Source organism: Acinetobacter sp. BWR-L5 (assembly GCF_039655985.1).
Classification (GTDB): Bacteria; Pseudomonadota; Gammaproteobacteria; order Pseudomonadales; family Moraxellaceae; genus Acinetobacter; species Acinetobacter johnsonii.
This window is the reverse complement of the sequence record NZ_JAGFEV010000004.1, coordinates 115,343-172,430: the sequence shown is the minus strand read 5'-3', so window position 1 is coordinate 172,430 and position 57,088 is coordinate 115,343. Positions and strand designations below refer to the sequence as shown.

The window sequence follows — 57,088 nt, the reverse complement described above, 5'->3', positions numbered from 1 at the left end:
CAACTCCTGATCATAACGTTCCAACTTCGACCAAAGAGCGTTCAGAGGGAATTGCAGGTATTGAAGATGATACTTCACGTATCCAAGTTCAGACCTTAGACGACAACTGTAAAACCTTTAATGTGGTGCAGTTTGACATTAATGATGTGCGTCAAGGCATTGCACACGTGGTCGGACCTGAGCAAGGTTTGACTTTACCGGGGATGACGGTGGTGTGTGGAGACTCTCATACGGCAACACATGGTGCATTCGGCTGTTTGGCGCACGGGATTGGGACATCTGAAGTGGAGCATGTATTGGCAACCCAATGCTTGGTTCAAAAGAAGATGAAAAACATGTTGGTGCGTGTTGATGGTCAATTGGGTCAGGGCGTAACACCGAAAGATGTGGTTTTAGCCATCATTGGTAAAATTGGTACTGCGGGTGGTACAGGTCATGCCATCGAGTTTGGTGGTCAAGTCTTCCGTGATATGTCGATCGAAGGTCGTATGACGGTGTGTAATATGGCGATTGAAGGCGGCGCACGTGTGGGTATGGTCGCTGTCGATGACAAAACCATTGCCTATGTCAAAGACCGTCCATATGCACCACAAGGTGCACAGTGGGATGCTGCAGTTGAGTATTGGAATACCTTACATTCGGATGCAGATGCGCATTTTGACACTGTAGTTGTATTGCAAGGTGAAGAGATTGAGCCACAAGTGTCTTGGGGTACATCGCCTGAAATGGTGATTCCAGTGACTCAAGCTGTACCAACTTTAGAACAAGCCAAAGATGAAGTGCAACGCAATGATTGGACGCGTGCTTATAACTACATGGGTTTAACCGCAGGTCAGGCGTTGGCAGATATTCAGTTAGACCGTGTCTTTATTGGTTCATGTACCAACTCGCGCATTGAAGATATTCGTGCCGCAGCAGAAGTGGCTAAAGGCAAAAAAGTGGCAAGTACCATTAAACAAGCCATGGTGGTTCCAGGGTCTGGTTTAGTCAAAGCTCAAGCAGAAGCTGAAGGCTTAGACAAAGTTTTGATTGAAGCGGGCTTTGAATGGCGTGAGCCAGGTTGTTCAATGTGTTTAGCAATGAATGCAGACAAATTACAACCTGGTGAGCACTGTGCATCGACCTCTAACCGTAACTTCGAAGGTCGTCAGGGCAATGGCGGTCGTACGCACTTGGTGAGTCCAGCAATGGCAGCCGCAGCAGCGATTGCAGGTCACTTTGTCGATGTGCGTTCATTTTAATTCGGGCTTGGGAGCATAGACATGAAAAAATATACCGTTGAACAGGGTATCGTTGCACCTTTAGACCGTGCCAATGTCGATACAGACTTGATCATTCCAAAACAGTTTTTGAAATCTATTAAGCGCACGGGTTTTGGTGAAAACTTATTTGATGAGTTGCGTTATTTAGATGAAGGTTTTTTAGGACAAGACAATTCTAAACGTCCTAAAAACCCTGATTTTGCATTGAATCAGCCACGTTACCAAGGGGCCAGTATCTTAATTTCTCGGGCGAACTTTGGTTGTGGCTCAAGCCGCGAACATGCGCCGTGGGCATTGGAAGAATATGGTTTCCGTACTGTGATTGCACCCAGCTATGCCGACATTTTCTTTAATAATAGTTTCAAAAATGGCATGTTACCTGTGATTTTGTCTGAAGAAATTGTTGATCAACTTTTCAAAGAATGTGCAGCAACAGAAGGTTATCAGCTGACGATTGATTTGGGCGCGCAAGAAGTGCGTACACCATCGGGCGAAGCCTTCACATTTGAAGTCGATCCATTTCGTAAGCACTGTTTGTTAAATGGTTTGGATGATATTGGTTTAACTTTACAGGTTGCAGATGACATCAAAGCCTATGAAGAAAAGACCAAAGCATCACGTCCGTGGGTGTTTGCTGAAATTCATGCTTAATTGAAAATTCGATGCATCTAGTGCTTGGGGCCATCTCTTGTTAATATCGAGCAAAAGAATTTTAAACGTTTTGCTACTGGTAAAGGTTGGGCTTGAACAATGGTGACGAGTTACAGTCGTATCGCTCTACTGGCGTTGGTGGGAACATTAACTGCCTGCCAAAGCATGAATACGGCAAGCATAAAGCGTATTCAGGATACCCCAGCGAGTAAAAATAATGCACAGCTTTACTGTACTGGTACGGTGAACTGCGAATTTGAGCGATGGAATCAGATCAAAATTGTGGATGCAGACAATCATCGTGTCAGCCGTGAGGCCATTCGAGAGAAGGTCGTGCGTCTAAAACGAGATGATTTGAATGAAGCGAATGCCTTGTTTCTGTCAGTGCCAGCGGGGCAACATGAACTGGTGATTCGCTTCTATCCTGTTTCGGTCGATCGCGCTGAAACGCTGCATGTGATTCATCGTTTTAAGCCTGCGGAACGCTACACCTTTAGAATGTTCCGTGCGCGCAGTCGACATCAGGGAAGCTTGTTGAATATGTCTGCACCTGACCCTTTGTGTGTCGATTTAAAGCAGAACCAAAGAACAATTCGTCGTTTTTGCAAACCTTACAATGTCTTAAATGGCTTGGGCGAGTTTGTAGAACAAAAACTTTAATCGTGTGAGTCAGAACTCACCAACAATGGAATATTTCATGTCTAAACATATTTTGATTTTGGCTGGTGACGGCATTGGTCCTGAAATTGTAAAAGCCGCAGAACAGGTACTTACACGAGTCAATGATCAATTCAATTTAGGTTTAACGTGGGAACAGGGCCTACTCGGTGGGGCTGCCATTGATGCACACGGTTCACCTTATCCAGATGTAACCGCAGCACAAGCCAAAAATGCAGACGCGATTTTACTCGGTGCAGTGGGTGGTCCGAAATGGGACAACATTGAGCGTTCGATCCGTCCAGAGCGTGGTTTGTTAAAAATTCGTAGTGAATTAAATTTATTCGCGAACTTACGTCCAGCTATTTTGTATCCGCAATTGGCAGATGCATCAAGCTTGAAGCCTGAAATTGTTGCAGGTCTTGATATTCTTATCGTTCGTGAATTAACTGGCGGGATTTACTTTGGTCAGCCACGTGGTATTCGTGAACTTGAGAATGGTGAAAAACAAGGCTTTAACACTGACGTTTATGCTGAGTCTGAAATTAAGCGTATTGCGAAAGTGGCTTTTGAAATGGCCAGTTTACGTGGCGGAAAAGTCTGTTCGGTTGATAAAGCCAACGTCCTTGAAGTGACGGAGCTTTGGAAGCAAACCGTAACGGCGATGAAAGAAGCTGACTATCCAAACATTAACTTGTCGCATATGTATGTCGATAATGCTGCAATGCAATTGGTGCGCGCGCCTAAACAGTTTGACGTGATTGTGACAGGTAACTTATTTGGTGACATCTTGTCTGATGAAGCCGCGATGTTGACAGGTTCAATTGGGATGTTGCCATCAGCATCCTTAGATGAAAATGCGAAAGGGATGTATGAGCCATGTCATGGTTCGGCGCCCGATATCGCAGGACAAAATATTGCCAACCCATTAGCCACTATTCTTTCAGTGGCTATGATGTTGCGTTATACCTTCCGTGAAGAAGCTGCTGCTCAAGCGATTGAAGATGCAGTAGGCAATGTCCTAGATCAAGGCTTGCGTACCGCTGATATCATGTCTGAAGGCATGAGCAAAGTGGGTACTGCGGAAATGGGGCAGGCAGTTGTGGCTGCACTGAACTAAGCCAAAAATAATTTGAAAACGCAGCCATCCGCTGCGTTTTTTTATGCCCAAAATTTAATAACCTTTACAAGCTTTACCCCGATATTGAATTGATCGGGCAATATTATCTTTTAATAAAAAGTGGACTTGGCACTCTAACTGAACATCATAAAATGGGGTATGTGTGGGAATAGGAATCGCACCGACACTGCTGTCGCTACGCATAGTGGGCATAGGGGTTGGAATTTGAATCCGCCGGACAATGGTGTAACTCAGTTGGTTTGGTGTTTGAATCGGCGCACCTAAGGTTTCATAACCGAGTTGACGTAAGTTGAGTTCGCGCCGAATGCTCGATACATCTTGGCCGATATATTGTTCTAAATAGTCAGGGAGCGCAATTTTAGCAGGTGAAACGACGGTCTGGTGTTGCGTTGGAGAACTGCCACAAGCTTGAAGCAGTAGAAAGCAGATGGAACTAAAGAAACTGACAATAAAGGGCTTCATGATCATCCCCTAAGCAGAGAAAGACCCTTTTAGTATTGTATATCTGAACGTTCGTTTGAGTATGCTTCGAGTAATTTGAGATAAACGGTATATAGATGGCTCAACATAACATAGCTGTTAACATGCTTTGCCGACGTAGTGAATAGATTCCACAAGATCATCATGCAGTCTGAACTCAATTTTGCATTTCATTTCAATATTCAGGCTACCGCTGGAAGGTGTTGGAATGGGCGCACCCATACTGACACTGGTTCCAAGATTGGGGGTTACCATCGGAATAGGCATATTACGTAACAGAGTTTAGGTCAGTTTCTCTGGGGTATATACAGGAGCACCGAGCACTTTATAACCCATGCTATTGAGGTTGAGTTGATTTTGAACTTGATGTGACGATTGTCCGATATAGTGTTGTAAGGTTTGCTTGAGCCGAGTTTCGCTTGTTGTGGCACAAGCAACACATAGCATTGGGAACAGTAAAATAGCGAGCTTCGTTGAAGTCGTCTTCATTATTGTTTTGGCGTATTAGGTTGTTATCTCATTTAATTATAGTTTGATTTTTGCTTGGAATATAGTTGATTCATAACGTTTTAGTCTGAGCGCAGACATTAAAAAAGCCACTTAAAAAGTGGCTTTTTCGCTTCGCTAAAACTTAGCGCGCACGATAAGTGATACGACCCTTAGACAAATCATAAGGTGTCATTTCTACTTTAACACTGTCGCCAGTCAAAATACGAATATAGTGTTTACGCATTTTACCAGAGATGTGAGCAATCACTTCATGACCGTTTTCTAAACGTACACGAAACATAGTATTAGGAAGCGTCTCGGTGACAACGCCTTCGAACTCGATGAGTTCCTCTTTATTGGCCATAGCCTACCTGAATGAATAAATTGGAAAGGCGCAAATTATAGTCAATTTTTTTGCATAAAACAAGGCGGAATGGGCGGTTGCCTGATCATCTGTCAGTAAAATAAGCGAACAAGCGGAACAAATATTTTCAACAAAAAAACTGTATAAGTTGTTGTCAGTTCGGTCAATCGCAGTTAATCTAATTTTAATGTTTTATGTATAAATGAAGAACATACAAGGAAGGTTCTAGCGTGGGTCAGCTAACGGATGCATCGGTTGTATTGCGATTAGGCTACCAAGCGATTCGTCGTTCAGGGTTGCCAACAGAAGAAATTTTAACAAAGGCTGGTGTTGCATTAAATCAGATGGAAACCAATGAGCGTACGCCTTTGAGCGCTCAATACGCTTTTTGGGTGGCGGCAGAAGAGGTGAGCCGAGATCCAGACATCGGTCTACATTTGGGTGAAAATCTGCCTTTATACCGTGGTCAAGTGATTGAGCATTTGTTTATTTCATCGGAAAACTTTGGTGAGGGTTTGAAACGCGCTTTGGCTTATCAGCGCTTGATCAGTGATGCCTTTCATGCCAAGTTGGTGGTTGAAGATGACCGGTGTTATTTGACCAATGGGGAACAACCTTGGGCTGAAAATTTGGTCAATCGACATTTTTCTGAATGTGCGATGTCCGGTATTTTACGTTTCTTTAAATTTATTACTGAAGGGCGCTTTGAACCGATCTATATTGATTTTAACTTCAGTAAAGGTGCGTTTGATGATGAGTATTTCCGCGTATATGAGTGCCCTGTTAGTCTAGGACAAAAAGAAACCCGCTTATATTTTGACCCAAGTATTTTGGCTTATCCGTTGTGGCAGGCGGAACCTGAATTATTGCAACTGCATGAGCAGTTAGCGATTGAAAAACTTCAAGAATTAGCCCGTTATGATTTGGTGGGTGAAGTCCGTCGTGCGATAGGTTCAACCCTAGAAAGTGGTGAAACCACACTTGAAACAGTGGCTTCACAGCTCAGTATTACCCCAAGGCGGTTACGCACACAACTTAGTGAGGCGAATACCAGCTTCCAGCAAATTTTGTCTGATTATCGCTGTCGTTTGGCGAAAAAACTTTTGGCCAATACGGCTGAAAGTGTAGAGCGTATCGTGTATTTGACTGGCTTTTCTGAGCCAAGTACCTTCTATCGTGCATTTAAACGCTGGACCAATGAAACCCCAGTGGAATATCGCAAGCGTAAGCAGCGTTAAGAAATCCCTCCTAACCTCCCTTTATAAAAGGGAGGAATTTCTCCCCTCCTTTGAAAAAGCCGGCTAGGGGGAGGATTCAAAAATAAATTATTCAGGCATATTTAGCCAGTGCGGCCCAAGCGGCTGCTTTGGTAGCTCAAACTGCGCTGGATAGTCGGCATGAATGAAATATAGCCCATCAGGAGGGGCAGTAATGCCTGCGGCTTTGCGGTCTTCTGCTGCGAAAATCGCTTCAATATGCTCGACTTCATACATACCTTGACCAATTTCCAGTAAGCAGCCCATGATATTGCGGACCATATGGTGCAAGAAGCCATCGGCCTGAATGTCGAGGACCAAATATGGGCCATGTTGAATTAAGCGACAATGGCTGACATGGCGCACAGGTTGATTGGATTGGCATGCGGCTGCACGGAAGCTTTCAAAGTTATGCGTGCCTTCGAACTTTTGCGAGGCTTGTATCATCTTCGCTACATCTAGCGCATAATAGGCATGTGTGACTTGTTTATGCATAAGAGCAGGGCGTTGCGGGTGGTTATAAACGACATAACGATAACGACGTGCCTGCGCTTTGAAGCGTGCATGAAAGTCTTGATCCATCGCTTTGATCCACTGGATCGAGATATCTTTTGGCAGTTGGCTGTTGCTGCCCATTAACCAACCGCGCTCTGAACGAAGTGCCGAGCTATCAAAATGCGCCACCATATTGGTGGCATGGACGCCCGCATCGGTACGACCTGCACCATGTAAGCTAATTGGCTCATTGGCAATTTTAGAGAGTACTTTTTCAATCGTCTCTTGTACGCTGATCACACCTGTTTGTTGGGTTTGCCAACCACGATAGTGTGTTCCACAAAACTCAATGCCGATCGCAAAACGTTGCATATGTACCTCAAATTAACCCAAATCATGCCAATGGCTGAAGCGTGCTTCAGCGCTGGGGTATTGTAAATACATTTTGAGGGCTTTGGCATACAGATCTGCATGTCCGAGGCAATCACTAACAATTATTTTGGCCTGAGTTGTCCACGCGGCAACTGCATAGCGCTGATCAGTACGGCCGAAAGGGACTTGGGTGCTTAAGATAACAACACAGCCTTGTGCGTAAAATTCATCGAAAAGTGCTATTAGCTCGGCATTCACAGCTAAATTACCCGTTCCAAAACCTTGCAAAATGAGGAAATGTGGCGGTGCGGAGAGTAGATTTCTCAAGTTCTGGATTTGCTGCACCAAGGCAACAGGTTGCATCATCAGATTGAGGCAATTGAACTGGTGGGATTGTTCTACATCACCTGTTTGTACTATGTGCGTTTTTAAGCTGTGTGGAATCGGCTGTTCAGCCATGACACCTGTAAAAGCATCCAGTTCTGTAGTATGTCGTTTTAGCGCAGTCTGCGCATGCAATACCTGTTGATGAAAAGCCAGATACACTCCGACAGGATGTTTCATCACCGCATCTAAGGCAAAATTCAAATTACTGATCGCATCGCTAAATTCACGCGTATCTGTGCCTTGTACATTAAGCAATGGATATTGGCTACCTGTGAAAACCACACGTGCGGAATCTGCAATAAAGTGTGCCGCGACAGCACTGGCATAGCTTAAGGTATCTGTGCCATGAATCACGACAAAATGCTGGAATTGTTGCAGTTGCAATTGTTGAATCTGCTGAATCAGCAATAACCAGTCTGCAGCCGTACAGGCGCTACTGTCTTTAATGACAGGTGCAATAAAACATTCTATGTCGAGATGAATGGGCAACACATGTGTGAGCTTGGGAATAAAGTCTTCGGCAGGCATTGGTTGTAAGGGTTCGCCAATACAGCCAAAGGTTCCACCCATATAGATAAGCGCAATTTTTTTCATTATAAAAAAAGCAGTCGGTGATGACTGCTTTAGTTTAAAACGAAATGGCTTAGGATGCTATGCGACTCAGTAACTGTTCTACTTGCTGACGTTGTTCCGTAGAGTAATTTGGTTCTTGTTCAACCAAAATTTCACGTGCAGCTTCGAAAGCGCCAAGTTGAATGTATTGCTCAGCCAATTCAAGGTTTAAGTGTATTTCATTGACTTCGTTCAGTTGAGGGAAAGACTGCACCAGAGGATCGCTTTGATCTGTCGTATTGGCAGGTGCAGTAGACTCTAGACTAAAACTGAGGCTTGGGGTAACAACTGCTGGTGTTTCTTCTACTATCGCTTCACTTGGACTAACCGTATCAAAAGAAAAAGCAGGGATATCTTTTGCAGCTTCGGCTGTGGATTCGCTTGAAAAATCAAATGTAAATTCAGGACGCTCATCTACGGCAGGCGGCGAAATTTCTGCTTCTGGCGTTGTTGTCGGCGTTGTGTCGAGATTGAATGAAAAATCTAAAGGTTGGATGTCGGCTGCAGCAGTTTCTGCTGGTTGAGCCGGCGTGCTTTCTAAAGAGAGTGAACCGAAATCGAGCGGTTTAAGTTCTTCAGCAGGTTTGGCTGGTTCTGCCGTTGGCGTATTTAAACTAGAAATATCAAAATCTAAGCTTTGAACTTCGATGCTCGGTTCAGGTTGAGCTGTTGTTGTGGTGGTAAATGCTGAGGTATCAAAATCAAGCGGTTTAATGTCTTGAACCGGTTCAACAACAGAAGCCTGCACAGGAGCGGGCGCAGGATTATTTGATGACATCAGGGCATCAAAGTCCGCAGTATTGGTTGCTTCTACAGGTTTTGGTGCAGATGGCGTAATTTCAGTTGGTTTAAACTCAATCGTGTCACGGCTATTTTGATGTAATTGATCGTAATCCGATTTTTTGGCTTCTGCTTGCGCCAAAATATCATCCAGTTCTAAAGAACGTAAATGATTCAGCAATTGGCTAATGGCAAACTCATCTTTTTGGAGCAAGTGAATATCGAGCAGCAGTAAATATAATTCGTGTTGTGAATTGTCTTTATTTAGGGCTTGGTTGATTTGTGCTTCAGCTGAGAAGAAATTGCGGTCGCGAATTTGACCTTCAATTTTATTACGTAGATCTGTGGCGAGTGGTGTCGTGGCTTTTTTAGCAACAACATCTTCAACGACTTGAGTTTGTTGCGGGGATTTTTTAGACGAACTGGTTTTTTTGGCTTTGTTTTTTGCAGCAACCGCTTTTTGAGTTTTTGGTTCTGCTTCTTTACTCGCCTCACGCTTTTTTAAGACTATGGCAACAACCAATAGTAAGATAAATGGAATCACATAAATAAGCATGTTTTACCCCTTTTGAACTTGTCTTTGTGCAAGTTCATCCAAAATCAAATAATCAAAATAACACTTTAGTGTGTTGGCTTTTTCTCAGTTTGTTGTGCTTTCAATTGTTGTTGCAATTGTGCAAGACGAGCGTTTAGTAATTGAATTCTCTGATCTTTCTGATTAAGTGCCACTTCTAATTGTGTTACGTTTCTCTGTAATTTAACGGTTTTTTCACGGGATGTCATAACTTTTAATGACAACTCGTTTGATGTTTGATTCTTTTCTGTCGACTTCTTGGCAGAACCGTGGCTTGAATCTTGCTCTTTCTCTGCAACCAAACTCATCTCGGCTTGATTGAGGCGGTATTTCGCCTTGCCAGATTGCTGTGAGCTCTGTTTTGGAAGTGATGAAACGGAAACTTTTTGCTCTGATTTGGCTGTTTGTAGGCCTGTTAAGTTGAGGTTGGCACCACGACGTAAGCGGTTTACGTCACCTTGAATAAAGGCATGTTCATTCTTGGCTTTAATTTGTTGCATGACTTCACCGACAGGACGGTTTTCTTCAGCAGCAATACGCGATGCAATGCCCCAGAGAGATTCATTTGACCGAACTACATGGGCACTTTGAGGTGCGGCTTGGCGTGCAGTAGTTGCAGGGGCAGCAGGTGTTGTTTTTGCTGTCGATGGACTAGGTTGAGGGCTGGCCTGTGCTGAAATTGGCGCATCTGATTTTTGAACTGAATCGGCATACTTTTGCACTAACGGATCTGCCGATTTTTTCGCTTGCGTAATCGGTTCAACACGTGGAGTTGATGTTTGAGCAGCTGCTGCAATTTGTGTAGACGCTACTGAAATAACTTGCGTTGGCGCTGTAATAGCGGTCGCACTCATGCTTGGTGGGGTATGGTTATTGAGTTTGAGTGGTGTCGTGTTTGTCGTCGGCGCAGCTGTTGTTTTTAAGCTATTGAATTGTGTGCTGATAGGTAAGTTCAGCGCAATATCTTTTTCGTTGACAATCACCACCGGTTTTAAGGCTTTTTCATTATTATTCGTGCGGGCTTGAAGTGCTGCCGAGCGTTTATTGGCTGTTTTAATATGTTGTAGCCGTGCCGCATTGCCTTCTTTGATTTTGACGACAATGTTCAGTTCCGCTTCAGTTAAAGGGCGTGAAGAAGTAATCGTAATCACACCTGTACTGGCGCTGGTACGACGGGTAAAAAAGTTCAGATTACTGGGCGGCTGATGCATGACACCAAGAGACATTAAATCTTCTGCGCTGGCTAGACTGGCTTGAATGGGAGCATTCGGATCGGCATCGTGAAAGTTCAATTCAGCATACAACAGTTCCCCAGGTGCAGATTGAATTTGAATAGGATCAACAGTGATCGCATTCACATTTTGCGAAGCAATAATGGCTAAAATGGCTATCTTTAATTTGTTATTTACGGTCATCTTAATCTTTAGCTCGGTCACAGATCGCAAAGCGAAAATTATAGATTAGCGAGTTGTGTGTTATTTGTAAAACGTTAACATCAGGGTTACAAAAAAAAGCCGATCAAGTGTGATCGGCTTAATACTTTAGCGGGTAAATGCTTAAGTATTTTTGTAGTCAATCAGGATACGGAGCATACGACGTAAGGGTTCCGCAGCGCCCCAAAGCAATTGATCACCGACAGTGAAAGCACCTAAGTACTCTTTGCCCATATTCAATTTGCGTAGACGACCAACAGGAACTGTTAATGTACCCGTTACAGCTACAGGTGTTAAGTCCGTCATAGACGCTTCACGGGTATTTGGAACCACTTTTGCCCATTGGTTCGCGCTACGTAACATATCTTCGATTTCATCGAGAGGCACGTCTTTCTTCAGCTTCAAAGTTAAAGCTTGAGAGTGACAACGCATCGCACCAATACGCACACAATGACCGTCAATCGGAACGATTTGCTGGTTGCCCAAGATCTTGTTGGTTTCAACTTGACCTTTCCATTCTTCTTTCGACTGACCGCTGTCTAATTGTTTGTCGATATAAGGAATGAGTGAGCCTGCTAAAGGCACGCCAAAGTTTGCTGAAGGGAAACCTTCGCCACGTTGTAATTCCGCAATTTTAGAGTCGATATCTAGAATTGGAGAGCGTGGGTCATCTAACAAATCTTTAGTGTTGTTGTACAAATAGCCCATACCTGAGATGAGTTCACGCATATTTTGCGCACCAGCACCCGATGCTGCTTGATAAGTCATCGAGGTTGCCCATTCCACTAAATTGTTTTGGAATAAACCACCTAAGCCCATCAGCATCAGTGAAACTGTACAGTTACCGCCAACAAATGTTTTAGTGCCATTCACTAAACCATCTTTAATCACGTTCATGTTGACAGGGTCAAGCACGATAATGGCTTCATCTTCCATACGAAGTGTAGATGCCGCATCAATCCAATAGCCTGTCCAGTTTTCTGCTTTGAGCTTCGGGAAAACTTCTGAAGTATAGTCGCCACCTTGGCAGGTAATAATGACATCCATTTGCTTCAGACTGTTAATGTCTGATGCATCCATAAGTGCTGGGGCAGTTTTACCGCCAAACGCAGGCGCTTCACCGCCTGCATTACTGGTAGAAAAATAAAATGGCTCAAAATGAGCAAAATCATTCTCTTCAACCATACGTTGCATAAGGACGGAACCAACCATCCCGCGCCAACCGACCAGACCTACTTTCATGTCACTTTGCCTCGGTGCGTTAAAAATTAAAAGGGGGTTCGAGTGTATCAAAAGAGCGCTTAACTGCAAGCACTACACAATGAAAACAGCAATTATATTGTGCAATATATCTTGTTTATGTTACATGCAAAATTGATATTAATTTATGAATCTACAAAAAATTAAGAATATAAGAGTGGGTATCTATGATCTGGGTTGAGTTGCTGGCATGTGTTGTGATTTGGTTAAGCTTCTGGTCACTGATTCCACGAGATGAATGGTGGTTTCGAGGCGCAGATTTTCCACGCTTACAGATTTTGGCATTGGGATTGATTGCATTTATCTTGATGTTGATTTGGGATGCACCTTGGAATTGGGTGCGCGAAGTCATTTTGTTGGGGTTAATTGCGGCAGTGGCGTACCAACTCAAAATGGTGTTGCCTTATACTTTTGTGTGGAAAAAGCAGGTCAAAACGGTTGCCACAACAGAGTTACAGCCAGAACGCCAGATTTCTTTAATTGTGTCGAATGTACTGACGCCCAATACTCAATATCACTTATTACTGCAACAAATTCGTCAGTATCAACCAGACTTGATTTTGACTTTAGAGTCGGATGCACATTGGCAACAAGCCTTGAGTGTATTGGACGATGACTATCCCTATCGGGTTGCAGTGCCTTTGGATAATCTGTATGGCATGCACTTGTATAGTCGTTTAGCGCTTAAAGATATTGAAGTTAAGTTTATTTTGAGCGATGAAATTCCTTCGATTCATGCCACGGTCATCTTAAGGTCAGGACAACCAGTGCAACTGTACTGCTTACACCCGAAACCACCAAGTCCGACAGAAGCCAAAGACTCTACTTTACGTGATGCTGAATTATTAATAGTTGGTGATCAGATTAAAGATTTGGATGAAAGCTGCATTGTGATGGGGGATTTGAATGACGTGGCATGGTCGCGCACGACACGACTTTTTCAACGGATCAGTGGGCTGCTAGACCCTCGCGTCGGACGGCATTTTGTCAATACTTTTCATGCAGACTATCCTTTACTACGCTGGTCACTGGATCATGTTTTTCACAGTACGGATTTTGCCTTAGTGCAGATGCAGCGTTTAGCACATATTGGTTCAGATCATTTCCCTGTATATGTGGTGCTTCAAACAGGTCGGGTGTTTGAGCAAGTACAAGAAGAGCTGGAACAAACCGAAGCCGATGAGCAAGAGGCGCAGGAGGCGATTGAAGATGGAATTGAGAAAGCGGAACGAGAAGGTAAGCAGGTGACAGATAAAATTGCCAAAGATTACCAGTAAACATACGGGGTGCTCGGATTTCATCAGTGTAGGATATGGCTTACAGGGATTTGGGAATCTGACGAATGGTTAGTCATTTGGTATCCCCGTATTCTAGTCTCATCAGCAGATGGAGCGGGAATGGATCATCCCAGTATGGAAGTTGAAGCTGATGGAAATCATCATGGATATGATGTAGGTATGGAATGCCACCGAATAAAACAAGAATAACGTTGAAAGCACAACCTCATGTACCCGAGTTTTGCAGGACGCAGAACTCGGGTTCTACTTTTTTAATCAGCCCTTTTTTTGTTAAGAATAAATCTTGTCATAGCCTGCAGGGCGAGTTTTAAAGCGACGGTGGAACCACATATATTGAGTCGGAGCAATACGGAGTTGATTTTCAATAATTTGATTCACTCGTGTCGCATCATCGACTTCATCTTCACTGGGTAAGTTTTCCACCGCAGGTTCAATCAACACTTTGTATTGTGGGTTTTTAATATCACCATCACGATAAAAATACAGAGGAATGGCAGCGGCTTTGGTCATTTTCAATAAACGACGGTGTGCTGTAACTGTCGCTGCGGGAACGCCAAAAAATGGCGCCATAACACCTTGTTTTAAACCAAAGTCTTGATCTGGACTATACCAAATGGCATGGCCATTTTTTAAGTTACGGACTAAACCACGCATGTCATCATGATCAATTTGATGTGCATAAATGGTGGCGCGGCAGCGGTAGATGAGCATATCCAGCAGTGGATTGTTTTGTGGGCGATACACCACATCTGGTTCAAAATACTGCGCGCATAGATAACCACCCGCATCGAGCAAAGTAGAGTGGGTTCCTAAAAGCAGTGCACCTTTACCTTCTGCTTGTGCTTTTTGAATATGTTCTAAACCTTCAATACTGACACGGCCAGTAAACCACTTTGGGCTATACCACGCATTCAGCGTTTCAAAAACCCCCAACATTTGATCGACAAAAACTAAACGGGCATTTTCAAGGACTTCTTGGGCCGACCATTCAGGGAAACACACTTCCAGATTACGAATGGTGGTTTTACGCCGCGACTTCAAATATTTAAAGCTGAGGTTACCTAAGAGGGTGGCCAGTCGGTGTTGAATTGCCCATGGAAGAATCGCCAATATCATGAGAAAGACGATAGCAATCCAAACGCCCCAATATTTGGGATGTAGAAAAGACCACTGAAATTCACCGGGTTGATAGTCTGGCTTCGAACTCATAAATTGCGATAAAGGCTGAAAAAAGAATGTTTCGAGTTTAGCATGAAGCAAGAATGAAGATGCAATCTTCGCAATGAACCTGTTGTACAGGACCTTCTCATATCAAGTTGTGATGGTTTTTATGAGGTGGGTGAAACTGTATTCATGCCCAGTGGAGAACATGGTCTAAATATCTCGCAACATTTGTTTTGTTTTAATTTGGGTGAAATTCACAATACTAAGAAGAAAGATTAAGAAGAGGGAGATAAAAATGCTAAAAAACATCAGTAGTTGCGGTGTGCTGTTCATTGTTTTAACGGGCTGTGTCTATAGTCCATATGATGATTATAATCATTATTATCACGGGTTTGGTTGGACAGGGTATGAACCATTTCCACTAGAAGACCATCGGCCACCACCTAATGGTCATGGCGATGGACATCCAGGGGGGCAACATCCTGATCATATCCATCCAGGAGGAGGGCAGCCTGGTGGAGGTGGGTTGAATCCAGGAGGTAGTCATTCAGGTGGTGGTGGAATTCATCCTGGCGGACATCCAGGTGGAGGTGCTGGCATACATCCTGGCGGTGGTGGGCATCGTCAGCCGCGTTAAATATAAAAAAACTCCACATTGTGCGGAGTTTTTTTATGGAGCTTACGAAAAATTATTTGGTTAAATTTTCCAGTTCTTCCCAACGTTCCAGTTTTTCCAGCAATAGCTCATCAATTTCAGTCAAACGATTCGACAACGTCATAGCCTTGTCTGCATCTGAAATAAATAGTGAACCATCTGCAAGTAAGGCATTGATTTCCGCTTGCTCTTTTTCCAGTGCTTCCATTTCGGCAGGCAGTTGTTCAAGCGCACGTTGATCTTTATAGCTGAGTTTGACTTTTTTAGCAGGTGCTGCGTTCGCTTCAGCTTTCGCCGCTGCTTTTTTCACAGCACTTTTTTGATCAACCGCAGTTTGGTCTGGTCGCTGTTGTAAGTAATCTTGGTAACCACCGATGTATTCATCGATATTGCCTTTACCATCGAACACCCAAGTTGAGGTGACCACGTTATCCATAAAGGCACGGTCATGCGAAATAAGCAGTAAAGTGCCTTTGTAGTCGGACAACATTTCTTCTAGCAGCTCTAGTGTCACCATATCCAAGTCATTGGTGGGTTCGTCCATCACGATTAAGTTAGATGGCTTAAGTAGTAACTTGGCTAAAAGAATACGGTTACGCTCACCGCCTGAAAGGGCTTTGACTGGTGTACGCGCACGTTCTGGTGAGAACAAGAAATCTTGCAAATAGCTGTAAATGTGGCGACGGTTACCGTTCACATCGACATGGTCAGAACCCTCTGACACGTTATCTTTGACAGATTTTTCAAGGTCGAGAGCATTACGTAATTGGTCAAAGTAAGCCACTTCTAATTGTGTGCCAGTTTTTACCGTACCCGTATGTTCTTGTTCGCCTAAAATGGCTTTAATGAGGGTGGTTTTACCGACACCGTTGTCACCAACAAGACCAATACGGTCACCACGTAACACCAATGCGGAGAAGTCTTTGATGATCGGCGCATCATGACCAAAGCGAACGCTTAAGTTATCAATTTCAAAGACCACTTTACCTGAACGGCTCGCATCTTGCGTTGCCATGCTGACTTTGCCTTGCTGTGAGCGACGCGCTTTTGATTGTTCACGTAGTTCTTTTAAGGCACGTACACGACCTTCGTTACGCGTACGACGCGCTTTAATGCCTTGGCGAATCCACACTTCTTCTTCAGCCAAGCGTTTGTCGAACAGTGCATTCTGCTTTTCTTCGGCTTCCATTTGCTGTGCTTTCAGCTCAAGGTAACGTGAGTAGTTACCTTCATAGCTGCGTAGGGTGCCGCGGTCGAGTTCAACAATTCGTGTTGCAATGCTGTCCACAAATGAACGGTCATGCGAGATGAACAGTAAAGTTAAATTATTTTGATCAAGTAAAAACTTTTCGAGCCATTCAATACTTTCAACGTCCAAATGGTTGGTTGGTTCGTCCAGTAATAGCACATCGGGTTGGGTAAGAAGCGCACGAGCAAGCAGCACACGACGCTTACGACCACCCGATAAATCGGCCAAATCGGCATCTGGGTCTAGGCCCATTTTACTTAAAATAGAATTGACTTTGGTTTCTAAAGCCCAGCCATCCAACTGATCTAGTTTGTGTTGTAGGTTACCCATGCGGTCACATGCTTCCATGTCTCCAAGTACACAAGCATCACTGGCTTCATGATAGGCTCTGAGCACATCTGCGGCTTCACCTGCACCGTCTGCCACAATATCTGCCACTTTGCCCGAGTCCATCGGCACGTCTTGCGCCAACATTGAAATGGTAATGCCATTTTGCAGAGAAACTTCGCCAGAATCGGGTAATAAACTTCCCTCGATCAGTTTAAGTAAAGTAGACTTACCTTCACCATTACGACCAATTAAACACACTCGTTCACCGCGCTCTAATGAAAAGTTCGCGCCGTCGAGCAAGGCAGGTCCACCAAACGCAAGTTGGACATCCCTTAAAGTAATATAGGCCATAATGTTTCCTGAAAAATCTCAAATGAGGACTTGAAGTGTCTAAACAACAAAATATTGATAATCAAGCGCCATTGTCCGCACCCATTGAAGATTTGCAAGTCCGAATTGCATTTTTAGATGATTTAGTTGAACAACTCAATGAACAATTGGTGATTCAAGGACTGGAAATTGCTGATTTAAAAAAACAAATGCAAATTTTGTATCAACGTGTTGAATCTTCAGATTTGTCCGATGGAATTGCGACATTTGATCCGATGGCTGATCGTCCGCCACATTATTAAGTTTATTTGCTGTCTGGGGCTAAAAAAAGCTGTGATGTGGGTTGTGGATATTACAGGGTCTTGTCTCTTTTTTTGTTTTACCCAACTTAAAGCCCAATTTGACTGGCGAAATCATTTGACCTTTGATGCAGTTCCTACTCTAATACCCGCTTTCTGGTGCGTCCCATAAAAACTGTCCTATGACTCAAAAAGTTGTTCTTCTTGACCTTGAAAATAATGTTCCGACTGCCAAATTGTTGCGCGAGATTGTGGAGCATTATCCGACTTTGTATTTGTTTCATTGCCAAGGTCAATTTGAGTATGCATTGCAAGATTTAACGGAACTGGCTGCTTGGATCAGCAGTGGTCAAGTGGTAATTTTAGACACGCCCAAAGCCGAGCAAAAAGAGTTCGAATATGCCGTGGTGGTCGGGCAGTTAATGGCTTTACTTGAGCCAGAGACGCAGGTTGAAATTATCTCTGCGGTCAATACAGCAGAAATACTTTTGGACTTAATGCAATCTTCGGATATTCAGAGCAATTTGATCCTCATTCAGTCTGAAGCTGTACCCAGTCAACGTCATCTTCCCAGTTTAGACAGCATCAAAAATCAGCCTTATTTAAAAATGGTCAAAAAATATTGCGATGCTTTGGGGAAAATGTCAGGTAAGCCGAGCACAATGGACGGTCTAAAAAATTCAATAAGTAATATTTTGCAACTCGTACCTGAAAAGACGCAGCGGGTGGTGGGGATGTTGATTAATCTCAAAATCATCAAACGCTATGATGAGCAAATTCGCTTTCGTAAAAAAGTGTTGAAGCAGTGGTTGGCACTGAATTTAGATGAACAAGACCCAATTACACAGCCGCAAAGCATGCAGCAAGCGCTACAGCAACTGCAACAAGACGGTATGGTAGGTGTGCTTGAACCAACTGTAGATATGAAGTCCGCGCAACAAGAACTGTTTAAAAACTTTGTACAGATTGACCCTGTACAGCTTGAGGTCGCACGAAAACTGCGCGAGTTAAAAACCAATAAACCCAAAGATATCTATGCACTCCGTGATTTGCTTGAGCAAATGTTTCCGAAGTCAGATGTGCGTATGTTGCTGAAAGAGTTACTCGATAAAGGCTATATTTACTGGAATGGACATGAAGTTCTATATAGTCATGAAATGTTCTTAAATTAATTTTATCGTTCAAACTTGCGTTTTATATTGTGCTTATGCAACTCTAATAAAGGAATAAAAAGGTTGTGCTATGGAAAATACTGGAATTTGGGTTGTCGGATTTATCATCTTATTCATCCTCGGCTCGATTTTTGGACTTCGTGTAAGTCCAAGAGAGAAAGCTTTGGGTGAAATGCGTGATAAAGCGCGCAAGATGGGTTTACACCCACGTTTAGTCGCAGCACCTGACTGGACGAAAATACCAATGGCTTCGGAAAACCGTGCCAGCATGGTGGCGTACTACAGTGTCCTGATTCCAGAAGCACGCCTACCTTTAATGCGCGCTCGCGTTGTTGATCAGCAGCTTGAGCTCATTACAGGTGATGACAAGTTTAAACATTTACCCATTGAATTAAAGGGTATTTATGCTATTGATATGCAAGCAAACTGCGTGGGACTCTATTGGGATGAGCATTCTGACTTAAGAGCAACCCAGTTAGATGCCATGAAAGCATATTTACAGTCTTTGGCTGAACTTTAATTTTACAGACCCATTGAAACAGGATTAACGGTTAATATGGCGAAAGCTCCTCGGTCCACATCCAAAAGTACTACAGCAGATTCTCCTGAGGCTGGGAAAAAGCGTGCTTTAGTGATTGTGGAGTCGCCTGCAAAAGCGAAAACAATCAATAAATATTTAGGCTCGAATTACATTGTGAAGTCGTCTGTGGGTCACGTGCGTGATTTACCTACAGGTGGTTCCAGTAAGACTGCAGAAAAGAAGCCAGCAACACGAACCAAACTGACCGATGCTCAGAAAGCTGAAAAAGCACAAAATGCACTGGTCAATCGTATGGGGGTTGATCCTGAGCATGACTGGAAAGCACATTATGAAGTGCTTCCAGGCAAAGAGCATGTGGTTGCTGAACTGAAAAAGCTTGCTTCGCAAGTTGACGAGGTCTATCTCGCAACGGACTTGGACCGTGAAGGAGAAGCGATTGCTTGGCATTTAAAAGAAGTGATTGGTGGCGATGACTCACGTTATCAACGTGTGGTATTCAACGAAATTACCAAAAATGCCATCCAAGATGCATTCAAGCATCCAGCACGCCTTGATATCGATAAAGTTAATGCGCAACAAGCACGCCGCTTTTTAGACCGTGTTGTTGGCTTTATGATTTCGCCCTTACTTTGGGAAAAAATTGCCCGTGGTTTATCGGCAGGTCGTGTTCAGTCTGTCGCAGTTAAACTGGTGGTTGAGCGTGAGCGTGAAATTCGTGCGTTTATTCCCGAAGAATATTGGCAAGTTTTTGCAGACACTAAGTCACAGACCGATGAGATTCGTTTAGAAGCCGTCAAACAAGCAGGTAAAGCCTTAAAGCTACGCAATAAAGCCGATACCGATGCTTTATTGAAGCTCATTAAAGACGCAGATTACAAAGTTTCAGCACGTGAAGATAAACCGACCAAGGTGAATCCGAGCGCGCCGTATATCACCTCGACTTTACAACAAGCAGCCAGTACACGTTTGGGTTTCTCTGTGAAGAAAACCATGATGTTGGCGCAGCGTTTGTATGAAGCGGGTTTTATTACCTATATGCGTACCGACTCGACCTTTTTGAGTGACGATGCGGTGAATATGGTGCGTCATCATATTGAGACCGAGTTTGGTACGAAGTATCTGCCTGCTAAGCCGAACCGCTATGGTAACAAAGCGGGTGCACAAGAAGCCCACGAAGCGATTCGTCCATCGAATGTGGCGTTAAAAGGCGACAGCTTGGTTGGGGTGGAACGTGATGCACAACGTTTGTATGATTTGATCTGGCGTCAATTCGTCGCGTGTCAAATGACACCAGCAGAATACTTGTCATCTACTATTTTAGTGGATGCCAACGGTGTTGAGCTTAAAGCCAAAGGTCGCACCTTAGTCTTTGACGGTTTCACTAAAGTCCGTGGTCAAAACAAGTCGGACGATGATGTGTTATTGCCTGCGGTCAAAGTCGGTGAAATCCTGAAGCTTGAAAAATTAGATCCATCGCAACACTTTACCAAGCCACCTGCACGTTTTACTGAAGCGTCATTGGTGAAAGAGCTTGAGAAAAAGGGCATTGGTCGACCATCGACCTATGCGGCGATTATCTCGACCATTCAAGACCGTGGTTATGTCAAACTGGAAAACCGTCGTCTATTTGCTGAAAAAATGGGTGAGATTGTTACTGATCGTTTAGATGAAAGTTTCAATAACCTCATGAACTATGACTTTACCGCGGACTTAGAAGGTCAGCTCGATAAAGTGGCTGATGGCGAACGCAACTGGAAGGAGTTGCTCGACAGCTTCTACGGCGACTTTAAAAAACGTCTGACCAATGCGCAAGGTGAAGGCGGTATGCGCCGCAATCAACCTGTAGAGGTGGAAGCGGTTCACTGTAAAGAATGTGACCGTCCAATGCAGATTCGTACGGGAACCACAGGTGTCTTCTTAGGGTGCTCTGGCTATAACTTACCGCCGAAAGAGCGTTGTAAAGGCACGTTGAACTTAACGCCAGTTGAATCACTTGCCGCACTTTCTGATGATGACGCAGCAGAAACAGCAGATTTGATGTCGAAAAAACGCTGTCCAATCTGTGAAACTGCGATGGACAGTTATGTGATCGATGGTGGTCGTAAACTACATGTCTGTGGTAATAACCCAGACTGTGCTGGTTTTGAACTTGAAGAAGGTGAGTTCAAAATCAAAGGTTATGATGGTCCAACCATTCCATGTGATAAGTGTGATGGGGAAATGCAGCTGAAGACGGGTCGTTTTGGACCTTATTTTGCTTGCTCAAGCTGTGATAACACACGTAAAGTCTTAAAAAGTGGTCAGCCTGCACCTCCGCGTGTCGACCCGATTAAGATGGAACATTTACGTTCAACTAAGCATGATGACTTTTTTGTATTACGTGATGGGGCGGCTGGTTTATTCTTGGCGGCAAGTAAGTTCCCGAAAGTACGTGAAACACGTGCACCAAAAGTTTCGGAACTTCGTAGTGTTGCCGATCAGCTTGATCCGAAGTATCAGTTTATTTTGCAAGCACCTGATGTTGACCCTGAAGGGAATCCAACTTTGGTGAAATTTAGCCGTAAGAATCAAGCGCAATATATTGGTTCTGAAACGCCTGAAGGTAAGCAAACCAAGTGGTCATTGGTATTCAATGATGGAAAATGGGTTGAAGCTTAAGTTCTAATTGCTTAGAAATAATCAAGAAATGCTCACTTTGGTGGGCATTTTTTATATGATGCACAGCTATAAATAAAAAAGATTCTGGTTAATGTATGATTCCTATTCGCTCTGTTGTTGTATCCGCAGTTTTACTGTCAAAAATTGAGAGTGAAATTAAACTGTTATTGATGAAACGTATTAAAGGTGATTATTGGTGCCATGTTGCAGGAAAAGTTGAAGAAAATGAGACCGCCAGCCAAGCGATACTTCGCGAAATCAAAGAAGAAACAGCCATTCAGCCTCAACGTTTATTTAGTGCAGATTACATCGAGCAGTTTTATGAGCCAAGCTTGAATGTGATTGAAATGATTCCCGCATTTGTTGGCTTCTGTGCTGAAAACCAATCTGTTCTATTGAATCATGAGCATACTGAATATCGGTGGTGCAGCTTATCTGAAGCTAAAACTTTGGCTATATTTTCAAATCAAAGAAAATTATACGACTTTATTTGGGAAAACTTTGTATTACAACAACCTATAATACATTTAGAAATTACGTAATGTGCTGATCATTGTGATAAAAAATTATTAAAAATTGGGGATCAAAGATGTGGAAAAAACTTCGTATTTTAATCTTGCTGCTGATTTTATTGGTGGTTGCTTTGAATGCTTATCGGGATCAGAACCAAGATTGGAGTAAGCCCATTATTGTATTACTACATCCAGTTAATGCAGATGGGCAAGGCACAACTCAGCAATATATACAGCAATTGACGCCTGCGAACTTAAAAGGGGTACAAGGTTATTTAGAGCAGATGTCTGCGACATATCGCGGCCAACCGATTGCGATTTATTTCCAACTTGGGCGCGAACTTAAACAGCTACCGCCGAAAGTGCCTGAGCAGGCAAGCTTATTGGATACGGTCTTGTGGAGTTTAAAGTTCCGTTATTATGCATGGAAAAACCATCAAGGTTCAGATGGTGCACCAACTGTTACTTTGTATTTGAACTATTATGACCCAGCACTGACTAAAGAGCTGAAACACTCGACAGCTTTGCAAAAAGGTCGCATTGGTTCGGTGAATTTATTTGCTTCGACCAAGCAAACCGAGCAAAACAAAGTCGTTCTTGCGCATGAGCTTTTACATGCCTTCGGTGCCAGTGATAAATACGACTTAGCCACAGGACAGCCGATGTATCCTGCGGGCTATGCATATCCAAATCAACAACCGCTGTTCCCTCAAGCCAAAGCTGAATTAATGGCCGGGCACATTCCAACCTCACAAACACAGAGTAAAATGCCTGAGTCGATTGATGAAACATTGGTGAATGAGATCACTGCGATTGAAATTGGGTGGAAAAAATAACTGTGGATAATGCTGAGTTTATCCACAGCATGGATTGATTGTGTGGATAAACTCAAACCTACAAGTTCGATGCAAAACATGTTAAAACTAAGTGAACGAAAATCAAACTTGAGAAGAAGATGAAAACAGTCGGTAATGATTTAGTTCGCCATCAACTCCATGAAAATCGTAAATGGTATTTGGGTTTAGGAATTTTATTGGTGTTGTTTGGTTTCATCCTTTTAGCCGCTTTGCCTTTTGCCACCTTATCTGTGGTGTTTATCTTTGGCGTGCTCATGATGATAGGAGGTGTTCTACACTTCATCGCAGCCTTTAAGATTTTTGAGGGTGGCTTCCGCTGGCTATGGGCTTTGTTTGGTGTATTGTATTTGGTTGCGGGCTATTACGCATTTACTACACCTGTGAAAACAGCCATTGTCTTGACCAGTGTTTTAGCGGTTTTCTTGATTATTGCAGGGGTCATTCGTATCTTTAATGCAATCTTATTTCGAGCATTCCAAGGTTGGGGTTGGACACTTTTTTCTGGTGTTTTAACTCTTCTGGCAGGCATTATGATTTTAACCACACCAGATGCCCCATTTTGGGTGCTGGGCTTATTCCTTGCTTTTGATATTTTATTCCAAGGGATTAATTATCTGACTCTAGCGGCAGCCATTAAGCAGATTCCACCAGCAAGCCAATCTGAATAAAGCATGATTAAAAAATAAAAGGGAGCCTCATGCAGGCTCCCTTTTTTCGTGCGGTTTATATCATGTGCAAAGCTGAATGGCAGGTTTACGGATTGACGGCATATTGACTTGAAATCGCAATACGATTCCACGTGTTAATCACAATCGCGATCCATTCAATAGCAGCAACTTCTGCATCGGATAATGTTTTTGTTACCTTTTGATACGCCGAATCGGGGAAATGCTGCTGGGCAATGAGTGTAATTTCTTCAATTAAAATTAGCGCAGCGCGTTCTTTTTCGGAAAAATATCCACTTTCTTGCCATGCACTGATGAGGGCAATTCGTTCCATTGATTCACCTGCTTTTATGGCATCTTGTGTATGCATACGCACACAGAATGCACATTGGTTAATCTGTGAGGCTCTCAGTTTCAGCAAGTGTGAAAACCCAATCTCAAGACCTGCTTGTTGGATTTTTTGCATGGATAAGTTTTCGAGTTCTAATACTGTTTTATACAGTTCAGGTGCGGCTTTTCCCAAGTTGATACGTTGCATACATCACCTATTTTTTTTAAAGAGCGTTGAATGTTTAATGATGATTTTATCGGCTAATTGATTCGCACTTTGTTTAATTTATGCATTAAAACCAAATGAACTATGGTGGTCGTTTTGGTGATGCGTACAGTAAAATTCAGAGATGGCTAAAATTAAAAAATTATTGAGGCTATTTTTTCTTTATCGAGATGTATTCAGTTTCAATCACAACGAACTGTGCCAAGGACAATGAAAAGAGAAAAATGCGGGCGGGAAATTTATAAATCGTGTTATTAATAAATTAAATTTTCTAAAAAATGATGGATGATGAAAACTTTTATTTTAGCGCCTGATTCTTTTAAAGAAAGTATGACAGCAGAACAGGCCTGTGTGGCGATGCAGCGTGGAATTCAAAACATAATCCCTGATGCTGTATGTATACATGTGCCTATGGCCGATGGCGGCGAAGGCACAGTCGATGCTTTATTAGCATCTTTAGCAGGCCAAAAAGTCGAATGTGAGGTAACAGGGCCATTGCCATCACAACGAGTTAAAACGTATTGGGGCTTATTTGAAGGTGGGCAAACGGCTGTTATTGAAATGGCCAAAGCCAATGGTATTCATCTGCTTGAGCCTACGCAACGCAATCCACTGCTGACTACGACTTTGGGGACAGGCGAAATGATTCGGCATGCCTTGGATCTAGGCGTGTCCAAAATCATTTTGGCTCTTGGAGGCAGTGTCACTAATGATGCAGGTAGTGGTATGGCACAGGCGCTTGGAGTACGCTTTTTAAATGCACAAGGGCGGGACGTGCCCGTTGGTGGTGGTCATTTACGAGATATTGAACAGATCGATATGCAGGCTTTAGACCCACGCTTGCCCGGGGTTCAAGTTTTGATTGCCTCCGATGTCACTAATCCGCTGTGTGGAGCACAGGGTGCGTCGCATGTGTTTGGCCCGCAAAAAGGGGCGAGCGCAGAGATGGTTGAGCAGTTGGATCAAAACTTGAGTCACTTTGCGGATGTGGTGGAAACACAGCTTAATCTACAGGTACGTAATATTGCGGGGGCAGGCGCCGCAGGAGGGCTAGGTTTTGGTCTAATGGCCTTTACAGGCGCTCAGCTTCAGTCTGGCGCGAAGTGGGTGATTGAGCAAACTCAACTGGCGGAGAAAATAAAGCAAGCCGATTATGTCTTTACTGGTGAAGGAAGTATTGACTTCCAAACCAAGTTTGGCAAAACGCCGTGGGCAGTGGCTCAGTTAGCCAAGCAGTTGAATAAACCAGTGATTGCTTTTGCTGGACGTGTCGGAGAGGATGTTGAGGCATTATTTGATGAAGGGTTTAGTCAAATTGTTTCGATCAATGAACCTGACTGTGATTTAGCAACAGCATTGAAAAACGCAGAGCAGAATTTGCAAAACAGCTGTGAGGACATCACTCGACTTTTGCTTTTAAATCATACTGAGCAAGCTTAATTTTAAATATTTGAGGCAGTAAGTGGTTCGAGCATAAGGTCTTAGCCCCAGATTTGAAGGTGTATTTTAGATAGAAATGGATAATCGTTGCTGCAGCCTCATATTGATGTCATAGATTTGTTAGACTAGCAGCATCCACGAATTGATGAGTGATTATGAGTTTAGCCAGCCTAATTGATGAATTAAACCCACAACAAAAACAAGCTGCCACGACTGAGTCGCAACACAGTCTGGTGCTCGCAGGGGCTGGCTGTGGCAAGACGAAAACCATTGTGGCACGAGCGGCGTACCTAATTGATCAAGGGATTCCTGCCAACCAAATTCAGATTTTAACCTTTACCCGTCGTTCAGCCAGCGAGATTGTGGCGCGAGTGGAGCTGGCTTTAGGTGAGCAGGCAAAAGGGTTGCGTGCTTCTACTTTTCATACTTTTTGTATGTATCTGCTGCGCCGTGTATCGAAAGCCTTTGGTTTAGAGCAGTTTTCAATTATTGATCGTGATGATCAGCTGATGATGTTCCGCCTGATTCGTGGGAAAGATGACAAGAAAAATCCCAATCAGCTGCCTAAACCGCAAGAACTCTGTGATCTGTATTCTTTTGCACGAAATACGCGTCAGAAGTTGAGTGATGCCTTAGAAAAACAGCATCCTGAGCATTTGGCTTTTAAAGATCAAATGGCGGAAATCATGAAAGAGTACGAGACACGAAAACGTGTGCGTAGTTTTTTAGATTATGACGATATTTTGGCGATCGTGGCCTCAGCACTCGACCAGTCAGAAGGTTTAGCCGACTATGTGGCATCGCTCTGCAAACACATGTTGGTTGATGAAATGCAGGATACCAATCCTTTGCAGTGGGCCTTGCTTGAGCCCCTTAAAGACAAAGTGAGCCTGTTCTGTGTCGGTGATGATGCACAGTCGATTTATGGTTTCCGTGGGGCAGATTTTGAAAATATTCACCATTTTAAAGACCGTGTGCCGAATGCTCAGGTGTTTAAATTGGAGCAAAACTATCGTTCAACCCAAGAAATTTTAGACCTTTCAAATTGGCTGCTCGATCAATCTGAGATTCAATATAACAAACGCCTAGATGCCTATCGGGGGGAGGGCGTGAAGCCTCGCATGCACATTTTCCCAAATGAGTTTGATGAAGCAAAATGGATCGCGATCGACATTAAAGAGCGCCACTACTTACAAGGACAGCGCTGGTCGGATCATATGGTCTTGGTGCGTTCTAGCTTTGCAGCACGGCATATTGAGGCGGCGTGTATTGCAGCCAATGTCCCCTATCGATTTATTGGGGGCATGAAACTGCTTGAAACCGCGCATGTGAAAGATTTACTGAGCTTGCTGCGCGTGATTGCCAATCCTCTAGATGATATTGCATGGATGCGTTTTCTCACTCTGTGGAATGGGGTGGGAGATGTGGGTGCAAGTCGTCTCGCTCAGCAACTTTTACTGGAGCCTGAGTTTGATCTAATCTTTGATAAATTAGAGAAATTTGGGCGGATTCCAGCTGAAACTGTGTTGATCATGAAGCAAATGACGGTACTGAAACAGGAAGTACAGGCTTGTGTCAGTTTGGGTGTTCAGGCGATTGAAGCACAATTGGCGGAAAATTATAAAAAAGACTGGAACCGCCGCCAAGGGGACTTTGAGCTGGTCAAACAATTGGCGTCTAAACATACCCAGTTGAGTGAGTTCCTAGAGGAATATGTGCTTGATCCTGTGTCGATTTCTGAAATCGAACGCCAGTCCGATAGTGATGTCGTCACCCTGATTACCATTCACTCGGCCAAAGGTACAGAGCAAAAAGTCTGTTATGTCGTCAATGTCACCCCAGGGCAATATCCACATGCACGTGCCCAAGGTAATTTTAATGATGTCGAAGAAGAGCGTCGGGTCTTGTATGTGGCACTGACCCGTGCGCAGAATGAATTGATTTTAACCAAGCAAAATTTAAGTCTGTGGGCGCGAGACGTGATTGATGAGCAAGGGCGCAAAGTCGAAAGCTACTTTTTGAATGATCTGACGCGAAATTTGTGTAGCATGGAAACCCATCATAAGCCTCGTCAGCAAACCGTAAAGAGTGCTTTAATTGAGCGTCAATCGATTAATTTAGATTTTGGGATTAATCTCGATTAAACTAAACAGATTACATTGTGGTATTTGTTGTGCAATGTTCAGAAAGTAGCGTAGGCGATTGCTTTTTGATGATTTTGCCTATTTTTGAAGGTTGTAAGATGAAAATTTTAGTTCGTAATTTAGAGCGTACAGTGGCCGAAGCTGAACTGCTTGAATTATTTAAGCAATATGGCACAGTTGCATCATGTAATTTAATCCTTGATGCAGCAACAGGTAAATCGAAAGGTTTTGCATTTGTTGAAATGCCACACGCACGTGAAGCGATTAAAGCTATTAAAGGGCTTAATACACTACGTTTGCATGGTACTGGTATTCGCGTCAAACAGGCGGAAGATAAACCTGAGAAGCCAGAAGCATAAGTAAAAAGGAGCAATGGATGCTCCTTTTTTATGGGATAAAATGAAAAAAATCTATCCAGCTTTATCGATTGTTGCGCCGATGGGACGACAAATTTCTCAAGGAAATAAAACCTTAGAGATCCGTTCTTGGCGACCAGAGCAATGGCCACTCAAAGATTTGATTATTGTGGAAAATAAGCACTATTTAACCCACGAGGACGATGAAGAGTTGGGGTATGCTGTTGCTATGGTTGATGTTGAGTCGATTCACTCATGGAGAGAAGATGAGCTTGATTCGGCGATGGCATCATATTGGGAAGAGGGATATTGGGCTTGGGTACTCACAAATGTGCGTCCAATCCATATTTCGATGCCTGTCATAGCAAAAAGAAAGATTTATTTTATTGAAATAGATCATGCATAATTTTTATTATGCACTGCTGTATAGAAAGATTACTCTTAGAATTGTTATAAACGCCAAAACTTAGGAACACCCTTCATGACTCGTGTTGCCCGTTACCATGCTGATCGCACTAACCAAAAACTCTACTTTGCTCGACTTTCATGTCAACAAGCAGAACAAATTGATCATGTGCAACAAGCTCAGGCTTACCGTGAGGCTGCTGTGTTTCACTTGCATGGCGCGGTGCTTGCGTTTCTACAAGAGTTGGTCCGTTACTACCGCTTAAATGACTTTACCCCGACCTTGAAGTCCATAGAGGAGCATATGGCAGCTAAGGGCCAAGTCTCGCCTGAAGTGACTGTAATGCAACAACTCTCGAAAGAAGGTTTCATTGCCGAGTTAAAACGTGCTTATCGCTTGTGTCAGTATGCGCCAGAGCCGAGTATACCTGAACCTGAGTCAGAAACTTCATCCAATTTGATCATTAAAGTGACTCAAACCCCTCAGGCATGGTTACCCGATACCAAAATTTTACGCGAGTGGCATCGAGACTTAACGGCGTTGATCGATGGCTTTCGGAATGAGATGGTTGAATTCTAAAAGCGATGACCAACGCTTGAAGTTTGAAAATTTGTCCTTATATCAATAAGTCTAAGCGAAGCAAAGTGCAATTGCCTTTGCCACCATGTTGAACATGGAGGAAATATGTCTATAGAACAATTGAAAGAATTATTTGGAAATCAAGAAGCCATTTTAGAATTGGTTCAACTTGAAGGTGGTGAGCTCGCACTACGTAACGCAGGTTCGGAGAGTGCGCCTTTAGTCACGATCCAGTTTAATGAAGAGCTCAAAGCATTATTGGGCGACCAGACAACAGTCGTTGCTCAGCAGATGGTGCAAGCGGCTTTATACGGCTTACTTGAAAAACAAGTGGGCGAGTGGCAAGCGGAAGTGGTGGACGAAAAGCCACAATTTTTCAGCTAAGCCGAATAAGAAAAAACGCACTGAACAGTGCGTTTTTTGTATCCAGTGTTGGTTGGTTAGTGGGTGGGTGCTTGATGATGTGCAATCTGAATTTGATTTAAAATATGATTGCTCATATTTTTCGCCATTTCCTCTTTTGCAAAATAAACTTCACCAATTTGATCGCGGCGAATCACTTCGGCTTCTTCTTTGCTTTCCGCACATACTAAGACCTGAATCTCAGGATTGAGGGTTTTGGCAATATCCACGATTTTATGAATATCTAAAATATCCATCGGGGAAAGTACCAGCAGGCGCGCATGTTGAATATGGGCTTGAATCAGTACGCCAGGGTCTGTCGCCATCCCAGAAACAGCCGCAATGCCTTTTTCACGCAGGTTTTCTACAATTTCACGGTTTTCTTCCGCAATCACCACTTTAATGTCTTCGGCCATCAATTGTTTGGTAATGCGACGGCCAACTTCACCATGTCCAACAATTACCACTTGATCACGTAAGTAGTCTTGTGAAACTTCATCAGGCAGCATTGCCAATGGGTCACCACTACGTTCCAGTAAGCGTGCTAGATGTGAGCGCTCACGAATCCAACGTTGTACAGGCTCAATTGCGGAGAACACAAAGCTGTTTAAGGTGATGGAGATGAGTGCTCCTGCCAAAATTAGGTTTTGCCCTTCTAAGGACAAGAGTTTAAGTGAAACCCCGAGTGTCGCTAAGATGAAGGAAAACTCACCAATCTGTGCCAGTGACGCACCGACAGTGAGGGCAGTATTGATGGGGTAGCGGAAAAAGAGCACTAGTGCCATGGCCGCAATGGTTTTGCCGACCATAATAATCGCAACGACTGCAAGTACATGCACAGGTTGTTCCACTAAGATGCGCGGGTCAAATAACATGCCCACTGCAACAAAGAACAAAATGGCAAAAATTTCACGTAGAGGGAGAGTTTCTTCTTCGGCGCGGTGGCTAAAGTCAGACTCTTTAACGACCATCCCGGCAAAGAAAGCGCCCAGTGCCATGGAAACACCGAAAATTTTGTACGCGCCAAAGGCGATTGAGACTGCAGCAGCCACCACGGTTAAGGTAAACAGTTCACGTGAACCAAGTCGAGCAACAAATTGCATGATCATTGGAACAAGACGTTTCCCGATGATCAGCATAAAAGCGATGAAGCCTACTACTTTGAGTAAGGTGATGCCTAAGGTAAGCCAAATGTTGTCATCAGCACCGCCTGCAAGGGCTTCTCCACCGAGTAGAGCTGCTGTTGCGGGTAAGAGTACCAGCACCAAGACCATGACCAGATCTTCGACCAAGAGCCAGCCTACGGCAATTTTACCGTTGACCGAATTGAGTAGACCACGGTCTCCCAGTGCTTTGAGTAATACCACTGTACTGGCACAAGACAGGCTTAAGCCGAAGACTAAGGCAGAGCCAAAACTCCACCCCCAGATCATACTGACGCCTATTCCGAGCAGGGTCGCGACAGCAATTTGTAAAATAGCACCAGGCAGTGCAATACGTCGAACTTGTAATAAGTCATTGAGGGAAAAATGCATGCCCACACCAAACATGAGGAACATGACCCCAAGTTCAGCCAATTGGTTTGCCAGATGAATGTCCGCGACAATACCAGGGGTATTGGGACTAATAATGATACCCGCAATCAGATAACCAATGAGTGGGGGAAGGCGTAAGCGTACGGCAAGATAGCCGAAAATGAGCGCAAGCCCAAAACCGACAGCAAGTAATATAATGAGATCTACGTCATGAGGCACTAAAAACTCCTTAAGCAAAAGTTAAGGGTGAAAAAGAAGCAAAGCACAAAAGGTGCCAAAAGAGATTAAAAGTTTAACAAGTCGAACGAAAAAAAAGCAAAAAAAAACGACCTAAAGCAGGTCGTTTTTTCCAAAAAACTAAAATTATTTAATTTTAGCTTCTTTGAAGATTACGTGTTGACGGATTTTTGGATCAAATTTTTTGATTTCCATTTTTTCCGGCATAGTACGTTTGTTCTTAGTTGTGGTATAGAAATAACCTGTACCAGCAGTAGAAACTAGGCGAATTTTATCACGCATGGTTCAGACTCCTTAGATCTTTTGACCTTGAGCACGTAGGTCAGCAACAACCTTCTCGATACCCAATTTGTCGATAATACGCATACCTTTTGTAGTTAGACGAAGACGTACGAAACGTTTTTCGCTTTCTAACCAGAAACGGTGGTGATGCAGGTTCGGCTCGAACCGGCGTTTGGTTTTGTTATTGGCGTGCGAGACGTTGTTGCCAACGACTGGACGCTTGCCGGTAACTTGGCAAACCTTAGACATGGTGAACTCCATTGCTAGACAGCACCGATTGTGCGCTAGTTATTAAGTAAACGGATGAAATCATTCAAGGGGCGTTTTATACCAAAAATGCGCTTAAAAGACAAGCGATTTTCATTAAAACTAGGCATGAACCCGTGCGATAGGTCATGCCTTGATCATTTAGCGAAGAAGGGTCTTTGAAATCAACTTGTGAATTGGTTTGTTAAACGGTGGGAGAATGAATTTCAAGCTATATAACTTGGGATTCGACATCACTGACCGTTCATGCGACAAACTGAAGAAACCTTCTGGACCATGATATTTCCCCATACCTGATGCACCAACGCCACCAAATGGTAAATCGTCTTGTGCGACATGGGTCAAAACCGTGTTTTGTCCGAAATGCCCTGAATGAGTACGCTGTGCGACATAATCTGCACGCGCCTGATCAAAGTCGAAGTAGTATAATGCAAGTGGACGCGGACGGCTATTAATAAACTCGATAACATCGTCTATTTGATCATATTCCATGATCGGTAGCAGTGGTCCAAAGATTTCCTCTTGCATAATACGCATGTCAGGCGTGACCCCTGTTAATAGTGTAGGGGGCACTTTGCGGGTGTCGGAGAAGGTTTCATGGGCTGGGTTGACCTCAACCACCTGCGCTCCATGCTCACGTGCATTTTCAAGATAACCTTGCAAGCGGTTGTATTGGCGGTCATTAATAATCGAGGTGTAGTCTGGATTATGCAGAATGTCGGGATACATCTCTTCCACACACTCGCGGAAGTGTTCAATGAACTCGGCAGTTTTACCTTTAGGCAAGAACATATAGTCAGGTGCCACACAGGTTTGACCTGCATTCCACAGCTTACCTGCAGCAATCCGCTGTGCAACATCCCGTAAATGAATAGAAGGATGTACTAATACTGGTGATTTTCCGCCAAGTTCGAGGATCAATGGAACGAGGTTCTCTGCCGCAGCAGACATGACGGTTTTACCGACATTGGTTGAACCTGTGAAAATCAGTTTGTCAAAAGCCAGACGACAAAAGGCATCCGAGATCGCGCCACCGCCATTGGTCACGGAAACTAATTCTTGAGGAAAGGCTTCAGAGAGCGCTTTTTCAAGAATGCGACCAAAGTTACTCGATGAACTAGAAATCTTAATCATGGCATGGTTACCTGCCGCCAAAGCACAAATTAAGGGTCCAATCGAGAGTAATAAAGGATAGTTCCATGGGGTAATAATGCCGATCACACCTAAAGGTTGATATTGCACCCATGCTTTAGCCGGCTGGTGAATGATGGAAACGTGACGTTTCGAGGGTTTCATCCACGTGGTTAAATGCTTGCTATAATATTTGATGTGTTCAAGGCAGGTGAGCAATTCCCCAATTTTGGTTTCACTGGTGGAACGGTTGCCATAGTCTTGATTAATTGCCTCTGCAAATTGATCTTGATACTTAACTAAGATACGCTTAAGTCGTGCCAAACGGTCAATACGCTCTTTTGCGGTTGGCAATGGATAACGTAAATAAGCGTGCTTTTGCTGTTCAAGCACATCATGTAGGTGCTGAATATCATAAGAATGTGGTGTCAATGAAGTTGTTTTTGTTTGACTGTTCATGCCGCACTACCATTTCAAATTTCAATTTATGTTTAATTTTTAGAGTAATTGCTCTAATTAGTCAAGTTACTTTATGTGTTAGTCTTCTAATGCACTGAATGAATGGTTATTTTAGGATGTCTCAAACTAAAACGTTGAAAACCAAAGAACGTATTTTGCAACTCAGTTTGCAGCTTTTTAACGAGCGTGGAGAACGTTCTGTTACGACCAATCATATTGCCGCTGAATTGAATATGAGTCCGGGCAATTTGTATTATCACTTTCGCAATAAAAGTGAAATTATCAAAGAGCTCATGGAACAGTATCAGAAAGAAACGCTGGACATGCTGGCACTGCCGGATGATCGTGTTTTGGATGTGAATGATAAAATTAGTTATTTCCAAGTGTTAAGCAACCAATTGTGGGCTTATCGATTTTTACATCGTGATGTTTATCACTTAGTTGAAAATAACGAAGATTTTAGAAAAATGTATCCACGTTTTGCTGGACAGGTGATGCAACAAGGGCAAAAAATTTATCAGGCCTTTGTTGATGCTGGTTTAATGCAAATGACACCTTCTGAAATAGAAGCCTTGGTGATTAACTTGTGGATTGTCCTCACCAACTGGACTAACTTTTTGTATATGTCTGGGCATATCAGTGATTCAAATCATCTTGAAGAGAAATGGGTTTGGCAAGCCTTGCGCCAAATGGTGTTCTTAGAAGGGGCGTATTTGCGTGGTGAAAGCCGTGAAACATATGAGCGATTATTGGAAAGTTTTGGCCCGTCAGAACTTTTCGCGAGTCTTTCACATATGAAAAATAATTGAAGCCGAAAAACAAGCTATTTAGAAAGCGCATGAAACGCGGTAGAATACTCGGCTTATTTTGATTAGGTGTAACAAGAACCAACATGAACATGACAACTGCTAACACAGCACGTTTACTGATTACTTGTGAAGATAAACCAGGGATCGTGCAAGCTGTATCGAGCTTTTTGTATCATCAAGGCGCGAATATTACTGCGCTTGATCAATACGCGACTGAAGCTCAGGGCGGACGTTACTTTATGCGTGTTGAGTTTGAACTAGACAATTTACAGTCTCGTAAAGAAAGCATTACTCAAACTTTTGCTGCAAATGTAGCAGAGCGTTATGAAATGCAATGGCGTTTGGCACTGGTCAGCGATGTGAAAAAAGTCGGGATTTTGGTGTCTAAAGTAGACCACGCCTTACTTGAGCTCTTATGGCGTCATGCGCGTGGTGGTTTGCCGTGCGAAATTACCAAAGTGATTTCTAACCACGAAACTTTACGTGAAGCGGTTGAGAACTTTGGCATTCCGTTTGAAGTTGTCCCTGTAACGAAGGACAACAAACGCGAAGCTTATGCTGAAATTGATGAATTAATGCAAGGCAATGATTTATTGGTACTTGCGCGTTATATGCAAATTCTAGATGAAGCATTTGTCGAAAAGTGGGAAATGAAAGTGATCAACATTCACCATTCATTTCTACCGGCTTTTGTTGGTGCAAACCCATACAAGCAAGCGCATGAAAAAGGTGTAAAACTTATTGGCGCAACCGCGCACTATGTCACTGCGGATCTGGATCAAGGTCCGATCATTGAGCAAGATGTAGAGCGTGTGAACCATGACTTTACGGTTGATCAATTACGTGAATTGGGTCAGGATGTTGAACGTAACGTCTTGGCACGTGCAGTGAAGTGGCACTTAGAAGACCGTATTATTGTTGATGGTAACAAAACAGTCGTTTTCCAATAAAAAATTGGTTGCAAGCAAGATTGAAAAAGGCATACATTAAGTATGCCTTTTTTGTTTGGGTATGATTAGAAAAAACCATAAAAAGTGACAAATTAATAGTTGCAAATGAAAACACTTCTCATTTATCATTGCGCTACTTTATTGTACTAACCGATAAGCGTTATAGTGGAAACCAACCTAGTGGCCACTCCGCTTAAATTAGGTCACCGATTTTAATGAGTTCAACAGTTATTTCTCCTATGCAGACTCCCAACCCGATGAAAAAGAAAGTTCTTGCTGCTTTGATCGCGGTTGTCGTGGGCCATATGGGCGTATTGTGGGCAGTGAACCACATGAAAGCTCCTGAACTCAAACCGATTGAAAAAGAACCATTGAAGGTTCGCTTCGTTAAAATTCAAGAACCACCAAAACCGCTACCGCCTAAGCCGAAGGAAGAACCGAAAAAGGAACCGACTAAGCCGAAGGAAGTGAAGATTGTGGAAAAACCACAACCGACCCCACCGAAAAAGGTAGAAAAGGTTCAACAAGTTAAAAAAGCAGAAGTGGTTAAACCGGTTGTTAAACCAACCGAAACTCCAGTAAAACCGACAGTCACCACGACGATTACAGAGAAAAAAGTCGAAAAACCTGTCGTGCAACCAGAGCAAGCGAAACCTGTTACTCAGGCTGCACCAGCTGATACTTCACCTAAGTCGGTGTCGATTGGTGGTTCAGGTGTGCAATGGAGCCGCTCTCCAAAACCAGTTTATAGTAATCAAGATTTACAAGGTGAAAACCGTCGAGTAGTGGTGCTGATTGAGGCGAATGAAAAAGGGTCGATTGTGAATGCCCGTATTACGCGCTCAAGTGGTGTGCCTGCTTTAGATGAAAAGATTTTAAGAGCTGTCAAAGGCGCTAAATTTAAACCTTATAAAGAAAATGGTGTGGCTTATCCAATTCGGGCTGAGCAACCATTTGATTTAGAATTGAATACAAAACGCTAACTTTATCAGGAGTTCGAGTATGAACTTTTCAGTTTATTGGCAACATGCTGATGCAGTCAGTAAAACACTGTATTTCATCTTGTTGGCAATGTCGATTGCAACGTGGACCATCTTTGTTTTACGTATCATGGGTACACGTCAATTGAAACAACAAGCTTATGCTCAACTTTCACAAGCTTTAGCTAAGTTAAAATCAAAGTTTGCTGTATTGAACTTTGAACAACGTAAAGCCGTTGCAGAACAAGCCCTTCTTCGTCAAATTTCTGCTGAAAAAGCGAATGCTGAGAAAGGTGTTTCAGTTCTAGGTACGATTGCATCGCTTGCACCGTTCGTGGGTTTGTTCGGTACAGTATGGGGAATTTTCCATGCCCTTGTTGCTGTTGGTAAAAGTGGTCAAGCGGGCTTAGCGCAAGTTGCAACTCCTGTAGGTGAAGCACTGATCATGACGGGTTTAGGTTTGGCTGTCGCGATTCCTGCGGTGTTAGCGTATAACATCTGTGCACGTGTGAACCGTACTTTGGCACATGAGCTTCAAGACCAAGCACACGGCTTGCTCATTGATACCATGTTGCAACAAGACTCAGCACCTGCGGCAGTAGAAAGTAAAGCGACTCAACAAGGTTTAGTTGGAGGTCAAGCTTAATGGCTTTTCAATTGGGTGACGATAACGATGCTGGCATGAATGAGATGAATCTCATTCCGCTGATCGATATTATGCTGGTTTTGATGATCATCTTCTTGGTGACAGCGACCGTTGCCAACCCATCAATTCCATTAACTTTACCAAAAACGACGGCTGATATTGTAGATCCTCCACCTAAAGCCATTACGGTAAGCATTAATGCAAATGGCGAAGTGGCTTGGGATAATCAAGTGATTAGTTTGGAAGAACTACAAACGCGTTTTAATGAAGCGGGTGAGTTGGAAACCAAGCCAACGGTTCAACTTCGTGCAGATAAAGAATCTCGTTACGATATGGTGGCACAAGTCATGTCTCGTGCGAGTGAAGCTGGACTGGCGGATATTGCTTTCGTCAGCGATAACTAAGTTGATGTAAAAAAAAGCGACTCTTGAAGTCGCTTTTTTTATTGTGAATTATTGAGTTATTTGCTGTCTTTCAATAAAGCCTGAAACTTAGAGCGCAGCTTCATCAGTTTTGGTGGAATGGCAAAGTTGCAATAGCCTTGAGACGGGTTACGAGCGTAAAAGTTCTGGTGATAGTCTTCAGCCGAATAGAACGTTGGTACAGGACTGAGTTCGGTCACAATCTCGAGACCTTCTGCCTTTAAGTCGTTAATCGCTTGCTCTGCGTCAGCACGCTGCGCATCATTAAAATAGTAAATGACTGAACGATACTGGGTGCCGACATCATTGCCTTGACGGTTGAGTGTTGTAGGATCATGAGTGGCAAAAAATACATCGAGCAGCTGAGCATAGCTGATTTGAGTTTCATCAAAATCAATTAAAATAACTTCGGCGTGGTTGGTATCGCCACGACAAATGTCTTCATACGTTGGGTTGTCGGTATCTCCACCTGCATAACCACTGGTCACTTTATGTATGCCCTGAAGTTCTAAATAAACCGCTTCTACACACCAAAAACATCCACCACCAAAGAGTGCTTGTTGCATTTTAAAATCCTAATTGTGTTTATATCTGTTTATATAAGGGCAGATTGGTTCAGTACAATGTTGTCTGTTACAGATTAAAAAAGCCTGTGATTACAGGCTTTTTATAGAAATAATTTAACGTGGTTGAATGGCAGAGCCAAACTGTAGCAGCAAGTTACCATGTCGATCGAGTAGTTTCAGAGTTTTACCAAACACTTGGTAATGTGTCACTTTTGCCAGCGCTTCTTGGAACTGTTGCGGAACAGCACTGTTATTGATACAGGCCATTCGGGTGGTTGCGAGCTGGCTCAAGGTGAGCGTATCGCGTCCGACGGTATAGCTGCCCATAATGCGGTTACAGCCATCTGCACCACTGATGCGGTTATCAGCTGAAAACTGAAGGCTTGGAATATTACGTTCATTGGGTGCTGTTTTAATTTCGGTATTGCCAATTTGCGTCAAAATCCAAGTCCGTTGCTGAAGCTGTTGAATGTTGGTCATTTCAATGGTGTCGGATGGCGGTGGTGTCGTTTGGCAGCCAGTCATGATTAAGCTACTCGCTAAAAGACTGCTTGCAATCAGTTTTTTTAACATGGGATCAGACTCTTATTGTGATGTATCGTCTGAACTATCAAAGCAAATTTTGTCCTTGATTGCCAGTTTTAACTTGCAGCTTTTCGTTGCAAACTTTAGCGAGTTTGGTCAACGGGTAAACCCTGACGAATGAGCTGTGAATACTCACGACTGGTTAAAGCTGTTTCTTTGCTTACACGTGGGTTGATATAGGCTTTTTGATACCAAGTTTTCATATCCCACTGAGGACTAATCGCGCCTAAGTCATACAGATAGTTCGGCAAATAGCCTGAAGCTAAAATACGATAGTCAGTCGGTAAAGCGTCATGTGAAACGGCTTGAACCATATCAAATACCAATGTGGTGCAATTACTGGTGAGGGTATTATACCACTTAGGATGCTTGGCGAGCTCGTCTGCCTTATGTAAATACTCTACAAACAGTGCTTTACTTTCAGCCTGTCCGAGGCGAACAGGAAAGAAATAGACTTGTTCATGACGAATATTGCTACGGGTATACACAATATCATGCTCATCTGAGGCCACTAAACTCAGCTCATATTTTCTAAAAAAACCACCAATCGCTGAAAATTCTTCATTTTTCTCTTTGCGAATTTCAATGGAAAAGGTCAGTGGTGCAGTATTGGCAAAATCAAAACTGACCAAGGTATGTGCGATTTGCGGCCCCATCCAGTATGAGGTAATGATATTGACCCCAGTGATTTGATTTAGATCGAAAGAGCGGCTATCCCAATGTTCAGTATAGGAGCCGTCAGGGTGCCATGTGAAATTGCGGACATTATGAAGGGTGACATGGTCGCTTTGTTTTTCATAATGCAAGATTTTTGCTACTTCAGGTTGCCAGTCGCGGTCTTGGCGAGCATCTAAACTAAAATACCAAAACAACGCCAGTAAAAAGCCAAGGAGATAAAGGATGATATCGAGGCGACGACCAAAAAAGCTTTGGGTGATATAGATACCCAAAATGCTGAGCGCAAAAGCAATCCAGATCCCAATAAAAATACGGCTGACCAACCAGCCCAAAGGCTCTTGAATCCACAATGCAAAACACAGCCAAATTGAACTGAACAAGACAAAAATACTAAACAGGGTGTGGAGTAATCCAAAGCCCAGTGTCCGCCAAAATTCTATTTTGATCATGTTGTGCATCGTGCTTTTAGCAAAAAGAATATGCTTTATTTTTGATAGGTTGCGAACTCAAAAGCAATTCCAGTTTTGTCATCAATATGTTGTTCTGACGCCACTTTTTTAAATGCTGCTGGAATGGCAGGGTAATGCGCATCACCTTGCACATCGAGTTCAACATGCGTGAGTTCTAAACGGTCCGCAATGTCGATGGTCTGTTTAAAAATTTCACCGCCACCAATGATAAAAATACTGTCAGGTTTTTCTGAAGCTTGAACATCGGCAACAGCTTGCGCTAAAGCTTCTTCGATGCTGTAAGCCACCTTTGTGCCTTCAAAAGCCCAAGAGGTGTCGCGAGTAATGACCCAATTGACACGCTTGGGTAAAGTACGGCCCATCGATTCCAGCGTTTTACGGCCCATAATGACCACACCACCTTGGGTGATGGCTTTGAAGTGTTTTAGATCGGCCGAAATATGCCAAGGTAGGTCATTGCCTTTGCCAATACAGCGTTGCTGATCCATTGCGACTACATGTATAACTTCTAAGTTTTGAAAGGCCATAACGCGCTCAAATGTTGGGTCATATTTCTTATTCTTCCTCAAGGAGAGGAAGAACATCTATGGGTAAATCTCAATCCCGCTGATTCAAGGCGAGATTGTATTGGGCTTTATCTGCTTTAAACAGCGACAGGTGCTTTAATCCCGGGATGTGATTCATAACCCACGATTTCGATATCTTCAAATTTAAAGTCGAAAATATCTTTAACCGCTGGATTGAGTTTCAGTTGGCAAAGCTCTAAAGGTTCACGGCTTAACTGAAGCTTCGCTTGTTCAAAATGGTTGGCATATAAATGCGTATCACCACCCGTCCAGACAAAGTCACCCACGCCTAAACCGCAGACTTGCGCGATCATATGAGTGAGTAGCGCATAACTGGCAATATTAAAAGGCACACCTAAAAATACATCGGCACTGCGTTGATAGAGCTGACAAGACAGTTTGCCGTTATGGACAAAGAACTGGAATAGAGTGTGGCACGGAGGAAGAGCAACTTGCCCAGCTTCTTGTGGATTCCAACCCGATACAATCAGACGGCGTGAGTTTGGATTGGTTTTAATTTCATTGACTAACCACGCAATTTGGTCAAAACCATCTTTTTCATACAAACCGTCGGCTTTTTTGGTTGCACCGAAATTACGCCATTGATGGCCATACACAGGCCCTAGTTCACCTTCTGGACGACCAAAACGCGCAGTTTGTTCTGCAGTTGACCATTCGTCCCAAATGCTGACTTTGTTGTCTTGTAAATATTGCACATTGGTATCGCCTTTTAAGAACCACAACAGCTCAATCACGATCGAACGAAAGTGTACTTTTTTAGTGGTTAATAAAGGGAAGCCTTGAGAAAGATCAAAGCGCATTTGATGACCAAAGACAGACCGCGTTCCTGTACCAGTACGATCGCCTTTGTCGCCACCGTTGTCGAGGATGTGTTGTAAAAGGGCCAAATATTGACGCATATTTCTCTCATATGTTGGGGGTGATTGCTTATGCGCATTCTAGCTGTTTTTTAGCAAGGATGGAACTTTGGCAGCATAGGGCTTAGCCGCATTGCCCACCGTTTTTTTATGCTTCAATTTTCTATTGTCGGGACTATTTTTATTTATTTTGGTGCTTAGAAAGTGGTTTTGTACAGGATTTAAACTGAAATAATTGAGTTGTATTGGATCTAAATAAGCAGCCGTTTAGATGGGCAATCCATTCCATATCTAAGGACTTCATTAGCCGATGGTGAAACATTTGAGCTTAAGCCGAAAAAGGACTTGGGTAATGGGTAAATTTTTTTAGTTAATTTAAGTTTCAAAAAGTACAGAGAAAAGAAAAATTTAGAAAGGTTGTGTTTCATTTTGAAAAAAAATATTACATTTACGACATGAAAGTTCAATGCTGAGCGGTTAGTATTTCGAACTCGAAAAGTTGCACACCCCTAATGATTGGGAGGAGAGTTGGTTTTAGTATGCCTTATGATCAAAACGTAAATATGAATGACGTCTATGCGCCTGCGCAAACCAATATCATAATACGTTCTCAGTCAGAGCGAAATGTTACCGCTTCGGATATTTTAAGCTCGAAGCAGGCACGAGAAAGGGCTATTAGTAACCATCAGCGTGTGGATATTGAAAAATTTACAGGCTTTTTAAGAAATATTACCCGTCAAACCAGTACCCAAAAATGTGCTAAAAGTATTCGCATTGGCTTAGAGTCTGCCGGTGCACGCTTCAAGAGTCATCCTGTGGCTGCGGCAGATTGGGGGAAGACCTTAACCAGCATTGGTTATCGTAAAATCAACTTATCTTTTGATCAGCCTAAAAAAGGCGATATTTATATTATCGACCGTACTGCAAAAAACCGTTATGGACATATTGCCGCTTATTCAGGCAATGGTTGGGTTTCTGATTTTAAACAAAGTGGTTATGCGGTTTACCGTAACCAAAATGTGAACTACAGCTATTATCGAATGGATTAAGCAGATGTTGACGGGATGTAGAGCAACTCCGCATCCCGATTAAACTCTTTTTTCACGTTGTGCGTGAATCGATACTAAAAATAAACCAATTCCACTAAAGCCGATACACTGAAGCGCCAGCGCAATTTTATCCTGCGCGGGTAAATAGCCCAGCAAAAAAATCAGGGCAATTAAGGGCAGAAAAATAACCAAACGCGAAAAGCCTTCCCGATACGGATTGTCCTGAGCAATCTTCAATTGCATACCACGTAGCAGATGCGTTGCAATGCCAATCACGAGACTCAAACCAATAAAAATTGCGCCAAGCTGTTGAACTTGTGCAGCCATAAAAATCATCACGCAAGTGGCAATACAAACGATGAGTTTAATTTGACGGCTACAGCGTTCAGAATACCAAAAGTGCAACATGGTTTATTTGGACTCAGGCTGAGTATTGCTATGCAAAAGAGATAGGGGGGAAAATAGGCAAATCCCCAACGCCATAAAACCAATCCCTTGTGCACCTGGAATCAGCAGCTCACCATCTTTAATATTCATAAAAATCAGCGCCAAGAGTAGGGCAATCGGAATCCAAGTCAGTAGACGATACAGAAAACCTGTAGGATTTTTGGCGGCAAAATGGATTTTGCAGTAACGACAAATCAGAAAAATAATCCCCGTACCCAAGAACATTAAAATGGCATTGAGGCTCAGGGGTTCCATCCAATACAACACACCTGTTACAACAGCAATTGCGATAAAAATAAGTAATTTTTTAAGAATAGAAATTGAGGGATTAAACCAAAATTCGAGCATGGGAGTGAAGTATTTAAAAACCAAACATATGTCACTTTAGCATAATTTGGTCCTAAAAAAGGAGGCAATGAAGCCCCCAATATTTTATCCGCTCATCGGATTAGCCATTATTCTTTTGTGGCCCCCAATCATAGATTTTCTTTTGATAGGCATACCACATCATCCACGCGCCGACCAAAATCATTGGCAAACTGAGGAATTGGCCTTTACTCATCCATGCGATAAACAACTGTCCGTTGTCAGGCTCACGGAAGAACTCTACGATGAAGCGGGCCATACCATAGCCAATTAGGAATAATGCTGAAACCGCCATGCGTGGGCGTGGCTTTGAACTGAACCACCACAGTACGATGAATAACAATAACCCTTCAAAAAAGGCCTGATAGAGCTGAGAGGGATGGCGAATTAGCTGTAGCGGGTCAGTTGGGAAAATCATACCCAGTGCAAAGTTTGGATCTGCAACAGGGCGACCGTAAAGCTCTCCGCCAATGAAGTTACCAATACGACCAAACATGAGCCCTGTAGGGACACATGGCGCAATAAAGTCGAGGGTTTGGAACCAAGTCATTTTGTATTTCTTACACCAGAACAGCATGGCAAGCATTACACCCAAGAAGCCGCCGTGGAAACTCATGCCGCCTGTCCAGACTTGGAACAGCCAAATTGGGTTGGCAAGGAATTGCTCAAAGCCATAAAAGAAGACGTAACCGACACGACCACCAATAACCACACCTAGAGCGCCATAAAAGATCAAATCGGAGACCATATCAGGTGTCCAACCACGTTCTTTCGCGCGGTAGCTTGCAAGTCCCCAAGCAAACAAAAAGGCCAATAAATACATCAGTCCGTACCAATGGACTTGTAAAGGGCCAAGTGCTATTGCAACGGGGTCAATATTTGGATAGGTCAGCATGCATATTCCTAGTCATTATGTTTTGAACAGATTTTAGCTGAAAGAGATGAAAAATGTTGTACATTCAATGTGTAAAGATGATGAGTATCGTTTATGTGTATTGTGGCAATAGCATGGCAGGTCTTGGATGAGATGCCATTGTGTTTGATTTCAAATCGAGATGAGTTCTATCAGCGCCCTTCGAGCCATTTAAAGCAATGGGAAAATAGCCCGATTATTGCAGGGCAAGATTTGCAGTCTGGCGGCACATGGATGGGGATAACGCCAACAGGACGTTGGGCAGTTTTAACTAACTTTCGCGATGGAAAGGATCAAACCAGCTATCCAACGTCTCGTGGACATTTGATTCAATCCTTTTTGGAGTCTGAACAAACCCCGATTCGTTTTGCACAAGCTTTAGAGAAAAAACAATGCGACTATGCGGGCTTTAATCTTTTTATGGGGGATCGGCATCAGGCGGTCTACATGAGCAATCGAGGTGAAGCACCACAGGTTCTTCCGAAAGGCGTGTATGTGGTGTCGAATGGTTTGATGACTGAACATTGGGAAAAAACCAAACATTTACGTAAGCGCTTTACCCAAGAGTTCTTACCGATGTTGCAACAGTCCCACATCTTACAACGCGAGTTAGAGGCGACAGCTTGGGATATTTTGGAGGATGAGCGCAAGATTATTCCAGACCTGTTGCCGCAAACTGGCATTAGTCAGGATATGGAAGAGTTATTGTCTTCGACCTTTATTCAAAGCCCTATTTATGGGACACGCTGTTCTAACTTCCTGCGCATGACCCATGAACAATGGTCTTGGCTGGAAAAGCAGCAGCAGGGTGAGTGTAAAGGAAAAATCACGGAACAGACGGTATTCTTTAAACTATAAAAAAATGCCGACATGAGGTCGGCATTTGCTGTGTTTTTGCTTAACCTGCGATCAAACCGCCATCATTACGTGTAATGACCACGGTTGCCGAACGTGGACGCGCAGTTTGGTTCGTACGATCGGTTTGGCTTGCAGGCCAGTGGCTGGTTGGTGCATCGTAGCTCTTAGAGTCTTCACCCGGATGTTGCACATTAATGAAAATGGCTTTGTGGTCAGGCGTCATGGTTACCCCCGTGATTTCACATTCAGCAGGGCCTGTGAGGAAACGACGTAAGTTTTCATCTGTAACTTTTGCACCCACAATAGTTGCTTGTTCATTTGGAGCAGTTGCAGCACCGCCATCACCAACTTGACCTGGTAGGGCTGCAAGCATCATACAGTTAGTTGTGTCGGTATATGCGCCATCATCGGTTTGAATCCACAGCACGCCCCGTGGATCAAACCACATCCCATCTGGTGATGACAGGTCGTTGTTATCATTTAAACCTGAGAGGTTAATGTTTTCCGCCATCGCAGCTTCAGCACCAAATAAGTAAATATCCCATTCAAAGGTCTCTGCCGCTGAGTTTTCTTCTTTGAAGCGAATGATATGACCGTTGACATTGCCTTTACCGCCTTCTGGGTCGCTATAGTTACGTGGATTCGCTGCATCGGTTGTATATGCTGTACCACGGTTTGAGTTGTTGGTCAGCGTAACATAAACTTCCCCATTTTCTGGGTTAACTGCGACCCATTCTGGACGGTCCATCTTGGTTGCTTTAACCGTGTCACCTGCTAAGCGTGCAAAGGTCAGGACTTCTGCTTGAGAGCTAAATGGGTAAATGCTGTTTTGTTCATTTAGGCCATTTTGTCCATAAGCCAATTCGACCCATTGTCCTGTACCGTCATCATTAAATTGAGCCACATAGAACTTGCCATTGTTCATGTATTTGTCACCTGCTCGGTAACCTGTGTTAATGTCTTTCGGGTCCCAAGTTGCATCCGAGACAAATTTATAAATGTATTCGCCACGAGAGTCATCCCCCATGTAGAAGGCAAACGGTTGGCCTTCAATTGCACGGCTTGCACGACAGTCTTCATGTGCGAAACGTCCTAGTGCAGTACGTTTTACAGGGTTTTGACCTGCGTTAAACGGGTCAATTTCTACAATCCAACCAAAGGTGTTTGGCCCATTACGGAAGTCTTGTGTAGCAGTTGCTCCTTTAATAGTTGCATCCCAACGGTCATATAGATCTTGCGACTCAGCTTCGCCAATTGCGGTTTCCCAAGCATAACGTGAGTTCGTATCCAAATAAACGGTACGATTTTGCTCATCTTTATTTGGGATTTTATTTCCTGCTGGATCAAGGAGGTAAATAATTTGTCCTTTTTCATTCTTCTTCGGGGTGCCATCTGCATTTTTCTCATAAAGATAATCAATACTTAAGCCCAAGCCATAACGTTTTAATGCGATTTTTTCTTTCTCTGAGCGGCCTGCATATTCATCTGCACCAGCGCGTTTAAAGTATCCAATAAAGTTCTCTTCAGTGGTTAAATAAGTGCCCCATGGGGTGTAGCCATTGCCACAGTTATTATGCGTACCACGCGTTTTCGTCCCGACAGGTGAGTATTGGGTCGCAAGTAAAGTAGTGTTGGCAACAGGGCCGTTAAAGTCCATCACCGTGGATGCTGTGATGCGGCGGTTAAATAACGAGTTTTGTATAATTTCAACTTTCTGATTGGCGTTGTCTTTCTTGATATGAACGACAGAAACCCCATGTGCGTTGACTTCGCGAATCACTTCATCCTCAGGGCGACGGCCATTCGGTTTGGTGGGGCCTTGTGGGTGTAAGAAGGTTTGGTTGATATATTCATGATTCATCACCAACAAGCCTTGTTCAGATGCGGTAGCGTCAAATTGACCCTTTGCAGTATCTAATCCAAAAAAGCTCATCCCATCATGGCAGTCACCTGAACGGAACTGAAAGCTTGGGCCTGAAGGTACATTGTTGTCTTCCCATGCCCCAAATGCAGGATGAATCGAGTCGCCCATTGCATAAAGTACAGAGGCAGTATAGCCTTCAGGAACCGTCACCCAATCATCTAAGTTTTTTTCAACAGGGCTAAAGGTAAGCTTTTCTGGTCGCGTATTGGGGTCGGTTGGTGTGGTGTTACCACCTGATGAGTTTGAATTGTCATCATCGTCTCCACACGCGGTTAAGCTTGAAGCTAAAGCCAATGCAGCAGCCCCACTAGCCGTTTTTTTAATTAAGTTACGACGTGAGATCCGTTTTTCTAGAATGTCTCGAAAATGGACGTTGCTTGAGTCATTATTATCCAGTTCTTGGTCTTCATGGTAAGGCGTTTGATAGGTCATGTTTATTCCTAGCGTTTTTGCTTGGTCGTTTTTAGAAAGTTACACACAAGGTAAAGATGCAATATGACAAGGTGGTGAAGCTTATATGTCAAAAACATGAAATGATCAGTAGTACATCTAGCCATAAAAAAAGCAGGCATTTTTGCCTGCTCATTGTTTAAACTCGGGGGGAGTTTAAGCTTCAGCCGCGCGCTTTTTTTCAATCAGTTTTCCAAAAAAGAGACCAATCTCAAATAAAAGCCACATCGGTATCGCGAGCATAATCATCGAAAGAGCATCAGGTGGGGTCACAAACATTGCAACAAAAAAACAGCCGACAATAATGAATTTTCGTTTTTCAACCAATTGTTGTGTGCTCACCACCCCAATCAAGATGAGTATCAAGGTAACAATAGGAATTTCAAATGTTAAGCCAAAAACCAAAAACAGTTTTAGACAGAAGCTGAGATAGCTGTTGATGTCTGTCATTGGGGCCACAGTGTCAGGAGAAACACTGATAAAAAAGTGCAAAATGGATGGCAGCGCAATGAAATAAGCAAAAGCTACACCTGCATAAAACAAAGCAATACTACCAATCAAAAGAGGTGTTGCGAGTGATTTTTCTTTTTCGTATAGCGCAGGTTTTACAAAAGCCCAAAGCTGATAAATGATAAAAGGCATGGCCAGCATGAGAGCCACAAAAAAGTTTAGTTTAAATGGCGCCATAAAGGTGGCAGTAACATCCGTTGCAATCATAGATGAGCTAACTGGAAGTTGTGCTCGTAAGGGTTCAGATAGCATTTGGTAGCTATGATTGGCAAAAGGCAATAAACAAAAAAACAAAATGAGAATTAAACCGACGATTTTAAATAAATGACCTCTTAAGATGATCAAGTGCTTAGTAATCGGCATTTCTTCAAGCAGCAGTTGCTCTGAGTCTTGAGTCACTACAGGGCTTAAGTTGCTAGATTTCATACGGCCTCCCGCATCGGTTCAAAGCGATTTTGAACACAGCCTAAATAAGGTGCCGAATCTACAGATGACTTTTGTTTCATAGGCTGAAGTGTCAGTAAGATAGGCGCTTTTTGATCTACATACTGATAAGTATGGGAGATATTTTTATTATCGAGTATGGCAGTTTCTTGGTGCTTTTCATTTGCCAAAATATTTTGTTGTTGTATGTGTTGCATCTGAGCTTGCATTTTTTGTTCAAGCTCCTGAATTCGCTTCATTTCATTTTGCATTTGCTCACGTAATTCAGACATCCGTAGCTCACGGTCAATGTCATTTTGTACATTACTGACCATGCGTTTGACTTTGCCATACCACTTGCCTGCAAAGCGCGCCGCTTCAGGTAATTTCTCTGGTCCAAGAACCAATAGTGCGATAATGCCAAACACCAAAAGCTCTGTCATGCCGATATTGAGCATCGCAAAACTCCAATGACTTAATGTTTGACGGTTGAGTTGCTTGTGTTGCTATTTTGATGTTCTAAGGTGCGTGGTTCATTGAGTTGAGCTGCTTCAGCGTCCTCATCACGGATTGATTTTTTAAAGTCTTTCACGGCACCACCGACATCTTTGCCTAAGTTCTTAAGTTTGGCTGTACCAAAAAGAAGAATAACCACAATTGCAAAAATTAGTACGTGCCAAATTGATAGTCCCGCCATGGGTAGATCCTCATCATTTTTCGTTTTCCCTATATCAACAGGCTTGTGTGACATTGCGGTGACGATGATATTTCAATTTCAAGACAAAACGATCGCTCCGCACAGATTTTGAGGAAAAGCAGTGTTATGATGATTAGGTGAAATTTCAAGGATATTGAAGTGACGTTGCTGCTCCCTCTGTTGGCCTTTCTTAGTGGTTTATTCCTTGCATCTACCCCATTGGCAACACGGTTGAAAACAGGATTTTCAAGTCTATTAGCGCGTTGTTTTATTCCGATTGTTATTGTCTACAACATGGTGTTTTATCAGGCTGGTAGCTTTAGTTTGATGTTATTCAGTTTTGTCGTGGCAGTGCTCTTATTTTACTTTTTCTTATACTTTTCAAAGAATAAATTAAGCGCCCTATGCTTTAGTTATGTCAATATGGCATGGCTAGGCTTTCCTTTTGCGATAGCGTTGTTTGGCACAGAAATTAGTCCAGCAATGGTGGCTTTATATATCGGTGGTTCTATTTTTGGCAATCTCTGGGCGGTGACGGCTGTGAGCCAAACACCGTTAGCTTTTTCGTTTATTTTAAAAAAAGTGCTCTGTGCTCCACCCATGATTGCTTTGATGCTGGCCGTTATTTTTCGTTCCGTTGGGGTGCAACATTGGTCACAGCATGATCTGATTGATGTGGTTTATAGTGCAGCCAAATTTGGTATGAGTTTCTCTGGCATGTGTGTATTGGGCATGTGGTTGAGGCACACCAAAGTTGAAAAAGCGGACTTGTGGCAAAGTAGTCGGACAGCTTTGTTAAAATTGGTATGTGGCGTGGTGCTGTGTGGGCTGAGTTATCGTTATCTTGCTATTCCTAATATTGAACAATATATTGGGGTCATGTTCTTATTATTTTGTTTACCGCCAGCAGCCAATATTGTGGCTTTGGAAACGCATTATCAAGGTACAGGCACATCGGCAAAATACATTGCTTCAGGTACGATCATCAGCTGTGCCGTGGTGAGTATTTATGGTTTATTGCTGCATGTATTTGCTGTGATCTAAGCACTCACTTTTAGCTGGAAATGCAAGTGCTGCGCAACGGTGATAGGGAGATATAGAGAATCTTTCGCCACCGTCCTCCCCGAGGGGAGAAGGGGCAACATTATACAGCTTAGTTTTTATTGTTCTAAACTGGCTTTAAACAGTTGCATCGCCTGACCACGATGGCTGATTTTATTTTTTTCTTCTTTACTCATTTCTGCACTTGAAAGCCCTAACTCGGGTAACAAGAACAGTGGATCATAACCAAAACCATTTTCCCCACGAGCAGCCTCTAGTACTTCACCTTTCCAAATGCCTTGGAAAATTTGTGGAAGAGGATCATCGGCATGTTGCACTAATGCTAAAACGCATACAAACATGCCTTCAATCGCTTGACCGTCTTTACGCAGTGGCTTGAGTTCAGCTAATAATTTTTGATTATTGGCAGCATCATCGCCGTGTTCGCCTGCATAACGTGCAGAGTAAATCCCCGGTGCACCATCTAAAATAGGGATGCAAATGCCAGAGTCATCTGCAATGGCTGGTTTTCCTGAAATTTTAGAAGCATGGCGTGCTTTAATAATCGCATTTTCGACAAAGCTCAAACCATCTTCAATGGCATCTTCAATATTCAATTTACCTTGAGCAATCACTTCAACAGGTAAGTTGAGCTCTGCAAATAATTTTTCAAATTCCGAAATTTTGCCTTTGTTATTGCTTGCGAGGACTAAGGTACCTTGAGATAACCAATCAGTTGATGCCATGTGAAAGATCCGTGCTTTAAAAATTATGCGGTTATTTTAACAAGTCCGACTCATGGATAGGCAATAAAAAAGCACCCGAAGGTGCTGAGTTTGGAAATAAAAGCTTATTGAGCTTGAATCCACTTGTCTGCACGGTCACGTGCTTGACGAATTTGATCTTGGGTTAAGTTTGCCGCCAACGCTGTTTTCTTGCCTTCAGAAAGCGTAATCACTTTATTATCGAGCATGCCATCACGGGTTGAAAGCTCATACCATTGATAAGCACCCATGTAGTTTTTCTTTTGCTCTTCCATCATCGCCAAGTTAAAGCTTGCGCGGTTATCACCACGGCTGGCTGCTTTTTCAAAGTATTGACGTGCTAAAGATTCATCTTTTTTGGTGCCTAGGCCATCTGCAAGCATACGGCCAACATTTAGCTGAGCTGCCGAAAGACCTTGATCTGCAGCTGCTTTGTACCAAGCAAAGGCCTGTCGTTCATCTGCAGAGATATCTTTACCTTGTTGATACTTGGTTGCAAGATAGAACTGCGCAGCAGGCTGACCCGCTTTTGCTGCTTTAATTAAGCTATTGATATCCATAACAGAATATTGTGCAGCTTGACTCGCAACAGACGTGGTTGGGGAAACATAATCTGCATGAGCTTGAATGCTCAAAAGTCCAACCAGTAGTGTCGTGCTTAAGAATAGTTTTTTCATAGAGCGCTCACTCGATAAATTGCGACTTCACCAAACAAATTCGGGAGACGTTTACTGAGTAAACTATCTTGTTGATCCCCATTTACAGCGAGTCGATTAATAATTCTGATGTTATTTTCCGCACAAAGTGCTTCAAAATCACGGAAAGTACATAAGTGGATATTGGGTGTGTTATACCACATGTACGGCAAAGCTTCAGAAACGGGCATCATTCCTTTAAGAGCCAAGAAAGAACGAGTCTTCCAATGGGCAAAGTTTGGAAATGTAATGATCGCCTGTTTCCCTACACGCACCATATCACGTAATAAAACATCTGGTGCATCTACCGCTTGCAAGGCTTGTGCCATAACGACATAGTCAAAAGACTGGTCTGCAAAGCGGCTTAAACCCAAGTTTAAGTCTTGTTGGATAATATTTAACCCGCGACCGACCGCAATTGCAATCTTTTCTTGATCAATTTCCAGTCCATATGCGCGAATATTGTGCTTTTTACTCATATGAGCCAGTAATTCACCGTCACCACAACCTAAATCGAGTACGCTAGAATCAGGTTTGATCCATTTTTCTGCCAGTTGATGATCAATACGCATTACACAGCCTCCTGAGTTGCTTGAAGGTGTTCAGAACCACCCAGAAATGCACGTAATGCTTTTACATACAACGGAATAGGGAACAGGAATGAGTCATGGCCTTGTTCAGCGTCGATATCTAAATAGCTCACTGGTTTGTGGTTGGTGATCAGCGCATCCACAATTTCTTGTGAACGTTGCGGGGTAAAACGCCAGTCGGTGGTAAAGGACACCACAAGGAACTGACATTTGGTCTGTGACATGGCTTTAACTAAAGACTGCTCATACTCACGCGAAGGATCAAAATAATCCAAAGCTTTGGTCATAATCAGGTAGGTGTTGGCATCAAAGTTACGGCTAAATTGCTCACCTTGATAACGCAAATAGCTTTCGACTTGGAATTCGACATCGAAGCCGTACATAAATTTGCCTGACTTTAAGTCGCGGCCAAATTTTTGTTTCATGGCTTCTTCAGACAGGTAGGTAATATGACCGACCATACGTGCCAAAATTAGGCCACGTTTTGGATAGCTGTCATTTTCAAGATAGCGACCATCATGGAAGTCTGGATCAGACAAAATTGACTGACGTGCGACTTCGTTAAAGGCAATATTCTGAGCAGACAGTTTCGGCGCACTGGCAATAATCACGCATTTTTGCAAACGGTCAGGATAATCAACCGACCATTGCAAGGCTTGCATACCACCCAGCGAACCACCAATCACCGCACTCCAGACTTGAATACCCAGATGATCGGATAAAATAGCTTGGGTTTTAACCCAGTCACGGACGGTGACTAAAGGAAAGTCAGGACCATAAGGACGGTTATCATTTTCAGGGTTTGGCGAAGTTGGCCCTGTTGAACCGCTACAGCCCCCAATATTGTTCAGTGCAACCACGAAAAACTTTGAAGTATCAATCGCTTTGCCTGGGCCAATACAGGCATCCCACCAACCCGGTTTTTTATCGTCAGCATGATGATAACCCGCAGCATGATGATGACCCGATAGTGCATGGCAAATTAAAATCGCATTGGATTTATCTGCATTGAGCTCACCATAGGTTTCAACCATCAGTTCATAACGAGGGAGAATACGACCGCATTCGAGCTCTAAGGGCTCTTCAAAAGTAAACTTTTGTGGACTAACGATACCCACGGAGTCAGCAGGAAAAGACACAGGAATAATTCGCCTTAAATCTTTGGGGTTAATAAACAAAAGGATACCACTTGAGGGTATCCTTCTAAAGTCATTTTAGTGCTAATTATTATTGCTAATACTTATACCGCAGCAGCAATCACTTGATCTGTGCTTAACACACCTTGATCAATTAAGCGGTTGGTACACGCAATAATAGCTTCAATCGATGAGGTCACAATGTTGTCGTGAATACCCGCACCGAAGGCTGATTTACCTGTTCCTTTGACTTGTAACTCAACCAAAGCCAAGGCTTTTGCATTTGCCCCAGAGCTAATACCGCGCTCTTCGTAGCTCAAGACATCAATTGGTAACTGTAAAGCATCCAACATCGCAGAGATTGGACCATTGCCTTCGCCACGTAATTGCTGAGTTTCACCATTCACTTCAACTTCAAGCTCAACCACTTGTTTGCCGTTGTTGTCATACAAACGGTAGTTTTTAGTCGAGTAATGCGTATCTTTGGTGTCCACATAAGTTTCTTTGAATAATTTCCAAATTTCTTGTGCGGTAATTTCAGTGCCTTCTTCATCGGTACGTTTTTGTACGGTTTGAGAGAATTCAATTTGGATACGACGTGGCAATACTACGTTGTAATTTGCTTCTAACAAGTAAGCAATACCACCTTTACCTGACTGTGAGTTGACGCGAATCACAGCATCATAGTCGCGGCCCAAGTCTTTCGGGTCGATGGGTAAGTATGGCATATCCCAAATTTCTTCGTTCTTTTGGAACTCGAAACCTTTTTTAATGGCATCTTGATGCGAACCAGAAAATGCGGTGAAGACTAAGTCGCCTGCATAAGGGTGGCGAGGGTGAACAGGCAAGCCAGTGCATTCTTCTACCGTTGCAATGATTTCATTGATATTTGAAAAATCTAAGTTTGGTGCAACACCTTGAGAGTACATATTCAAAGCAATCGCAGCGACATCGACGTTACCTGTACGTTCGCCATTACCAAACACACAACCTTCGACACGATCTGCACCGGCCATAATGGCTAATTCTGATGCAGCAATCCCACAGCCACGGTCGTTGTGACAGTGTACAGAGATAATCACGCCATCACGACGGGCGATGTTGCGGTGCATCCATTCAACTTGGTCTGCATAAACGTTTGGGGTTGAAACTTCAACCGTAGCCGGTAAGTTTAAAATCACTTTATTGCTTGGTGATGCTTCCCAAATTTCGGTAACTGCATCACACACGTCTTTTGCAACGTCTAATTCGGTTGCAGAGAAACACTCTGGGCTGTACTGGAACACCCACTCCGTTTCAGGGTATTGCGCTGCATATTCTTTCACTTTGCTGGCTGCATTGACTGCTAATTGCTTCGCACCTGCAACATCGACATTTAAGACTTTTTGGCGGAAAGTTGGAGCATTTGAATTATAAATATGTACGATGGCACGTTTTGCGCCCGCTAAAGACTCAAAAGTACGCTGGATCAAATGATCACGTGCTTGAACTAAAACTTCGATATATACATCATCTGGAATGTGATTTTCTTCGATCAATTTACGGGTAAAGTCAAAGTCAATTTGAGATGCTGAAGGGAAACCGATTTCAATATTCTTGAATCCAATTTTCACCAACATTTGGAACATTTTAAACTTTTGTTCCATGTCCATCGGTTCAAAAATTGCTTGGTTACCATCACGCAGGTCAGTACTCATCCAAATAGGCGCTTTTGTAATTTCGTTGTTTGGCCATTGACGGTCTGGCAAGTCAACACGTTGATACATGCGACGATATTTTTTACTTGGATCAGCCAACATCATGAGGTAACTCCTTACATAGTACGGGTTGCATTTGAGTGGGTAATAAAAAGCAACCTACTACTGAATATAGATTGTGTCTATGGTCTCTATTTACAAGGGAGTCTTCAGGGTGTTTGTAAACGTAAATATTTGATACGACTTAGATTTACCTTGAGTAACCTTGTAACGTTATATTTAAGAGTTTAATCCAGTTTGGCCGAAAAGATTTTTCTTTTTTTATGGCTTTTAGTCGTATCTGAAAAAATATTTCCCTTTAATTTGATATATAGGGGAAATATTTCCGTGTATTTTTGAGATATGTTTAATCTTTTTCTTCATTTTACGAATTTGATTCATTTCATTCGCTTTGTTGAAGCGGTTATGAGAACTCTATGACCATATCTGGCTGTATATCTGCAAGTGTTGCAGTGCCCATCAACGCCATGGTGATCTCAAACTCTTCTTTTAAGATTTTAAGCACATGGGCAACGCCTAAGGCACCTGCAGTGGCAAGACCATAAATACATGGTCGTCCAACTAAAACCGCGGAAGCTCCCAAGGCAATAGCCTTAAACACATCTGAGCCACGACGCACACCCCCATCATATAAAAGAGGGAAGTCATGCGGCACAGTTTCTTTTATGAGTTGCAATGCTTTGAGTGGCGGAATACAGGTATCTAAAACACGGCCGCCGTGGTTAGACACAATTAAGCCTTGTATGCCATGTTGAATGGCCAGTTGTGCATCGAGTGGACTGACGACGCCTTTCAACAGGATGGGTAAATCAGTCTGTTGAACCATCCATGCGATGTCATCCCATGTCGGAGCAATTTTCATCAGTCCGTTAAACACGGCATGATCGCCTTCTTGCAGTTCAGGCAGTGGAATATGGGCAGGAGTGTGCGGATGCTGCATGTTTTCAGGGAGGTGAAAGAAGGCACGACGCTCTCGGTCACGGATACCTGTATGTGGCGAGTCCACAGTGATTACAATGGCGGTGAAGTTTTGTGCCTCAGCGAGCTTAAGCAAAGCTAAAGACTTATCGCGGTCACCTTGCCAGTACAGTTGAAACCATTTGTAGGGATTTTCAGGTTTAAATGTTCGCATGTCTGTGTTGGTAAAAGTACTCAAAATCATATTGCTACCGAGTACTTCAGCTGCCAGTGCGGTTGCTGCTTCTGCTTCAGGATGAAACTGTTGTTGATGACCAATCGGTGCCACAAAAATAGGATGTGGAAAGGTTTGTCCTAAGATTTCACAGCTCGTATTGCCTTGAGTGAGATCTCTTAACATGCGTGGTATCAAGTGCAGGTTTTGGAACTGAGCGAGGTTGTTCCGAACACTGACTTCATCCATAGCACCACCTTGCAAATAGTGCCAAACCATCTCTGGCAGATGCTTTTCTGCCTCAATTTCATAGTCTGCAATCGTTTGCAGATAAGGTGGGATTTGGGTGAGTGGTGGCAAAACAGTTTTTGATGTCATGGAACGGTCCAGTTGCTACAGTAGTTGACGTTGGGCTGGGATTATTGTTTTACAGTTCAGCCCATTTGCGCATCAGGTTATGATACAGACTGGTTAGCTTGACCACTTCCTCATGTTGATCACCGAGTTGTACACGTAGGTTCTGAATGGTTTGATCAAGATTAAATAAGATATGGCGGTCAGCATCATCTCGAATCATACTTTGAACCCAAAAGAACGAAGCGACACGGCAGCCTGAGGTCACTGGTGTTACCTCATGCACGCTAGTAGATGGATATAAAATGATATCACCCGCGGGTAGTTTTACTTCATGATAACCATAGGTGTCTTCTACCACCAAATCGCCACCTTCATATTCGTCAGGTTCGCTTAGGAAAATTGTGCAGGATACATCGGTACGAATCCGATCTTTGCTTCCAGCTACCCAGCGAATGGCATTGTCTACATGGAAGCCAAAAGTTTCGCCCTGTTCGTAGCGGTTAAAATAAGGTGGCAAAATATCTAAAGGTAGGGCTGCGGACATAAAGAGTGGATGTTGTCCAAGTGCTTCTAAGATGATATTGCCTAAGTGTTGCGTGAGAGGGTGATCTACAGGGAGCTGTTGATTTTGTTTTACATTTTTTGAGAGTGATCCTGTGGTTTTTTTACCATCAATCCACTCGACATTTGCC

62 protein-coding genes (2 of these 62 cut by a window edge) are annotated in these 57,088 nt (G+C 43.2%); 28 read left to right on the top strand and 34 right to left on the bottom strand.

The annotated features are described in order from the left end of the window. The 4 genes from leuC to leuB all read left to right on the top strand — a co-directional run. Positions 1–1,241, top strand: partial view of a 3-isopropylmalate dehydratase large subunit gene (leuC, locus tag JZ787_RS08710; RefSeq protein ID WP_346312213.1) — the 3' portion only. The gene continues 193 nt to the left of window position 1, outside the view; the window shows 1,241 of its 1,434 coding nt (coding positions 194–1,434); its start codon lies off the left edge, out of view; it ends in the stop codon at positions 1,239–1,241. Positions 1,242–1,262: 21 nt separating this feature from the next. Next, positions 1,263–1,913 carry a 3-isopropylmalate dehydratase small subunit gene (gene leuD / locus JZ787_RS08705; protein WP_005400865.1) on the top strand — a complete coding sequence of 217 codons (651 nt, stop codon included), beginning with the start codon at positions 1,263–1,265 and terminating at the stop codon, positions 1,911–1,913. Positions 1,914–2,012: 99 nt separating this feature from the next. Continuing rightward, a complete protein-coding gene (locus tag JZ787_RS08700; RefSeq protein WP_010325844.1) occupies positions 2,013–2,573 on the top strand; it encodes a hypothetical protein in 561 nt (186 codons plus the stop codon). A 37-nt stretch (positions 2,574–2,610) separates the two neighbouring features. Continuing rightward, positions 2,611–3,690, top strand: coding sequence for a 3-isopropylmalate dehydrogenase (gene leuB, locus JZ787_RS08695; protein WP_078425242.1), 1,080 nt, complete (start codon positions 2,611–2,613; stop codon positions 3,688–3,690). 54 nt (positions 3,691–3,744) lie between these two features. On the opposite strand, the gene JZ787_RS08690 is transcribed toward leuB, so the two are convergent. The 3 genes from JZ787_RS08690 to infA form a co-directional block, all read right to left on the bottom strand. Further along, entirely contained in the window at positions 3,745–4,173 is a 429-nt protein-coding gene (locus JZ787_RS08690; RefSeq protein ID WP_346312130.1) for a hypothetical protein, read from the bottom strand. A 300-nt stretch (positions 4,174–4,473) separates the two neighbouring features. Beyond that, positions 4,474–4,680: a hypothetical protein gene (locus tag JZ787_RS08685; protein WP_346312129.1), complete on the bottom strand. Its 207-nt coding sequence runs from the start codon at positions 4,678–4,680 to the stop codon at positions 4,474–4,476. Between the two features lie 142 nt (positions 4,681–4,822). Next, the gene (gene infA, locus JZ787_RS08680; protein WP_004692529.1) at positions 4,823–5,044 is read right to left on the bottom strand and encodes a translation initiation factor IF-1; all 222 of its coding nucleotides are present in this window, start codon (positions 5,042–5,044) and stop codon (positions 4,823–4,825) included. A 230-nt stretch (positions 5,045–5,274) separates the two neighbouring features. Between infA and JZ787_RS08675 the strand changes: the two genes are divergently transcribed. Continuing rightward, positions 5,275–6,282 carry an AraC family transcriptional regulator gene (locus JZ787_RS08675; RefSeq protein ID WP_004692528.1) on the top strand — a complete coding sequence of 336 codons (1,008 nt, stop codon included), beginning with the start codon at positions 5,275–5,277 and terminating at the stop codon, positions 6,280–6,282. An 87-nt stretch (positions 6,283–6,369) separates the two neighbouring features. Here the strand turns inward: JZ787_RS08675 and truA are convergent, their stop codons facing one another. From truA to asd, 5 genes are all read right to left on the bottom strand, one after another. After that, the gene (gene truA / locus JZ787_RS08670) at positions 6,370–7,167 is read right to left on the bottom strand and encodes a tRNA pseudouridine(38-40) synthase TruA (RefSeq protein ID WP_218288740.1); all 798 of its coding nucleotides are present in this window, start codon (positions 7,165–7,167) and stop codon (positions 6,370–6,372) included. Between the two features lie 12 nt (positions 7,168–7,179). Next, positions 7,180–8,148 carry an asparaginase gene (locus JZ787_RS08665; protein WP_218288739.1) on the bottom strand — a complete coding sequence of 323 codons (969 nt, stop codon included), beginning with the start codon at positions 8,146–8,148 and terminating at the stop codon, positions 7,180–7,182. 49 nt (positions 8,149–8,197) lie between these two features. Then, entirely contained in the window at positions 8,198–9,502 is a 1,305-nt protein-coding gene (locus tag JZ787_RS08660; RefSeq protein WP_346312128.1) for a hypothetical protein, read from the bottom strand. A gap of 65 nt (positions 9,503–9,567) precedes the next feature. Further along, a complete protein-coding gene (locus JZ787_RS08655; protein ID WP_346312127.1) occupies positions 9,568–10,935 on the bottom strand; it encodes a hypothetical protein in 1,368 nt (455 codons plus the stop codon). A gap of 141 nt (positions 10,936–11,076) precedes the next feature. Then, complete coding sequence (gene asd, locus JZ787_RS08650) at positions 11,077–12,195, bottom strand: aspartate-semialdehyde dehydrogenase (RefSeq protein WP_004692521.1); 1,119 nt, start codon at positions 12,193–12,195, stop codon at positions 11,077–11,079. A 185-nt stretch (positions 12,196–12,380) separates the two neighbouring features. On the opposite strand from asd, the gene JZ787_RS08645 reads away from it, so the two are divergent. Beyond that, the gene (locus JZ787_RS08645) at positions 12,381–13,490 is read left to right on the top strand and encodes an endonuclease/exonuclease/phosphatase family protein (protein ID WP_346312126.1); all 1,110 of its coding nucleotides are present in this window, start codon (positions 12,381–12,383) and stop codon (positions 13,488–13,490) included. Between the two features lie 291 nt (positions 13,491–13,781). Here JZ787_RS08645 and JZ787_RS08640 read toward each other — a convergent pair whose 3' ends face one another. Further along, positions 13,782–14,720, bottom strand: a complete 939-nt coding sequence (locus JZ787_RS08640; protein WP_346312125.1) for a lauroyl acyltransferase — start codon at positions 14,718–14,720, stop codon at positions 13,782–13,784. A gap of 250 nt (positions 14,721–14,970) precedes the next feature. Between JZ787_RS08640 and JZ787_RS08635 the strand changes: the two genes are divergently transcribed. Then, entirely contained in the window at positions 14,971–15,312 is a 342-nt protein-coding gene (locus tag JZ787_RS08635; RefSeq protein ID WP_234950742.1) for a hypothetical protein, read from the top strand. A 52-nt stretch (positions 15,313–15,364) separates the two neighbouring features. On the opposite strand, the gene JZ787_RS08630 is transcribed toward JZ787_RS08635, so the two are convergent. Further along, entirely contained in the window at positions 15,365–17,260 is a 1,896-nt protein-coding gene (locus tag JZ787_RS08630) for an ATP-binding cassette domain-containing protein (RefSeq protein WP_218288733.1), read from the bottom strand. Between the two features lie 35 nt (positions 17,261–17,295). On the opposite strand from JZ787_RS08630, the gene JZ787_RS08625 reads away from it, so the two are divergent. The 7 genes from JZ787_RS08625 to JZ787_RS08595 all read left to right on the top strand — a co-directional run bounded on the left by JZ787_RS08625 (position 17,296) and on the right by JZ787_RS08595 (position 23,946). After that, complete coding sequence (locus tag JZ787_RS08625) at positions 17,296–17,541, top strand: SlyX family protein (RefSeq protein ID WP_004692513.1); 246 nt, start codon at positions 17,296–17,298, stop codon at positions 17,539–17,541. Between the two features lie 179 nt (positions 17,542–17,720). Next, a complete protein-coding gene (locus JZ787_RS08620; RefSeq protein WP_346312124.1) occupies positions 17,721–18,710 on the top strand; it encodes a hypothetical protein in 990 nt (329 codons plus the stop codon). Positions 18,711–18,780: 70 nt separating this feature from the next. Further along, positions 18,781–19,230 (top strand): ammonium transporter, encoded by a 450-nt coding sequence (locus JZ787_RS08615; protein WP_004692510.1) that lies wholly within the window; start codon positions 18,781–18,783, stop codon positions 19,228–19,230. A 36-nt stretch (positions 19,231–19,266) separates the two neighbouring features. Beyond that, positions 19,267–21,909, top strand: a complete 2,643-nt coding sequence (gene topA, locus JZ787_RS08610; RefSeq protein ID WP_218288731.1) for a type I DNA topoisomerase — start codon at positions 19,267–19,269, stop codon at positions 21,907–21,909. 95 nt (positions 21,910–22,004) lie between these two features. Next, the gene (locus JZ787_RS08605; RefSeq protein WP_346312123.1) at positions 22,005–22,451 is read left to right on the top strand and encodes an NUDIX domain-containing protein; all 447 of its coding nucleotides are present in this window, start codon (positions 22,005–22,007) and stop codon (positions 22,449–22,451) included. A 47-nt stretch (positions 22,452–22,498) separates the two neighbouring features. Further along, positions 22,499–23,257, top strand: coding sequence for a hypothetical protein (locus JZ787_RS08600; protein ID WP_004692504.1), 759 nt, complete (start codon positions 22,499–22,501; stop codon positions 23,255–23,257). Between the two features lie 119 nt (positions 23,258–23,376). Next, the gene (locus JZ787_RS08595) at positions 23,377–23,946 is read left to right on the top strand and encodes an HdeD family acid-resistance protein (RefSeq protein ID WP_218288729.1); all 570 of its coding nucleotides are present in this window, start codon (positions 23,377–23,379) and stop codon (positions 23,944–23,946) included. Positions 23,947–24,031: 85 nt separating this feature from the next. On the opposite strand, the gene JZ787_RS08590 is transcribed toward JZ787_RS08595, so the two are convergent. Beyond that, positions 24,032–24,481, bottom strand: coding sequence for a carboxymuconolactone decarboxylase family protein (locus tag JZ787_RS08590; RefSeq protein ID WP_346312122.1), 450 nt, complete (start codon positions 24,479–24,481; stop codon positions 24,032–24,034). A gap of 303 nt (positions 24,482–24,784) precedes the next feature. Between JZ787_RS08590 and JZ787_RS08585 the strand changes: the two genes are divergently transcribed. From JZ787_RS08585 to JZ787_RS08560, 6 genes are all read left to right on the top strand, one after another. Beyond that, entirely contained in the window at positions 24,785–25,939 is a 1,155-nt protein-coding gene (locus JZ787_RS08585; protein WP_346312121.1) for a glycerate kinase, read from the top strand. 155 nt (positions 25,940–26,094) lie between these two features. Then, entirely contained in the window at positions 26,095–28,083 is a 1,989-nt protein-coding gene (locus tag JZ787_RS08580; protein WP_346312120.1) for an ATP-dependent helicase, read from the top strand. Positions 28,084–28,181: 98 nt separating this feature from the next. Continuing rightward, positions 28,182–28,442: an RNA-binding protein gene (locus JZ787_RS08575; RefSeq protein ID WP_004692489.1), complete on the top strand. Its 261-nt coding sequence runs from the start codon at positions 28,182–28,184 to the stop codon at positions 28,440–28,442. Positions 28,443–28,482: 40 nt separating this feature from the next. Continuing rightward, the gene (locus JZ787_RS08570) at positions 28,483–28,845 is read left to right on the top strand and encodes an ASCH domain-containing protein (RefSeq protein WP_228716697.1); all 363 of its coding nucleotides are present in this window, start codon (positions 28,483–28,485) and stop codon (positions 28,843–28,845) included. A gap of 75 nt (positions 28,846–28,920) precedes the next feature. Next, positions 28,921–29,424: a DUF6586 family protein gene (locus tag JZ787_RS08565; protein WP_346312119.1), complete on the top strand. Its 504-nt coding sequence runs from the start codon at positions 28,921–28,923 to the stop codon at positions 29,422–29,424. 105 nt (positions 29,425–29,529) lie between these two features. Then, a complete protein-coding gene (locus tag JZ787_RS08560; protein ID WP_004692486.1) occupies positions 29,530–29,808 on the top strand; it encodes a hypothetical protein in 279 nt (92 codons plus the stop codon). Positions 29,809–29,864: 56 nt separating this feature from the next. Here JZ787_RS08560 and JZ787_RS08555 read toward each other — a convergent pair whose 3' ends face one another. From JZ787_RS08555 to JZ787_RS08540, 4 genes are all read right to left on the bottom strand, one after another. Continuing rightward, the gene (locus tag JZ787_RS08555) at positions 29,865–31,580 is read right to left on the bottom strand and encodes a cation:proton antiporter (RefSeq protein WP_004978997.1); all 1,716 of its coding nucleotides are present in this window, start codon (positions 31,578–31,580) and stop codon (positions 29,865–29,867) included. A gap of 144 nt (positions 31,581–31,724) precedes the next feature. Then, a complete protein-coding gene (gene rpmG / locus JZ787_RS08550) occupies positions 31,725–31,880 on the bottom strand; it encodes a 50S ribosomal protein L33 (protein WP_003654787.1) in 156 nt (51 codons plus the stop codon). 12 nt (positions 31,881–31,892) lie between these two features. Next, entirely contained in the window at positions 31,893–32,129 is a 237-nt protein-coding gene (gene rpmB, locus JZ787_RS08545) for a 50S ribosomal protein L28 (protein ID WP_000048256.1), read from the bottom strand. Between the two features lie 159 nt (positions 32,130–32,288). Next, positions 32,289–33,737 (bottom strand): coniferyl aldehyde dehydrogenase, encoded by a 1,449-nt coding sequence (locus tag JZ787_RS08540; RefSeq protein WP_168157995.1) that lies wholly within the window; start codon positions 33,735–33,737, stop codon positions 32,289–32,291. 116 nt (positions 33,738–33,853) lie between these two features. Here JZ787_RS08540 and JZ787_RS08535 point away from each other — a divergent pair, with 116 nt between their 5' ends. The 5 genes from JZ787_RS08535 (at position 33,854) to JZ787_RS08515 (ending at position 37,526) form a co-directional block, all read left to right on the top strand. Continuing rightward, entirely contained in the window at positions 33,854–34,546 is a 693-nt protein-coding gene (locus JZ787_RS08535; protein WP_087527660.1) for a TetR/AcrR family transcriptional regulator, read from the top strand. A gap of 83 nt (positions 34,547–34,629) precedes the next feature. Continuing rightward, positions 34,630–35,496: a formyltetrahydrofolate deformylase gene (gene purU, locus JZ787_RS08530; RefSeq protein WP_004692478.1), complete on the top strand. Its 867-nt coding sequence runs from the start codon at positions 34,630–34,632 to the stop codon at positions 35,494–35,496. A 215-nt stretch (positions 35,497–35,711) separates the two neighbouring features. Further along, positions 35,712–36,479, top strand: a complete 768-nt coding sequence (locus tag JZ787_RS08525) for an energy transducer TonB (protein WP_004692476.1) — start codon at positions 35,712–35,714, stop codon at positions 36,477–36,479. 19 nt (positions 36,480–36,498) lie between these two features. After that, positions 36,499–37,122, top strand: coding sequence for a MotA/TolQ/ExbB proton channel family protein (locus JZ787_RS08520; RefSeq protein ID WP_004692475.1), 624 nt, complete (start codon positions 36,499–36,501; stop codon positions 37,120–37,122). Then, positions 37,122–37,526: a biopolymer transporter ExbD gene (locus JZ787_RS08515; RefSeq protein ID WP_058868889.1), complete on the top strand. Its 405-nt coding sequence runs from the start codon at positions 37,122–37,124 to the stop codon at positions 37,524–37,526. Before JZ787_RS08520 ends, JZ787_RS08515 begins: the two co-directional genes overlap by 1 nt. Positions 37,527–37,582: 56 nt before the next feature. Here the strand turns inward: JZ787_RS08515 and msrA are convergent, their stop codons facing one another. The 5 genes from msrA to thyA all read right to left on the bottom strand — a co-directional run bounded on the left by msrA (position 37,583) and on the right by thyA (position 41,329). After that, positions 37,583–38,110 (bottom strand): peptide-methionine (S)-S-oxide reductase MsrA, encoded by a 528-nt coding sequence (msrA, locus tag JZ787_RS08510; protein ID WP_234965256.1) that lies wholly within the window; start codon positions 38,108–38,110, stop codon positions 37,583–37,585. A gap of 114 nt (positions 38,111–38,224) precedes the next feature. Continuing rightward, positions 38,225–38,683: an META domain-containing protein gene (locus JZ787_RS08505; protein ID WP_168157992.1), complete on the bottom strand. Its 459-nt coding sequence runs from the start codon at positions 38,681–38,683 to the stop codon at positions 38,225–38,227. 95 nt (positions 38,684–38,778) lie between these two features. Next, complete coding sequence (locus JZ787_RS08500; RefSeq protein WP_346312118.1) at positions 38,779–39,831, bottom strand: DUF4105 domain-containing protein; 1,053 nt, start codon at positions 39,829–39,831, stop codon at positions 38,779–38,781. A 26-nt stretch (positions 39,832–39,857) separates the two neighbouring features. Further along, a complete protein-coding gene (locus JZ787_RS08495; RefSeq protein ID WP_346312117.1) occupies positions 39,858–40,370 on the bottom strand; it encodes a dihydrofolate reductase in 513 nt (170 codons plus the stop codon). A gap of 116 nt (positions 40,371–40,486) precedes the next feature. Then, the gene (gene thyA, locus JZ787_RS08490) at positions 40,487–41,329 is read right to left on the bottom strand and encodes a thymidylate synthase (RefSeq protein ID WP_346312116.1); all 843 of its coding nucleotides are present in this window, start codon (positions 41,327–41,329) and stop codon (positions 40,487–40,489) included. 497 nt (positions 41,330–41,826) lie between these two features. Between thyA and JZ787_RS08485 the strand changes: the two genes are divergently transcribed. Continuing rightward, positions 41,827–42,336 (top strand): hypothetical protein, encoded by a 510-nt coding sequence (locus JZ787_RS08485; protein WP_010325875.1) that lies wholly within the window; start codon positions 41,827–41,829, stop codon positions 42,334–42,336. Between the two features lie 39 nt (positions 42,337–42,375). Here JZ787_RS08485 and JZ787_RS08480 read toward each other — a convergent pair whose 3' ends face one another. The 3 genes from JZ787_RS08480 to lgt form a co-directional block, all read right to left on the bottom strand. Next, positions 42,376–42,744 carry a hypothetical protein gene (locus JZ787_RS08480; protein ID WP_234965259.1) on the bottom strand — a complete coding sequence of 123 codons (369 nt, stop codon included), beginning with the start codon at positions 42,742–42,744 and terminating at the stop codon, positions 42,376–42,378. A gap of 3 nt (positions 42,745–42,747) precedes the next feature. Then, entirely contained in the window at positions 42,748–43,131 is a 384-nt protein-coding gene (locus tag JZ787_RS08475; RefSeq protein WP_062035240.1) for a hypothetical protein, read from the bottom strand. Between the two features lie 100 nt (positions 43,132–43,231). Further along, the gene (gene lgt, locus JZ787_RS08470; RefSeq protein ID WP_004979021.1) at positions 43,232–44,044 is read right to left on the bottom strand and encodes a prolipoprotein diacylglyceryl transferase; all 813 of its coding nucleotides are present in this window, start codon (positions 44,042–44,044) and stop codon (positions 43,232–43,234) included. A 93-nt stretch (positions 44,045–44,137) separates the two neighbouring features. Here lgt and JZ787_RS08465 point away from each other — a divergent pair, with 93 nt between their 5' ends. Beyond that, complete coding sequence (locus JZ787_RS08465) at positions 44,138–44,920, top strand: NRDE family protein (RefSeq protein ID WP_346312115.1); 783 nt, start codon at positions 44,138–44,140, stop codon at positions 44,918–44,920. A gap of 40 nt (positions 44,921–44,960) precedes the next feature. Here the strand turns inward: JZ787_RS08465 and JZ787_RS08460 are convergent, their stop codons facing one another. From JZ787_RS08460 to tatA, 4 genes are all read right to left on the bottom strand, one after another. Beyond that, positions 44,961–47,276, bottom strand: a complete 2,316-nt coding sequence (locus JZ787_RS08460) for a PhoX family phosphatase (RefSeq protein ID WP_346312114.1) — start codon at positions 47,274–47,276, stop codon at positions 44,961–44,963. A gap of 174 nt (positions 47,277–47,450) precedes the next feature. Next, entirely contained in the window at positions 47,451–48,230 is a 780-nt protein-coding gene (gene tatC / locus JZ787_RS08455) for a twin-arginine translocase subunit TatC (RefSeq protein WP_010325881.1), read from the bottom strand. Next, a complete protein-coding gene (tatB, locus tag JZ787_RS08450; protein WP_010325882.1) occupies positions 48,227–48,685 on the bottom strand; it encodes a Sec-independent protein translocase protein TatB in 459 nt (152 codons plus the stop codon). The genes tatC and tatB overlap by 4 nt, the downstream gene beginning before the upstream one ends. 17 nt (positions 48,686–48,702) lie before the next feature. Further along, complete coding sequence (tatA, locus tag JZ787_RS08445) at positions 48,703–48,924, bottom strand: Sec-independent protein translocase subunit TatA (protein WP_004979030.1); 222 nt, start codon at positions 48,922–48,924, stop codon at positions 48,703–48,705. A gap of 159 nt (positions 48,925–49,083) precedes the next feature. On the opposite strand from tatA, the gene JZ787_RS08440 reads away from it, so the two are divergent. Next, positions 49,084–49,968: a permease gene (locus JZ787_RS08440; RefSeq protein ID WP_346312113.1), complete on the top strand. Its 885-nt coding sequence runs from the start codon at positions 49,084–49,086 to the stop codon at positions 49,966–49,968. A 116-nt stretch (positions 49,969–50,084) separates the two neighbouring features. On the opposite strand, the gene rdgB is transcribed toward JZ787_RS08440, so the two are convergent. The 7 genes from rdgB to JZ787_RS08405 form a co-directional block, all read right to left on the bottom strand. Further along, positions 50,085–50,711 (bottom strand): RdgB/HAM1 family non-canonical purine NTP pyrophosphatase, encoded by a 627-nt coding sequence (rdgB, locus tag JZ787_RS08435; RefSeq protein WP_218288718.1) that lies wholly within the window; start codon positions 50,709–50,711, stop codon positions 50,085–50,087. Positions 50,712–50,815: 104 nt separating this feature from the next. Next, positions 50,816–51,406: a tetratricopeptide repeat protein gene (locus JZ787_RS08430; RefSeq protein WP_004692440.1), complete on the bottom strand. Its 591-nt coding sequence runs from the start codon at positions 51,404–51,406 to the stop codon at positions 50,816–50,818. Continuing rightward, positions 51,403–51,996, bottom strand: a complete 594-nt coding sequence (gene metW, locus JZ787_RS08425) for a methionine biosynthesis protein MetW (protein ID WP_004979039.1) — start codon at positions 51,994–51,996, stop codon at positions 51,403–51,405. Before metW ends, JZ787_RS08430 begins: the two co-directional genes overlap by 4 nt. Then, entirely contained in the window at positions 51,996–53,153 is a 1,158-nt protein-coding gene (locus JZ787_RS08420; RefSeq protein ID WP_126038232.1) for a homoserine O-acetyltransferase, read from the bottom strand. The genes metW and JZ787_RS08420 overlap by 1 nt, the downstream gene beginning before the upstream one ends. Positions 53,154–53,254: 101 nt before the next feature. Beyond that, positions 53,255–54,952 (bottom strand): 2-isopropylmalate synthase, encoded by a 1,698-nt coding sequence (leuA, locus tag JZ787_RS08415; protein WP_346312112.1) that lies wholly within the window; start codon positions 54,950–54,952, stop codon positions 53,255–53,257. Between the two features lie 358 nt (positions 54,953–55,310). Continuing rightward, a complete protein-coding gene (locus tag JZ787_RS08410; protein WP_346312111.1) occupies positions 55,311–56,417 on the bottom strand; it encodes an alpha-hydroxy acid oxidase in 1,107 nt (368 codons plus the stop codon). Positions 56,418–56,466: 49 nt separating this feature from the next. Next, positions 56,467–57,088, bottom strand: partial view of a Fe2+-dependent dioxygenase gene (locus JZ787_RS08405; protein ID WP_346312110.1) — the 3' portion only. It continues 62 nt past the right edge of the window; only the last 622 of its 684 coding nucleotides appear in the window; its start codon lies off the right edge, out of view; its stop codon occupies positions 56,467–56,469.

Bases quoted from the DNA above. Each gene is read 5' to 3' on its own strand.
- leuD (WP_005400865.1), top strand. From the start codon at position 1,263: ATGAAAAAATATACCGTTGAACAGGGTATCGTTGCACCTTTAGACCGT.
- JZ787_RS08700 (WP_010325844.1), top strand. From the start codon at position 2,013: ATGGTGACGAGTTACAGTCGTATCGCTCTACTGGCGTTGGTGGGAACA.
- leuB (WP_078425242.1), top strand. From the start codon at position 2,611: ATGTCTAAACATATTTTGATTTTGGCTGGTGACGGCATTGGTCCTGAA.
- JZ787_RS08690 (WP_346312130.1), bottom strand. From the start codon at position 4,173: ATGAAGCCCTTTATTGTCAGTTTCTTTAGTTCCATCTGCTTTCTACTG.
- JZ787_RS08685 (WP_346312129.1), bottom strand. From the start codon at position 4,680: ATGAAGACGACTTCAACGAAGCTCGCTATTTTACTGTTCCCAATGCTA.
- infA (WP_004692529.1), bottom strand. From the start codon at position 5,044: ATGGCCAATAAAGAGGAACTCATCGAGTTCGAAGGCGTTGTCACCGAG.
- truA (WP_218288740.1), bottom strand. From the start codon at position 7,167: ATGCAACGTTTTGCGATCGGCATTGAGTTTTGTGGAACACACTATCGT.
- JZ787_RS08665 (WP_218288739.1), bottom strand. From the start codon at position 8,148: ATGAAAAAAATTGCGCTTATCTATATGGGTGGAACCTTTGGCTGTATT.
- JZ787_RS08660 (WP_346312128.1), bottom strand. From the start codon at position 9,502: ATGCTTATTTATGTGATTCCATTTATCTTACTATTGGTTGTTGCCATA.
- JZ787_RS08655 (WP_346312127.1), bottom strand. From the start codon at position 10,935: ATGACCGTAAATAACAAATTAAAGATAGCCATTTTAGCCATTATTGCT.
- asd (WP_004692521.1), bottom strand. From the start codon at position 12,195: ATGAAAGTAGGTCTGGTCGGTTGGCGCGGGATGGTTGGTTCCGTCCTT.
- JZ787_RS08645 (WP_346312126.1), top strand. From the start codon at position 12,381: ATGATCTGGGTTGAGTTGCTGGCATGTGTTGTGATTTGGTTAAGCTTC.
- JZ787_RS08640 (WP_346312125.1), bottom strand. From the start codon at position 14,720: ATGAGTTCGAAGCCAGACTATCAACCCGGTGAATTTCAGTGGTCTTTT.
- JZ787_RS08635 (WP_234950742.1), top strand. From the start codon at position 14,971: ATGCTAAAAAACATCAGTAGTTGCGGTGTGCTGTTCATTGTTTTAACG.
- JZ787_RS08630 (WP_218288733.1), bottom strand. From the start codon at position 17,260: ATGGCCTATATTACTTTAAGGGATGTCCAACTTGCGTTTGGTGGACCT.
- JZ787_RS08620 (WP_346312124.1), top strand. From the start codon at position 17,721: ATGACTCAAAAAGTTGTTCTTCTTGACCTTGAAAATAATGTTCCGACT.
- JZ787_RS08615 (WP_004692510.1), top strand. From the start codon at position 18,781: ATGGAAAATACTGGAATTTGGGTTGTCGGATTTATCATCTTATTCATC.
- topA (WP_218288731.1), top strand. From the start codon at position 19,267: ATGGCGAAAGCTCCTCGGTCCACATCCAAAAGTACTACAGCAGATTCT.
- JZ787_RS08605 (WP_346312123.1), top strand. From the start codon at position 22,005: ATGATTCCTATTCGCTCTGTTGTTGTATCCGCAGTTTTACTGTCAAAA.
- JZ787_RS08600 (WP_004692504.1), top strand. From the start codon at position 22,499: ATGTGGAAAAAACTTCGTATTTTAATCTTGCTGCTGATTTTATTGGTG.
- JZ787_RS08595 (WP_218288729.1), top strand. From the start codon at position 23,377: ATGAAAACAGTCGGTAATGATTTAGTTCGCCATCAACTCCATGAAAAT.
- JZ787_RS08590 (WP_346312122.1), bottom strand. From the start codon at position 24,481: ATGCAACGTATCAACTTGGGAAAAGCCGCACCTGAACTGTATAAAACA.
- JZ787_RS08585 (WP_346312121.1), top strand. From the start codon at position 24,785: ATGATGAAAACTTTTATTTTAGCGCCTGATTCTTTTAAAGAAAGTATG.
- JZ787_RS08580 (WP_346312120.1), top strand. From the start codon at position 26,095: ATGAGTTTAGCCAGCCTAATTGATGAATTAAACCCACAACAAAAACAA.
- JZ787_RS08575 (WP_004692489.1), top strand. From the start codon at position 28,182: ATGAAAATTTTAGTTCGTAATTTAGAGCGTACAGTGGCCGAAGCTGAA.
- JZ787_RS08570 (WP_228716697.1), top strand. From the start codon at position 28,483: ATGAAAAAAATCTATCCAGCTTTATCGATTGTTGCGCCGATGGGACGA.
- JZ787_RS08565 (WP_346312119.1), top strand. From the start codon at position 28,921: ATGACTCGTGTTGCCCGTTACCATGCTGATCGCACTAACCAAAAACTC.
- JZ787_RS08560 (WP_004692486.1), top strand. From the start codon at position 29,530: ATGTCTATAGAACAATTGAAAGAATTATTTGGAAATCAAGAAGCCATT.
- rpmG (WP_003654787.1), bottom strand. From the start codon at position 31,880: ATGCGTGATAAAATTCGCCTAGTTTCTACTGCTGGTACAGGTTATTTC.
- rpmB (WP_000048256.1), bottom strand. From the start codon at position 32,129: ATGTCTAAGGTTTGCCAAGTTACCGGCAAGCGTCCAGTCGTTGGCAAC.
- JZ787_RS08540 (WP_168157995.1), bottom strand. From the start codon at position 33,737: ATGAACAGTCAAACAAAAACAACTTCATTGACACCACATTCTTATGAT.
- JZ787_RS08535 (WP_087527660.1), top strand. From the start codon at position 33,854: ATGTCTCAAACTAAAACGTTGAAAACCAAAGAACGTATTTTGCAACTC.
- purU (WP_004692478.1), top strand. From the start codon at position 34,630: ATGAACATGACAACTGCTAACACAGCACGTTTACTGATTACTTGTGAA.
- JZ787_RS08525 (WP_004692476.1), top strand. From the start codon at position 35,712: ATGAGTTCAACAGTTATTTCTCCTATGCAGACTCCCAACCCGATGAAA.
- JZ787_RS08520 (WP_004692475.1), top strand. From the start codon at position 36,499: ATGAACTTTTCAGTTTATTGGCAACATGCTGATGCAGTCAGTAAAACA.
- JZ787_RS08515 (WP_058868889.1), top strand. From the start codon at position 37,122: ATGGCTTTTCAATTGGGTGACGATAACGATGCTGGCATGAATGAGATG.
- msrA (WP_234965256.1), bottom strand. From the start codon at position 38,110: ATGCAACAAGCACTCTTTGGTGGTGGATGTTTTTGGTGTGTAGAAGCG.
- JZ787_RS08505 (WP_168157992.1), bottom strand. From the start codon at position 38,683: ATGTTAAAAAAACTGATTGCAAGCAGTCTTTTAGCGAGTAGCTTAATC.
- JZ787_RS08500 (WP_346312118.1), bottom strand. From the start codon at position 39,831: ATGCACAACATGATCAAAATAGAATTTTGGCGGACACTGGGCTTTGGA.
- JZ787_RS08495 (WP_346312117.1), bottom strand. From the start codon at position 40,370: ATGGCCTTTCAAAACTTAGAAGTTATACATGTAGTCGCAATGGATCAG.
- thyA (WP_346312116.1), bottom strand. From the start codon at position 41,329: ATGCGTCAATATTTGGCCCTTTTACAACACATCCTCGACAACGGTGGC.
- JZ787_RS08485 (WP_010325875.1), top strand. From the start codon at position 41,827: ATGCCTTATGATCAAAACGTAAATATGAATGACGTCTATGCGCCTGCG.
- JZ787_RS08480 (WP_234965259.1), bottom strand. From the start codon at position 42,744: ATGTTGCACTTTTGGTATTCTGAACGCTGTAGCCGTCAAATTAAACTC.
- JZ787_RS08475 (WP_062035240.1), bottom strand. From the start codon at position 43,131: ATGCTCGAATTTTGGTTTAATCCCTCAATTTCTATTCTTAAAAAATTA.
- lgt (WP_004979021.1), bottom strand. From the start codon at position 44,044: ATGCTGACCTATCCAAATATTGACCCCGTTGCAATAGCACTTGGCCCT.
- JZ787_RS08465 (WP_346312115.1), top strand. From the start codon at position 44,138: ATGTGTATTGTGGCAATAGCATGGCAGGTCTTGGATGAGATGCCATTG.
- JZ787_RS08460 (WP_346312114.1), bottom strand. From the start codon at position 47,276: ATGACCTATCAAACGCCTTACCATGAAGACCAAGAACTGGATAATAAT.
- tatC (WP_010325881.1), bottom strand. From the start codon at position 48,230: ATGAAATCTAGCAACTTAAGCCCTGTAGTGACTCAAGACTCAGAGCAA.
- tatB (WP_010325882.1), bottom strand. From the start codon at position 48,685: ATGCTCAATATCGGCATGACAGAGCTTTTGGTGTTTGGCATTATCGCA.
- tatA (WP_004979030.1), bottom strand. From the start codon at position 48,924: ATGGCGGGACTATCAATTTGGCACGTACTAATTTTTGCAATTGTGGTT.
- rdgB (WP_218288718.1), bottom strand. From the start codon at position 50,711: ATGGCATCAACTGATTGGTTATCTCAAGGTACCTTAGTCCTCGCAAGC.
- JZ787_RS08430 (WP_004692440.1), bottom strand. From the start codon at position 51,406: ATGAAAAAACTATTCTTAAGCACGACACTACTGGTTGGACTTTTGAGC.
- metW (WP_004979039.1), bottom strand. From the start codon at position 51,996: ATGCGTATTGATCATCAACTGGCAGAAAAATGGATCAAACCTGATTCT.
- leuA (WP_346312112.1), bottom strand. From the start codon at position 54,952: ATGATGTTGGCTGATCCAAGTAAAAAATATCGTCGCATGTATCAACGT.
- JZ787_RS08410 (WP_346312111.1), bottom strand. From the start codon at position 56,417: ATGACATCAAAAACTGTTTTGCCACCACTCACCCAAATCCCACCTTAT.